This window comes from Pseudomonas sp. UFMG81, from assembly GCF_015354575.1.
In the GTDB taxonomy this organism is placed as follows: domain Bacteria; phylum Pseudomonadota; class Gammaproteobacteria; order Pseudomonadales; family Pseudomonadaceae; genus Aquipseudomonas.
The window spans coordinates 172,841-228,699 of record NZ_JACAFQ010000005.1; the positions used below are offsets into that span (position 1 = coordinate 172,841).

A 55,859-nucleotide genomic window follows, 5' to 3' on the forward strand; every position below is an offset into this window, starting at 1 on the left:
CCATGTGCCGCTGCGGCTGTTGACCACCTACGCGGGGGCCGGCAGTGAGTGGGTGGAGGAAGGGGCGATCGAGCGTGCGCGAATGCAGCCTGAGCAGCCGCCTGTGGATAAGGTGCGGCGGCTTGTGGCTGGCGAGGTGGCTGTGCTCAAAGGCGAAAAATGGCTGGGTAACGAGGGGGCGGGGCTGGTCCATCGTTCACCGCTGACTGGGCCTGGTGAGCGGCGCTTGTTGCTGAGCTTGGATTGGTTGGCCTGAATACCGGCTTCAGTGAGCTGGCGGGCGTTTGTCTCGATCCCGGAGCATGCCGGCGCCCACGCGCGGTAGACTTGAGCCACTTCAGACCAGGCACACAACCATGCTGCAGAACATTCCCACCCACGTGATCGCGGGCCCGCTGGGCGCCGGCAAGACCAGCCTGATCCGCCAGCTGTTGGCGCAACGCCCGGGCAACGAGCGTTGGGCTGTCTTGGTCAACGAGTTCGGGCAGATTGGCCTGGATGCGGCATTGCTGGCCTGCGACGACGATGGCATTGCCATTGGCGAGGTGGCGGGAGGCTGCTTGTGTTGCGTCAACGGTATGCCGTTTCAGGTCGGCCTCGGTCGATTGCTGCGTAAGGCCCGCCCGCACCGGTTGTTCATCGAACCCTCCGGGCTCGGGCATCCCCGGCAATTGTTGCAGCAGTTGGAACAGGCGCCATGGACCGGTGTGCTGGCGGTGCAGCCTATGCTCATGGTGCTGGATGCCCAGGCGCTGGCGTTGGGCCAACCGTTGCCCGAGGCGCAGCAAGCTGCCTTGATGGCGTCTGCGTTGCTGGTGCTCAACAAGTCGGCGGCTGTGGATGACACCCAGCGCCTGTTGATAACTGCCCAGCTCCCCGCCTTGCCGAGCTTCTGGACTGATCACGGCTCATTGCCGCTGGAACGGCTCCCGGGTTTTTCTACTGTTGGTGAGGCTGGGGGAGCCTTGGCGAGGTTGGCTGTGGACAATTCGGCTGCGCCGATGGCCGACCTGTGGACAGATCCAACGGTACCGATTTGTCAGGCACAGCAGGGTGAAGGCGGTTGGAGCGTCGGCTGGCGCTGGCACCCAGCGCAGCGCTTCGATGCAGTGCGGCTGCGGGACTTTTTGCAAGCCCAGCCATGGCGGCGGGCCAAGGGGGTTATCCACAGCAAGGACGGCTGGCTGTCGTTCAACGGCCTGGATGGGGAAAGTGCGACGTGGCAGCCCAGTGAATGGCGCAAGGATTCGCGGTTGGAACTGATCTTCACCACGCCACAGCCACTGGTGGCGCTGCAGCATGCACTGGCGGCGTGTCGCCTGATCGAGTGATCAGTTGCGCCAGCGGTTGTGCTCCTGGCGCCACTGCTGCATCTCGATGACGTTGTCGGTGCGCGGCGGCGTCTTGATTTCGAAGGGGTAGGGGGCCAATTCGATCTGCATGGTGTGGGCGCCGAACTGGGTGACGGTGCCGGGGTGGCGCTGCTCACCGGTGACGGTGAACTCGAAGTTGTAGATGCGTGCCAGGCGCTTGCGGCCGTTGGCATCACGCACGAAGGCGATGCGTTTGAGCGCCACGGCGTCGTCGAGCAGTTCCAGGTCGAGCTTTGTGCAATGCTGCTTGACCCGCGCCAGGGCCTTTTCGCGCAGGCCATGGTTGTGCCACAACCAGGCACCGGCGGTCGCCACCAGCATCAGCACGAAGAGGTTTTCCAGGGTCAGCATTTGCGTAAGCTCCAGACAGGTAGAGCCAGCTTAACTGCGTCTCTGGCCTGTCGTACAGATGGCATTCGGGTTCATACTGCGGGCCGCACACTTATCCACACAGTTTCGGAAGCGCCCTGCATGAAACGAACGCCGCACCTGCTCGCCATTCAGTCCCATGTGGTCTTCGGACACGCTGGCAACAGCGCTGCGGTGTTTCCCATGCAGCGGGTCGGGGTCAATGTCTGGCCGCTCAACACCGTGCAGTTCTCCAACCACACTCAGTATGGACAGTGGGCCGGGGAAGTGCTTGCCCCAGCGCAAATTCCTGCGTTGGTGGAAGGCATTTCCAACATCGGCGAACTGGGCCACTGCGATGCGGTGTTGTCGGGCTACCTGGGCAGCGCCGAGCAGGGGCGGGCAATTCTCACCGGCGTGGCGCGGATCAAGGTGGTCAACCCCAGGGCGCTGTACCTGTGTGACCCGGTCATGGGCCACGCCGAGAAAGGTTGCATCGTGCCGGCCGAGGTGAGTGAGTTCCTGCTCGAGGAGGCGGCGGCCAAGGCCGACATCGTCTGCCCCAACCAACTGGAGCTGGACAGCTTCTGCGGGCGCAGGGCGCAATCGCTGGAGGACTGCGTGGTCATGGCCCGCGGGTTGCTGGAGCGCGGGCCGCAAGTGGTGTTGGTCAAGCACCTGAACTACCCAGGGCGCGCCGACGACTCGTTCGAGATGCTGCTGGTGACCCGAGAGGGTAGCTGGCATCTGCGCCGCCCGTTGCTGGCGTTCCCGCGTCAGCCGGTGGGTGTGGGCGACCTCACGTCGGGGTTGTTCCTGGCCCGGGTGCTGCTCGGCGATAGCTGGCTACAGGCCTTCGAGTTCACCGCGGCCGCGGTGCATGAGGTGCTGCTGGAAACCCAGGCCTGCGCCAGCTACGAATTGCAGCTGGTGCGGGCCCAGGATCGTATCGCCCACCCGCGCGTGCGCTTCGAGGCGCAGCGCTTGGCCTACTAGATCGAGTCGGTCTTGAGGTCCTGATAGCGCTGTTCCAGCTCCTGGCGGATCTGGCGGCGCTGCTGGCCCTGGAGGAAGCGGCGTTTTTCTTCGCTGTTCTGCGGCTGGCGCGGTGGCACCTTCACCGGGCGGCGGTCGTCATCCACTGCGACCATGGTGAAGAAGCAGCTGTTGGAGTGACGTACGGAGCGTTCGCGGATGTTCTCGGTGACCACCTTGATGCCCACCTCCATCGAGGTATTGCCGGTGTAGTTGACCGAGGCCAGGAAGGTCACCAGCTCACCGACATGCACCGGTTCGCGGAAGATCACCTGGTCGACCGACAGGGTCACCACATAGGTGCCGGCATAGCGGCTGGCGCAGGCGTAGGCGACTTCGTCGAGGTACTTGAGCAGGGTGCCGCCATGTACGTTGCCAGAAAAGTTGGCCATGTCCGGGGTCATCAGGACGGTCATGGTCAGCTGGGCGTTTCCAGGTTCCATAGTGAGCTCACGGTGAGGTTGCGCTGAATCGGGGTGGGTATCTGCTGACACTTCTATTCCCCTCTTTGTGGTTTCCCATCCTGGTACGGGACGTCGGCTGAGGCGCCATCGTCACGCCGATCTTGCCATCGGCGGTGCCGGATCGGCCGATCTGTTTCTGCATATTGCATCGGCAAATTACGACAGGGGGCGATGTTAACCTGACAGCGCCCATGCAATGCGGGCTTTTTCACCTACCACAACAGTATGAGTCTGCTCTTTGTGTCAGCCCTTTCTGACCGAGGAGTGGTCCGCCCCGTGCCGCGAACAAGGAGTATCACGCCATGCATGCCATCAGCTTTATCCAGGATCTGGCGGTGATCATGCTGGTCGCCGGGGTGGTCACCATTGTTTTCCACCGCCTCAAGCAACCGGTGGTGCTCGGCTACATCGTCGCCGGCTTCATCATCGGCCCCCACACACCGCCGTTCGGCCTGATCCACGATGAAGACACCATCAAGACCCTCGCTGAACTGGGGGTGATCTTCCTGATGTTCTGCCTGGGGCTGGAGTTCAGCCTGCGCAAGCTGTTCAAGGTGGGGGCCACGGCGTTCATCGCGGCATTCCTGGAAATCGTGCTGATGATCTGGATCGGCTTCGAGATCGGCCGCTGGTTCGGCTGGAATACCATGGATTCGTTGTTCCTCGGGGCGATCCTGGCGATTTCCTCGACCACCATCATCGTCAAGGCGCTCAACGACCTGAAGATGAAGAACGAGCGCTTCGCTCAGCTGATCTTCGGTGTGTTGATCGTTGAAGATATCCTCGGTATCGGCATCATCGCTTTGCTGTCGGGCATCGCCGTGAGTGGTTCGGTCAGCTCCGGCGAGGTGTTCTCCACTGTCGGCAAGCTGTCGTTGTTCATGATCGTCGCGCTGGTGATCGGCATCCTGCTGGTGCCGCGGTTGCTGGCCTACGTGGCGAAGTTCGAAAGCAACGAAATGCTGCTGATCACCGTGCTGGGGCTGTGCTTCGGCTTCTGCCTGCTGGTGGTCAAGCTCGAGTACAGCATGGTGCTCGGGGCCTTCCTGATCGGCGCGATCATGGCCGAGTCGCGGCAGTTGCTGAAGATCGAGCGTTTGATCGAACCGGTTCGCGACCTGTTCAGCGCGATCTTCTTCGTCGCCATCGGTTTGATGATCGACCCGTCGATTCTGGTCGAGTACGCCTGGCCGATCGTGGTGATCACTCTCGCGGTGGTGCTGGGCAAGATGCTGTCGTGCGGTATGGGCGCGTTCATCGCCGGTAATGACGGACGTACCTCACTGCGAGTGGGCATGGGCCTTTCGCAGATCGGCGAATTCTCGTTCATCATCGCCGCGCTGGGCATGACCTTGCAGGTAACCAGCGACTTCCTTTACCCGGTGGCGGTGGCGGTATCGGCCATCACCACGCTGCTCACGCCTTATCTGATTCGCGCCGCCGACCCCTTGTCGCTGAAACTGGGCAAGGTGGTGCCGAGCCGCCTGGCGCGGGTGCTGTCGTTGTACGGCGAATGGCTGCGCAGCATCCAGCCACAGGGCGAGGGTGCCATGCTGGCGGCGATGATCCGACGCATCCTGCTGCAGGTTGGGGTCAACCTGGCGCTGGTGATCGCGATCTTCTTCAGCGGTGGCTATTTCGCCGGGCGCATTGGTACTTGGCTCAGCGAATGGGTGGGCGATGTCGGTCAGCAGAAGGCGCTGATCTGGGGCGCGGCGTTGCTGCTGTCGCTGCCGTTCCTGATTGCGGCGTACCGCAAGCTCAAGGCGCTGTCGATGCTGCTGGCGGAGATGGGCGTCAAGCCGGAGATGGCCGGGCGCCACACGCAACGGGTGCGCCGGGTGATCGCCGAAGTGATCCCGCTGCTGTCGTTGCTGGTGATCTTCCTGCTGCTCGCGGCGTTGTCGGCGAGCATCCTGCCGACCAGCGAGCTGCTGTTGATCATCGTGGTGGTGGCGGCGGGGGTGGTGGCGCTGTTGTGGCGCTGGCTCATCCGCGTGCATACGCGCATGCAGGTGGCCCTGCTGGAGACCCTGGAGAACAACCGCGACCAGGTGCATTGAGCGGCAAACGCTCTCTGCGCGCGGCTTCACCGTCGTCCGAGGGGATGGAGCGGTAGCAGTGTCGCCAGGCGCAGAAAGCCTGGCGATTCTACGGGTATTAAGTGGCCATGAGCCATCAATTTATGCGGTTATTTCTCATTCAGCTTTCCAGCCAGACATCCCGCGCCCAGTGCCAGACCGATTCCCAGCTGTCTTCGCCCACTGTTTCTTCTTCACCGTCCCATAGCACCACGGTGCCGTCTTCCTCGACGCAGTAGTAGTCGTTACCGTCTTGGCAGATCGGGATGAGGTCGCGGGGCACGCCGGCGTCCCAGGCATTGGCCGCCACTTCCGGCAAGTAGGTGTGCGATTGCGGGTCGGTGACCGTGACCGGCTCCAGCGAGCCGTACACCACGTCGCTGACGGTTAGCAGGAATTCCTTGAACACGAACGGGATGTTGATGAACAGCTCTTCCTCGATTTCAACCAGCTGATCCTCGTCCGGCAGCTCCAGCGGCACCGGTACCGGCTCGTTGGCTTCACGGAGTTGCTCGATCACTTCTTCCACGGTTCACATCCTCTGACCTTGATGACAACGCTGCGCGTTATACCCTAGTAGCCGGGTATGGCAAAAGCAAAAACCCCGGGACGGGCCCGGGGTTTTTTGTGCAGCGCGCGACGGTCAGCCGTTCTGGCGGATACCCGCGACCAGCCAAGGCTGGTTCTCGCCCTGGGCGCGAACCATGTGCCAGCTTTCGCTGAAGGCTTCGCCCTGGTCGAAGCGCGAGGTCTTCGACACGCCACGGAAGGTCAGGGTGGCGTCGGTCTGGTTGGCGCGGTCTTCGACGCCGTCCAGTTGCACATCGAGGTCATCGATGTAGGTGGACTGGAAGCCTTCACCCAGTTCGGCGCGCTCGCGCTTGAGGAACTCGAGCATTTGCGGGGTGACGAACTCGGCGATCTTGTCCATCTCGTTGGCGTCCCAGTGCTGCTGCAGCGACTGGAAGTGCGAACGGGCGGCGGCCAGGAAGCTGGCTTCGTTGAACCAGGCCGGGGCCTTGACCGTGGCAGCGGCTGCGGCTGGCGCTGCGGCACCACCGAAGATCGACGGCTGAGCGGCTTGCGGCTGGGCTTCGCGCTGGTACGGGGCGTGGCCGGCGGCGGCGTGTTGCGGCTGCTGCTGGCGACGGCGCGCGGCGATGAAGCGGAACACCAGGAAGGCGATCAGGCCCATGATCAGGAAGTCCATGATCTGCATGCCCTGGAAGCCGTCGCCCATGAACATGGAGGCCAGCAGGCCACCGGCGGCGAGGCCGGCCAGCGGGCCCAGCCAGCGCGAAGCGCCGCTGGCGGCGGCTGGCGCACGGCCTGGCGCGGTCGGGGCGGCGGCTGGAGTGGTCGGGGAGGCCTGGCGGGTCTGGTGGATAGGCGCGGCGCCCGAGCTCTTGCCACCACCGAAGCGCTTGGCGTTGGCGTCGAGGCTCAGCGTCAGGCCGACGCAGAGCGCCAGAGCGATGCTAAGAAAACGTTGCATAAGTGGGGATTCCCATTTTGTGGATTGCACGCGCGTCATGGTGCACATGAAGGCATGGATATAGCTAGCGACAAGATGTTTCGAGCTTTTGCCTGTAGGAGCGGCCTTGTGCCGCGAAAGGGCCGCATAGCGGCCCCAGGGTGGGCAATGGTGATACACCTGCAACACTGCGTCGCTGACAAAAGCGGGCCGCTGGGCAGCCCTTTCGCGGCGCAAGGCCGCTCCTACAAGGGGCGGTACAAGGCCTTCAGATCGCCTCGAGCTTCGCATACCCCAGCATCAGCCACTTGCTACCTTCGGCGAAGTTCACCTGCACCCGGGCCTGGGCGCCAGAACCTTCGAAGTTGAGGATCACCCCCTCGCCAAACACCGCGTGCTGTACGCGCTGGCCGAGGTTGAACGCGGTCTGCGGGATATTGGCATTGGCGAACAGGTTGCTGGCGGGCGCCTTGGCGCCGCCGAACGGACGACTGACGGAATTCGACAGACGCACCTCTTGAACCAGCCCAGCCGGAATCTCCCGTACGAAACGCGACACCTTGTTGTAGGTTTCGCTGCCGTACAGGCGACGGGTCTCGGCGTAGGTCATGATCAGCTGGCGCATGGCCCGGGTGATGCCCACGTAGGCCAGGCGGCGTTCCTCTTCCAGGCGGCCGGGTTCTTCCAGGCTCATCTTGTGCGGGAACAGCCCTTCCTCCATGCCCACAAGGAACACGTAGGGGAACTCCAGGCCCTTGGCACTGTGCAGGGTCATCAGCTGGATGCTGTCTTCGTGCTCGTCGGCCTGGCTGTCGCCGGCCTCCAGCGAGGCGTGGCCGAGGAACGCCGACAACGGCGACAGGTCGGCATCCTCGTCGCTGGTCTCGAAGTTGCGCGCAGCGCTGACCAGTTCCTCAAGGTTTTCTACCCGTGCCTGGCCCTTCTCACCCTTTTCTTCCTGGTGATAGATGATCAGCCCGGACTGCTCGATGACCGTCTGGGTCATCAGGTGCAGCGGCATGTCCAGCACCTTGGCGGCGAGGTTCTCGATCAGCTCGATGAACGCACCCAGGGCACTGGCGGCGCGGCCTTTCAGCGCTTTGGCGGCGAGCAGCTGGCACATCGCTTCCCACATCGACACCTGGCTGTGGCGGGCATGGTCGCGGATGGCCTCGACCGTCTTCTCACCGATACCACGCGGTGGCACGTTGATCACCCGCTCCAGCGCGGCATCGTTGCCGCGGCCTTCGAGCAGGCGCAGGTAGGCCATGGCGTTCTTGATCTCGGCGCGCTCGAAGAAGCGCTGGCCACCGTAGATGCGGTAGGGGATGCGTTCGCGCAGCAAGGCTTCTTCCAGCACCCGCGACTGGGCGTTGGAACGGTACAGGATGGCGATTTCGTTACGCGCGTTGCCCTGCTTGATCAGGCTTTCGATGGTCTCGACCACGTAGCGCGCTTCGTCGTGCTCGTTGTACGCGGCGTACAGCGTGAGCGGTTCGCCCTCGCCCATGTCGGTCCACAGCTCCTTGCCCAGGCGCCCGCTGTTGTTGGCGATCAAGGCGTTGGCGGCCTTGAGGATGCCACCGGTGGAGCGGTAGTTCTGCTCCAGGCGGATCATTTCGGCATCGGGGAAGTCGCTGGTGTACTGGTGGATGTTCTCGATCTTGGCGCCGCGCCAGCCATAGATCGACTGGTCGTCGTCGCCCACCGCCATCAGGCTGTCGCCACCGGCCCCAAGCAGGCGCAGCCAGGCGTACTGCACGGCGTTGGTGTCCTGGAACTCGTCCACCAGGATGTGCCGGAAGCGGCGTTGATAGTGTTCGAGCAGGCCGGGCTGGTCGCGCCACAGGTCGAGGGCGCGCAGCAGCAGTTCGGCGAAGTCGATGACCCCGGCGCGCTCGCAGGCCTGCTCGTAGGCGGCATAGATGTCGCGCATGGTGCTCAGGTACAGGTCGCCACCGGCCTGGATGTGCCGGGGCCGCAAGCCCTCGTCCTTCTGCCCGTTGATGAACCACTGGGCCTGGCGAGCCGGCCACTTCTGTTCGTCCAGGCCCATTTCGCGCATCACCCGCTTGATCAGGCGCTGCTGGTCGTCGCTGTCGAGGATCTGGAAGTTCTGCGCCAGCCCGGCCTCTTGCCAATGCGCGCGCAGCAGGCGGTGGGCCAGGCCGTGGAAGGTACCCACCCACATGCCGGCCGGGTTGATGCCCAGCAGTTGCTCGATACGCTGGCGCATCTCCGCCGCGGCCTTGTTGGTGAAGGTCACCGACAGGATCGAGTGGGGGGAGGCCCCTACGACCTGGATCAGCCAGGCGATACGGTGCACCAGCACGCGGGTCTTGCCCGAGCCGGCGCCGGCCAGTACCAATTGCCGCCCGACCTGGGCTGCTACAGCCTGGCGTTGAGCGTCGTTGAGGGAGTTCAGCAGGAGGGAGAGGTCGTCATTGTGCATCCGGCCATTCTAGGGCCGGGCAGGGGGCACGGGCAAACGCCAGCGGGGCAAATGCACGAAAGCGCGATCTGCCGTTCATCGGCAAGTTCCTCGGGGCTGCGTGGTTGAGCGGTCGCGCTTCGACGCGCGGGACATTTTCAAAATCATGACGTAGAGCAGTTTGGTCCCGGGCAACCCTTGTGTATTCTCCCTGCACATTTGCGGTCTGCCATAACAAGAACACAACAAGAAACCAGCCCTATGACCCAGGATTGCATGGCGATCGATGCATCGCCGCAGACGACGCGCAGCGTGCGAAGGCAATTCGCCACCCAGCTGTCGGTCGAGCGTACCCGCCTGCTGTACCAGGGCTCGCTGTTGCCCACGCTGTTCATGTTGCTGACCGGTCTGCTCTGCGCCTGGCTGTTGTGGGCGCCTGCGCGCTACCTGCTGGTCAGCGTGTGGCTGGCCTGGTTGCTGGCGCTGGTCGCCCTGCGGGTGATCCAGGTGGCGGCGTTCGAAGCGGCGCCACCGCTGCGCCAGGCGCGGCCCAACTGGCGGCGGATGTTCCTCGCCGGCTCGGCGTTAAGCGGGTTGACGCTGGCCAGCGCGGCCATCGCCCTGGTCCCTGTGGATAACTTCGTGCAGCAGGCCTGGGTGTTCGGCTTGCTGGGCGTGGCGGCGCTGTCGGCGAGCGTCGCCTATGCGGTCAGCCTGCCGGCCTTCCTCAGTTTCGCCATCCCCTGCCTGTTGCCACCGATTGCCTTCCTGTTTGCCTATGACGCCGGCCACCAGCGTGGCTGGGGCTGGCTCGGGCTGATCTTGCTGGGCGCGCTGGTGGTGGTGGCCTGGCAGGTCAATCGGCTGATCGAGCGCGGCCTGTTGCGACGCTTCCAGAACCAGGCGCTGATCGACCATTTGCAAAGTGCCCAGCGTCACGCCGAGGACCTCAACCACCAGCTCAGTGCCGAGGTTCGCCAGCGTCGCCAGGCCGAGGAGGCCCTGCGCCTGGCCCATGGCGGCCTGGAGCAGCGCGTGGCGCAGCGCAGCCATGAGCTGGACCTGGCCAACCAGGCCCTGAGCAAGAGCGAGCAACGCCTGGCGCTGGCATTGCAGGCCAGCGAGCTGGGACTGTGGGACTGGAACCTGGCGAGCGACGAGGTGCATCACACCCAATTGCATGCGCTGTTCGGCCTGGATGCCGAGCAGGTCCGCTCGGTACGCGCCGACCTCAAGCCGCGCCTGCACCCCGATGACCTGCCGCTGCTGCGGCGCACCCTGGTCGAGCACCTCAAGGGGCGCACCGAGGACTACCGGGTCGAGTATCGGGTACGCCATGCCCAGGGGCATTGGTGCTGGATCGAGGACCGCGGCCGGGCGGTCGAGCGCGATGTCGAGGGCAAGGTGGTGCGCATGCTCGGCACCCGTCGCGACATCACCGCGCAGAAGGAGCAGGAAGAGCAGCAGCGCCTGGCGGCCACGGTGTTCGAGGCGGCCAGCGAGGGTATCGCCATCCTCGATGCAGGCTACCAGTTGCTGGCGGTCAACCAGGCGTTTTGCGACGTGACCGGCTACGGCCGCGCCGAGCTGATCGCCCGCAACGTGCTGGAGCTGTCTTGCAGCCGCGATGCCCGCCGGCATAGCCAGGCCATTGGCCAGTCACTTGAACAGCAGGGGCGCTGGCAGGGCGAGCTGGTCGAGGCGCGCAAGAGCGGCGAGCTGTACCCGCAATGGCTGCAGCTCAACAGCGTGCGTGATGCACGGGGCCGGATCGCCAATGTGGTCGGTTTCTATACCGACCTGTCGGCGCGGCGCGAGTCGGAAGAGCGCCTGCGCTACCTGGCCCACTACGATGACCTCACCGGCCTGGCCAACCGCGCGCTGTTCCGCATGCGCCTGCACGAGGCGGCCCAACGCATGCGCCTGAACGGGCGCAGCCTGGCGCTGCTGCACGTCGACCTGGACCGTTTCAAGCTGCTCAACGAAAGCCTCGGCCACGAGCTGGCCGACCAGTTGCTCAAGAAAATGGCCCAGCGCATCGCCAACGCCGTGCCCGAGGCCGATACCGTAGCGCGGCTTTCCGGCGACGAGTTCACCATCCTGTTCGACGGCTACAGCAACCTCTCCAGCCTGGTGCGGGTCACCACGCGCCTGCTCGACAAGCTACGGGTCCCCCAGCGGGTGGGCGAGCATGAGCTGGTGATCAGTGCTTCGGTCGGTATCAGCCTGCTGTCGGACGCCTCCTTCGACCTCAATGCGCTGGTCAGCCAGGCCGACATGGCCAAGCAGCACGCCAAGCACCTGGGCGGCGACAACTTCCAGTTCTATACCGAAAGCCTGCGCGCCAGCACCCTGGAGCGCCTGCAACTGGAGAACCAGCTGCGCCGAGCCATCGACGAAGGCCAGTTGCTGGTCTACTACCAGCCCAAGCTGTGCCTGCGCACGGGCCAGCTGCACGCCGCCGAAGCACTGGTGCGCTGGCAGCACCCGGAGTGGGGCATGGTCCCGCCTGGGGAGTTCATCGGCCTGGCCGAAGAAACCGGGCTGATCGCGCCGATGGGCGAGTTCGTGCTGCGCCAGGCCTGCTGGCAGGCCTGCGAGTGGCTGCGCCAGGGCTTGGAAGTCAGGGTGTCGGTCAACCTGTCGGTGTACCAGCTGCGCCAGGGCAAGCTGGTCAGCCTGGTGCGCCAGGTGTTGCAGGAGTCTGGCCTGGCACCCCACCTGCTGGAGTTGGAACTGACCGAAAGCCAGTTGCTGGACAGTGTCGAGCACATCATCGCCACCTTCGAGCAACTGCATGCGCTGGGCGTGCAGCTGGCCATCGACGATTTCGGCACGGGTTATTCATCGCTGAGCTACCTCAAGCGCTTCCCGGTGGACTACGTGAAGATCGACCAGGCCTTCATCCGCGGCCTGCTGGAGGGTAACCAGGATGCCGCGATCACCCGGGCGATCATCGCCATGGCCAAGAGCCTGCAATTGAAGGTGGTGGCGGAAGGGGTGGAAACCCGCGAGCAGCTGGAGTTCCTGCGCGAACATGGCTGTGACGAGGTGCAGGGCTACTTGATCAGCCGGCCGGTGGATGCCACGGCGTTCAGGGCGTTGCTGGAGCGCTCAACCGCCGACCTGATGCGCTAGGCGTGCAGGGCTGTGGGAGCGACTGGTTTTGCATGTGCTCTGTAGGAGCGGCCTCGGCGATCGAATGTAGGGCACAAAAGTCTGGGGCTGCGATGCAGCCCTTTCGCGACACAAGGCCGCTCCTACAGACGTTTGCGCATGACAGTTGCGCCCATGTCCGTCGTGGTTACAGGTGCCAGGCCTGGCCCTGGCGCGCCAGCAGGCTGTTGGCCTGTTCGGGGCCATTGCTGCCGGCGTGATAGGGGCGCGGTGCCTGGAAGTGTGCTTCCCAGCCCTGCAGGATCGGGTCGACCCAGGCCCAGGCAGCCTCGACCTCGTCGCGGCGCATGAACAGCGTCGAGTCGCCGTCCAGTACGTCCAGCAGCAGGCGCTCGTAGGCGTCCCAGCGACGGGTCTGGGCGAAGGCCTGGGCCAGGTTGAGGTCCAGCTCCACCGGCGCCAGGCGCATGCCCTTGCCCGGGCTCTTGGTCATCATGCGCAGGCTGATGTGTTCATCCGGCTGTAGCTGGATCAGCAACTGGTTGACCTGGCCACCGCTGAACAGCTCGTGGGGCACCGGCTTGAACTGGATGACGATCTGCGACGAGCGCCGTGCCATGCGCTTGCCGGTGCGCAGGTAGAACGGCACACCGGCCCAGCGCCAGTTGTCGATGTGCGCCTGCACCGCGACGAAGGTCTCGGTGTCGCTGTCGTTGTCCACATCCTTCTCGAAGTAGTAGGCCGGCACTTCCTGGCCGCCGATCTTGCCGGCCCCGTACTGGCCACGCACGGTCTTGTCCTGCACGTCCTGGCCGGTGATGGGTTTGAGTGCGCGCAGGATCTTCACCTTCTCGTCACGCACCGCCTCGGCGTCGAATTGCGCCGGCGGCTCCATCGCCACCAGGCACAACAACTGCAGTAGGTGGTTCTGCAGCATGTCGCGGGTGGCGCCGGCGCGGTCGTAGTAGGCGCCACGATTTTCCACGCCCAGCGTTTCACAGACGCTGATCTGCACATGGTCGACCTGGCTGTTGCGCCACACCGGCTCCAGCAGGGCGTTGGCGAAGCGCAGGGCCATCAGGTTCTGCACGGTTTCCTTGCCCAGATAGTGGTCGATGCGGAACACCTGGGGTTCGTCGAACACCGCGCCGATCGCCTCGTTGATGGCGGTGGCCGACTCCAGCGAATGGCCAATGGGCTTTTCCAGCACGATGCGCGCCTCGCTGTCGGCCAGGCCGGCGATGCGCAGATGGTTGGCGATGGGCACGAACAACTGAGGCGCGGTGGCCAGGTAGTAGATGCGGGTCAGCCCGCCAGCCTCGCCCAGGTAGTGGGCCAGGCGGCCGAAGTCAGCACTCTGCGCGGCGTCCATGGGGAAGTAGTCCAGGCGCGCCGAAAAGCGCTGCCAGACCTCCTCGTCGAAGTCCTGGCGGGCGATCTGCGCCCGGCAGTGGCGTTCGGCGAGCTTGAGGTAGTCCAGGCGTGGCAGGTTGCGCCGGGCCAGGGCAATGATCCGCACGGCGTTGTGCAGGCGGGCCTCGCGATACAGGTGGTAGAGCGCCGGCAGCAGCTTGTGCAGGGCCAGGTCGCCCGTGCCGCCGAAAACCAGGATGTCGCACGGTATAGTCAAACCACCACTCTCCACGTTCGTTTAACTGGGCGGGTTGGCGAGCATGTAGTATAACTACAAGAAAGCTACATCCCGGCCAGCCGATCATAACCGAGTCCATCCCGTGAATCTGTTGCAACATATCGACCAATCGCGGCACCTGCTGCGCAAATCGGAACTGAAAGTGGCCGACCACGTGCTGCTCGATCCGGCTGCCGTCATGCACAGCTCGATGGCCGACCTGGCGCACAGCGTGGGTATCAGCGAACCGACCATCGTGCGTTTCTGCCGGGCGATCGGTTGTTCGGGCTTCCAGGACCTCAAGCTCAAGCTGGCGCAAAGCCTGGCCGCCGGCGCGAGCTTTGGCCAGTTCGCCATCCATGAAGATGACTCGGTCGCCGACTACAGCCTGAAGATCTTCGACACCACCCTGCACACCCTGATGGAAGTGCGCGAGCACCTCGACCCGCAGGCCTTGCAGCAGGCGGTGACGGCCATGGCTCAGGCCCAGCGCGTGGAGTTCTATGGCTTTGGCGCTTCCGGCGCGGTGGCGGCCGATGCCCAGCACAAGTTCTTCCGCTTGCTGCTCAGCGCCGCAGCGTATTCCGACCCGCACATGCAGGCCATGTCGGCGGTCACCCTCAAGCCAGGCGATGTAGCGGTGTGCATCTCGCAGTCCGGGCGCTCGAAGGATTTGCTGATTACCGCCAACCTGGTGCGTGAGAGCGGCGCCAACCTGATCACCCTGTGCCCCAGCCAGACACCGCTGGCCGAGCTGTCGACGGTCAACCTGGCCATCGACGTGCACGAGGACACCGAGATCTACACCCCGCTGACCTCGCGTATCGCCCACCTGGTGGTGATCGATGTGCTGGCCATGGGCGTGGCCATGGCCCGCGGGCCGAGCCTGGTCAACCACCTCAAGAGCGTGAAACGCAGTTTGCGCAGCCTGCGCTTGTCGCCCAAGTCGATCAAGGCCACCGACGACTGACCATAGGGCCTCATCGCGTACCTCTGTGGGAGCCGGCTTGCCGGCGATGAGGCCTGTGCAGGCTGGCAAAATTCACGATTCTGTCACCCATCGGCAGCTAAACGGCAAAACAAGCTCGCCACCCTGAAACTCCCCGCATCCTATCTGGGAGACAGGCAATGGCACGTGAACACGACGGTTCCTACCAACCCAACGCCAAGGCTCGCAAGCAGCAGGAAAAGGACCAGCGCCGCATGGAGTACCGGCGCGCCATCGAGAGCTACTGCGACCAGCGCGAACTGCTGCGTTCCATCGCTGACTACCCCGACCTGCAGGACATCACGGTGTGGCAGGTATCGGCGGCAGCTTCCCCGAAAAACGCTCCACAAGCCCGCTGATCTGCGCACGTTCGCTGCGGATGAACGCCTGGAACGCCAGCGCCACCGGTGATTGCCGCTTGCTCTTGGACTGCACCAGGCACCAACTGCGGTACAGCGGCAGCTCTTCCACCGGCAGCTCGTGCAGCACACCGGTGGCCAGCTCCATGTTCACCGCATGGCGGGTCAGCAGGGCGATCCCGAGCCCGGCCACCACGCATTCGCGCTGGGAATCGGTGGAGGCCACCTCCAGGGTCTGGGTGAAGTGCACGCGCTTGTCCTTGAAGAACTCCTCGCAGGCCTTGCGCGTGCCAGAACCTTGTTCACGGACCAGCAACGTATGAGGCTCCAGGTCTTGCAGGCGCAGGTTGTCCAGCTTGCACAGCGGATGGTTCGGCGGCGCCACCGCGATGATCGGGTTGTTGAGAAAGGGCAGGAACTCCAGGCCCATGTCCTGGGGCACCATCGACATCACGGTCAGGTCGTCGCGGTTGTCCGACAGCCGCCGGATCGCCTGGGCCCGGTTGACCACCGTGAGCGTCAGGTTGACCTCCGGGTGACGCTGCTTGAAGGCGGCGAACAGGTGTGGCACGAAGTACTTGGCGCTGGACTCGATCGCCAGCTTCAACTGCCCCTGCAATGAGCCCTGCATGTCCGACAGCTGCATGTCGAGGTTCTCCAGGCGCCCGAAAATGTCGCGGCTGGCCCGCTGCAGCGCTTCGGCGGCCTCGGTGAGGTAGAGCTTCTTGCCGACGTACTCGAACAATGGCTGGCCGACCAGCTCCTCGAGCTGACGGATTTGTAGACTTACGGCGGGTTGCGTCAACGCCATTTCCTCGGCCGCCCGGCTGTAGGAGCGTAAATCACACACCTCATTGAAGACCTGCAATTGACGCAATGTCATACGCATCAATGACTTACGCATTTTTCTCGACGCCCCAGACAAACCTTGTTACCGGACTATAAGCTTTTACTAATACTGGCCCTAACAAATATTGATTTTTGTTTATCAACGGTCGGCGCTAGGGTGAATGTGCGACTGGCCAGCGACGTCTGGTCACGCGCCGACCGGTACAACCGGATCGTCTGTTCCTACGGCTTTGGGAAGACTCCAGTGATAAAAAAAATCCTGATCGCCAACCGGGGTGAAATCGCAGTTCGCATCGTGCGTGCCTGCGCCGAGATGGGCATTCGCTCTGTAGCGATCTACTCCGACGCCGACCGTCACGCCTTGCACGTCAAGCGCGCCGACGAGGCCTACAGCATTGGTGCCGAACCGCTGGCCGGTTACCTGAACCCGCGCAAGCTGGTCAACCTGGCTGTGGAAACCGGCTGTGATGCCCTGCACCCGGGCTATGGTTTCCTGTCGGAGAACGCCGAACTGGCGGAGATCTGCGCCGAACGCGGGATCAAGTTCATCGGCCCGGCTGCCGACGTGATTCGCCGCATGGGCGACAAGACCGAAGCGCGGCGCACCATGATTGCCGCCGGCGTACCGGTCACGCCTGGTACCGAAGGCAACGTCGCCGACATCCACGAAGCCCTGCAGGAAGGCGACCGCATCGGCTACCCGGTGATGCTCAAGGCCACGTCCGGTGGCGGTGGGCGCGGTATCCGCCGTTGCAACAGCCGTGAGGAGCTGGAACAGAACTTCCCGCGTGTCATCTCCGAGGCCACCAAGGCCTTCGGCTCGGCGGAAGTGTTCCTGGAAAAATGCATCGTCAACCCCAAGCACATCGAGGCGCAGATCCTCGGTGACAGCTTTGGCAACGTGGTGCACCTGTTCGAGCGCGACTGCTCGATCCAGCGCCGCAACCAGAAGCTCATCGAGATCGCCCCAAGCCCGCAGCTTACCCCCGAGCAGCGCGCCTACATCGGCGACCTGGCCGTGCGCGCGGCCAAGGCGGTGGACTACGAGAACGCCGGTACCGTGGAGTTCCTGCTCGCCGATGGCGAGGTGTACTTCATGGAGATGAACACCCGGGTGCAGGTGGAACACACCATCACCGAGGAAATCACCGGCATCGACATCGTTCGCGAGCAGATCCGCATCGCCTCCGGTTTGCCGCTGTCGATCAAGCAGGAAGACATCCAGCACCGCGGCTTCGCCTTGCAGTTCCGGATCAACGCCGAAGACCCGAAGAACAACTTCCTGCCCAGCTTCGGCAAGATCACCCGCTATTACGCCCCCGGCGGCCCGGGCGTGCGCACCGACACGGCGATCTACACCGGCTACACCATTCCACCCTTCTACGACTCCATGTGCCTGAAGCTGGTGGTCTGGGCGTTGACCTGGGAAGAAGCCATGGACCGTGGCCTGCGGGCCCTGGACGACATGCGCGTGCAGGGGGTGAAGACCACCGCCGCGTATTACCAGGAAATCCTGCGCAATCCGGAATTCCGTAGCGGCCAGTTCAACACCAGCTTCGTCGAAGCCCACCCCGAACTGACCAACTACTCGATCAAGCGCAAACCCGAAGAGCTGGCCCTGGCCATCGCCGCCGCCATCGCCGCCCACGCAGGCCTGTGAGGAACCGAATAATGTCCAAGAAAATCTTTGTTACCGACACGATCCTGCGCGACGCCCACCAGTCCCTGCTGGCAACCCGCATGCGCACCGAAGACATGCTGCCGATCTGCGACAAGCTCGACAAGGTCGGCTACTGGTCGCTGGAAGTCTGGGGTGGCGCCACCTTCGACGCCTGCGTGCGCTTCCTGAAAGAAGACCCGTGGGAGCGCCTGCGCAAGCTGCGCAACGCCTTGCCCAACACCCGCCTGCAGATGCTCCTGCGCGGCCAGAACCTGCTGGGCTACCGCCACTACAGCGACGACGTGGTCAAGGCTTTCGTCGCCAAGGCAGCGGTCAACGGCATCGACGTGTTCCGCATCTTCGACGCCATGAACGATGTGCGTAACCTGCGCGTGGCCATCGAGGCGGTGAAGGCCGCCGGCAAGCACGCCCAGGGCACCATCGCCTACACCACCAGCCCCGTGCACACCGTCGACGCCTTCGTGCAGCAGGCCAAGCAGATGGAAGCCATGGGCTGCGACTCGGTGGCGATCAAGGACATGGCCGGCCTGCTGACCCCGTTCGCCACCGGCGAGCTGGTCAAGGCACTCAAGGCCGAGCAGTCGCTGCCAGTATTCATCCACTCCCACGACACCGCCGGCCTGGCCGCCATGTGCCAGCTCAAGGCCGTTGAAAACGGCGTCGACCACATCGACACCGCCATCTCCAGCTTCGCCTGGGGCACCAGCCACCCGGGCACCGAGTCGATGGTCGCCGCGCTCAAGGGCAGCGAATTCGACACCGGCCTGGACCTGGAGCTGTTGCAGGAAATCGGCCTGTACTTCTACGCCGTGCGCAAGAAGTACCACCAGTTCGAGAGCGAGTTCACCGCCGTGGATACCCGCGTGCAGGTCAACCAGGTGCCGGGCGGGATGATTTCCAACCTGGCCAACCAGCTCAAGGAGCAGGGTGCCCTCAGCCGCATGAACGAAGTGCTGGAGGAAATCCCGCGGGTGCGCGAAGACCTCGGCTTCCCGCCGCTGGTCACCCCCACCTCGCAGATCGTCGGCACCCAGGCGTTCTTCAACGTGCTGGCCGGCGAGCGCTACAAGACCATCACCAACGAAGTGAAGCTGTACCTGCAAGGCGGCTACGGCAAGGCCCCGGGCGTGGTCAACGAGCAACTGCGGCGCCAGGCCATCGGCAGCGAAGAAGTGATCGACGTGCGCCCGGCCGACCTGCTCAAGCCAGAGATGGCCAAGCTGCGCGCCGACATCGGCGCCCTGGCCCAGAGCGAAGAAGACGTGTTGACTTTCGCCATGTTCCCCGACATTGGCCGCAAGTTCCTCGAAGAGCGCGAAGCCGGCACCCTCAAGCCCGAAGCCCTGCTGCCAATTCCGGAGGCCGGCGCGGTGGGTTCGGTGGGCGGCGAAGGCGTGCCGACCGAGTTCGTCATTGACGTGCACGGCGAAACCTACCGCGTCGACATCACCGGCGTGGGCGTCAAGGCCGAGGGCAAGCGCCACTTCTACCTGTCCATCGACGGCATGCCGGAAGAAGTGGTGTTCGAGCCGCTCAACGAGTTCGTCGGCGGTGGCAGCAGCAAGCGCAAGCAGGCCAGCGCACCGGGCCACGTCAGCACCACCATGCCGGGCAACATCGTCGATGTGCTGGTCAAGGAAGGTGATGTGGTCAAGGCTGGCCAGGCGGTGCTGATCACCGAAGCCATGAAGATGGAGACTGAAGTGCAGGCGGCGATCGCCGGTAAGGTAGTCGCCATCCACGTGGCCAAGGGCGACCGGGTGAACCCGGGCGAGATCCTGATCGAGATCGAAGGCTGAGCAAAGCCTTCATCTACAAGCGGTTAACCTCTGGGGAGCGAATGCTCCCCTTTTTTTCGCCTGCCGTTCCAGCCCCGGCAGGTTGCCGAGGTTGAAACGCCGCTGAGGATCGCCATTGGTAATGATCATCTATTTTTGAACTGCACTTAAATGCAGATTTTTACTATCGCTCGGCTATTAAATGCATTTAAATGCAGATTTGAACGATGTTGCACTATTGATCTGCACTATACTGCAGAGCAAATCGGGTCGCGCTTCAAAAAAGTGCAGTAACGTGCAGGTGGCCAATGAGCAAACTCACGCTCCAGTTATATAGCGACGGCAAGTGGCATGACACCATGGCCTTGAACTTTGCTGCGCCTGAGCAAAGTTTGCTTAGCCCCTGCGAGTTCGCCTACACCTCCGATTACGTAAAGAACCATACAGACGCCTACGACAGCCTTTTCAGCCAAGCGGTAAGCGCAAGGTTACCTGTCGATTTTGGTGCTCATCGGCTGGCACACGCGCCTGCATTCCTATACGACATTGCCCCTGCGGGCGCGGCAAAGCGCTTCCTGCTCAAGCATATCGGCCGTGAGAAACCGGCAGGCATCGGCGATGACCTGTTTCTGTTGGGGCGCTGCACACCTGCGCCTATTGGCAACTTGCGTATCAAGGAGTCGACCGAGTGGTTGGACTTGGCAGACCCCATGGGCTTTACCCGGGAGGACGTTGTCACGCGGGATCAACGCTTTCTGGAGTACGCCTATGAGCAGGGTGCGGCGATCGGTGGTGCAACAGGTGCTGGCGGGGAAGCGCCCAAGTTGTTAATGACCGAGGACGCCGGTGGCCGGCTGTACCCGGACGCAGTGCTTGCTGATGAGCGTGCCCAACGGCACTGGTTCATCAAGTTCGCCAGAAATCAGGCCCTGGCCAACGACCAGGAAATCCTGCGCGCTGAGCACCTGTACTACAAAGCCTTGCAGCAGCTTGGCCTGGAAACGGTGGCCAGCTCGCATATGGCGCTGGAGGAAGGCAGCAAACCCAGCCTGTGGCTGGAGCGCTTCGACCGACAGGTAACAAGCCAAGGGGTAGAGCGGTTCGCGGTAGAGTCGATGTATGCATTGTGCGGCGTGAGCGAGGCCGGTAGCCGAATGGGGCATTTGGAAGCGATAGAGGCTTTGGCCTGGCTGTGGATAGAAGCAGGGCAGAAAGGTGAAGTGCCTGAGATGATTGCGGACTATATGCGTCGTGATCTGATCAACAAGATTCTGGGCAATGCCGACAACCATGGGCGCAACACGGCCATCATCCGCACCCGCAAGGCCGTGCGCCTGGCGCCGATCTATGACCTTGCACCGATGGTGATGGATCAGGAAGGGATAACCCGGACGACCAAATGGCCGGCGTCGATCGAACGGGCGGGCGAAATCGACTGGAGAGCGGCCTGTGACGCCTTGGCTACAGTGATGGACCCGGAGCAGGCCTTCCAGCGCTTGCGCCAGGATGCCCGCAACCTGGTGGCATTGCCGGACATTCTGTCTGACCTGGGGCTCTCTGACAGTGTGATGAACCATCCGGCCATTGCACTCGGCGCGCTGGAGCGCCGGCTGACCGCCTGGGGGCTGACATGACGGTTTCCATTGATGTGCGCGGATTATTGATCGACGCAGTGCGCGAGGGTATCGCTGACGGCAGCCTGGAGCTTGGCGCGGCAGTGCGACGGCTGCGTGTCGAGGTGGCCAAGATGCAACAGGCCCAGTTTGCGAAGATGTGCAAGATTTCGGTTCGTACGCTGATCCAGATCGAGCAGGGGGAGGGCAACCCCACGCTGAAGTCACTGAACGCAGTGTTCAAGCCGTTTGGATTGAAAATGGGTGTGGTTAGCCGTAACCGTCCGATCAGCTGACTGCATCGCGGGGCAAGTCGCAAGCGTGGGAGCGCCGATGCGCCTTGCCCCGCGACTGGTTCAGCCCAGGCGGCACGTTTCCAGCGTTCGCACCTGCCCCTCAGGCTGCTGGTTTTCCTCACTCAGCCAACGCTCGAACCCCGCCGCCACGGCCGGCCATTCGGTATCGGTAATCGAGTACCAGGCGGTATCCCGGTTGCGATCCTTGACCACCATGTGATTGCGGAACACCCCTTCGAACACAAAGCCGAAGCGCTCCGCCGCGCGCTTGGAGCGGGCGTTGGCGTTGTTGCACTTCCATTCCAGCCGGCGGTTGCCCAGCGCGAAGCCCAGCTTGCTCAACAGGTACACCGCCTCGGTGCCCTTGGGCGTGCGCTGCATGGCGGCGCCGAAGGCGATATGGCCGATCTCGAAGCGCCCCTGCTCGGGGACGATCGACATGTAGCTGAGGATGCCCTGGACCTGGCCGTTGGCGCGGTCGATGACGCTGTAGAACAGCGGGTCGCGGCTGGCGGCATTGCCTTGCAGCCAACGGTCGAAGCTGTCCCGCTCGCTGAATGGGCCATACGGCAGGTAGTCCCACAGCACCGGGTCCGAACCCGGCCCTTGCAGCACTTGCCAGAGATCGTCGCCATGGCGCGTCGGATCGAGCTTTTCCAGGCGGATGAAGCGGCCGTCGATAGGCGCGGCGTCGGGCGTGCCCGCGGGTTTCCAGTTCAATGCGTCGGTCATGGGCGGCCTACAATGCTTTGCGAAATTGGATGAAGCCCGGGCGCTCGGCAACCTGCTCGTACAGGCTGATGGCGGTGGCGTTGGTCTCGTGGGTCAGCCAGTGCACCTTGCCGCAGCCGGCGGCCTTGGCCGCGGCATAGACGTGTTCGATCAGCTGGCGGCCGATGCCCAGGCCCCGCACTTCGCTGTCCACATACAGGTCCTGCAGGTAGCAGGAGTGCTCGATGCTCCAGTTGGAGCGATGGTAGATGAAGTTGACCATCCCCACCGCCTTGCCATCGACCCAGGCCAGCGTCGAATGGGTCGGTTCGCTGGTATCGAGCAGGCGCTGCCAGGTGCTGGCGCTGACCGTTTCGGGCAGTTCTGTTTGGTAGAAGCGCAGGTAGGCCTGCCACAGCGGCAGCCAGGCGGCGTGGTCGGCGGCGCCCACCGGGCGCAGGGTAATGCTGGTCATGGGCCTTTTCCTTCAGAGGTCGCGCATGTGCGCGGCGAGTTGGTTATCCACAGGGTCCGTGCTGGCGGCCAGGCCTTCGCGTACACCGGCGATGTCTTGCATCGAGCGGTTCTGGCTGAGTTTGCGCGCGCCCTGGAGGCGGGTAATGGGCAGGCGAATGCCGACAATGGCGCGGAGCATGCCTTCGAGGTAGTCAGCGGGGGCGTCGGCCACCGTCCATGGCGCTGCGCGGCCTTGTTCATGGCGATCCGTCAGGCGGCTGACGATGTCCAGCAGCGGCGCTGGCTCATGGATCACCTCGACCACGCCCCAGGCATGCACGGCCGTGTAGTTCCAGGTGGGCACCACCTTGGGGTTGTCGGCTTTGCTCGGGTAGTACGTGGGGCTGACATAGGCGTCGGCGCCAGGGAACACCAGCAGGGCTTGCGCGCCTTGCTCCAGGTCCTGCCATTGGCGGTTGGCGCGGGCCAGGTGGGCATACACGGTGCCGAACTCGCCTTCGCCGGTCGCCACCAGCACCGGCACGTGGCTGGCCAGCAGCCCTTGCTCGCCATGGCTGACCAGCATGGCCAGGCGTGTTTCCAGCATGTGCTGGTGCAAGCGGCCGAGGTCGTGTTCCTGGTGCGGTTTGCTGTTGTACATGCCGGGGTTCCTTGTGCAGTGGCTTCATCCTAGGCAGGCTATTGGTCCTGTGTAAGAGCCATTCATGTCTGTTTTCATAGGTCCATTGCCATGAGCCAACACGCGCTGCCCTTCGACCCTGCCGGCCTTGAACTCGACCGTCGTCGCGGCCTCAGCCAGCAGCTGTACCAGGCCCTGCGCGCGCGGGTACTGGACGGGCGCCTGGGCAGTGGCACCCGGTTGCCGGCTACCCGAGACCTGGCGGCGATGCTGGGGCTGTCGCGCAACAGTGTGGTGCGCGCCTACGACCAGCTCTATGCCGAAGGCTTTATCGAAAGCCGGGTAGGCGATGGCACCTATGTCAGCCAGCTGACGAAACTATCCACACAACTGTCCACAGGGTTATCCCTGGGTTTATCAACAGAGTTATCCACATTTTGTGCCGCTGATACTGAGGATTTATCCAGTTCAGGCGCTTCCAGCGAGCCCATCGAACGTCTGAAAAAGCACCATTTACCCCCTCCCCGAAGCGGATCGCCACGGGCGTTTCGCGTGGGCGTGCCGGCGTTCGACCTGTTCCCGTTCGACGTGTGGGCCAAGCTGCACGCGGGTTTCTGGCGAAATCCCGAACCGGCATTGCTGGGCTATGGCGACCCAGCCGGTGAGATGCCGCTGCGTGAGCTGATCGCCACCTACCTGCGCCGCTCTCGGGGGCTCTCCTGCACGGCTGAACAAATTGTGATCACCAGTGGTGCGCAGGAGGCGATCAGCCTTTGTGCACAGTTGCTGTTGCGGCCGGGGCACGGTGTGGCTGTGGAAAACCCGGGGTATCGCGCCGCCGGGCATGCGTTCGCCGTCGCCGGAGCGACGCTTCGCGGTGTGCCGGTGGACGAGGAGGGCATGGACTGCGCGAGATTGGCCCAGATGCCCGACTGCCGCCTGGCCTATGTCACGCCGGCTCACCAGTACCCCACCGGCGTGACCCTGAGCCTGGCTCGGCGCCTGGCCCTGCTGGACTGGGCCGCGCGGCAGGATGGCTGGATCGTCGAGGACGACTACGACGGCGAGTACCGCTACAGCGGTGCACCGCTGGCGCCGTTGGCGGCGCTGGATCGGCAGGGCCGGGTGCTGTACGTCGGCACCTTCGGCAAGATCGCCTTCCCCGCATTGCGCCTGGGCTACCTGGTGCTGCCCAGGCGCCTGGTGCAGGCGTTCAGTCAGAGCCGGGCGCTGGCGGTGCGGCATTCGGAGGTGGGCACCCAGTGCGTGATGGCCGCGTTCATGGCCCAGGGGCATTTCCAGCGGCATATTCGCCGAATGCGCCGGGCAGCGTTGGCGCGGCGCAATGTGCTGAGGGCCGGCTGGCCGGCAGAGGTGCCGGGGTTGGGGGCGATGCCGGACGTGGCGGCGGGGCTGCATGTGAAAGTGGCTGTGGATAACTTTGCGCGGGAGCAGGAACTGGTGGCTCGGGCCGAGGCGGTGGGGGTGGAGCTCAATCCCCTGAGCGGGTATTGGCTGGAGGACAGCGAGGTGCCTGTGGATAAGCGCGCAGGGCTGGTGCTGGGGTTCGCGGCGGTGCCGGAGGCCCAGATTGCCGATGCCCTGATGCGCCTGCGCAAGGCTTGGAGGTAGGAACGACAGTCTTCTGTAGGAGCGGCCTTGCCGGGGCGCCGGACCGGTCGGAAAGGGGCGCGAAGCGGCCCCCGGATTTCGGCGTCACCGCAAATATTGCCGGGGCTGCTACGCAGCCCTTTCGCGACACAAGGCCGCTCCTACAGGAAACAGGTCGAGCGCTTCAGGTACCGGATTTGATCTTGGTCCAGGCCCGCGTCCGCGCGCGCTCGGCATCCCGCGGCAGCGGCTTTAGCGTATACAACTTGGCCATCGCCTCCGCCGTCGGGTACAGGTTGGGGTTGTTGCGGATCGCCGGGCTGACCTTGTCGGTCGCGTCCTTGTTCGGGTTGGGGTAGCCGACGAAATCGCTGATCGGCGCAATCACCTCAGGCCGCAGCAGGTAGTTGATGAAGGTGTGGGCATCTTCCGGGTTGGCCGCGTTCTTCGGGATCGCCAGCATGTCGAACCAGATCGGCGCCCCTTCCTTCGGCAGGCGCATGTCCACCACCACGCCGTTCTTGGCCTCGCGCGCCCGGTTGGCGGCCTGGGAGAAGCTGCCCGAATAGCCCACCGCCACGCAGATATCGCCATTGGCGATGTCGGCCATGTATTTGGAGGAGTGGAAGTAAGTGACGTGCGGGCGGATCTTCAGCAGCAGGTCCTGGGCTTTCTGGTAGTCGGCCGGCTTGCCGCTGTTGGGGTCCAGGCCCAGGTACGAAAGGGCCAGCGGCAGGATCTCCGACGGTGAATCGAGCAGCGCCACGCCGCACTGCTTGAGCTTGGCGATGTTCTCTTGCTTGAAGATCAGGTCCCAGCTGTCCACCGGCGCGTCGTCGCCCAGCACCGCCTTGACCTTGGCCGGGTTGAAGCCGATCAGCACGGTGCCGTACATGTAGGGCACGGCGAACTTGTTGCCGGGGTCGTTGGCCTCGATCAGCTTCATTAGCGCCGGGTCCAGGTGCTGCCAGTTGGGCAGCTTGCTGCGGTCCAGTGGCTGGAACACCCCGGCCTCGATCTGCTTGGCGAGGAACACGTTGGAAGGCACCACCACGTCGTAGCCGGAGTTGCCGGTGAGCAGCTTGGCCTCCAGCGCCTCGTTGGTGTCGAAGATGTCGTAGATCAGCTTGACCCCGCTGTCCTTCTGGAAGTCGACGAGGGTCTGCGGGGTGATGTAGTCGAACCAGTTGTACACCCGCAGGGTGCGCTGTTCGGCGTGGGCCGGCAGGGCGCCGGTGAGCAGGCCGGCGGCGATGAGCGGGGCGAGCAGACGCTTGAGTCGGACCATGTTCAGGCTCCTGGCTGGGCGCGCTGGAAGCCTTCCAGCACATTGACCGCGTTGATGCCGATTTCTTCCACAGCGTAGCCACCTTCCATCACGAACAGCGTCGGCTTGCCGAGCTGGGCGATGCGCGCGCCCATGGCCAGGTAGTCCGGGCTGTCCAGCTTGAATTGGGAGATCGGGTCATCCTTGAAGGTGTCCACGCCCAGCGAGATCACCAGCACTTCGGCGTCGTAGGCGGCGATGCGCTGGCAGGCGTCCTCCAGCGCGGCGCTCCAGGCGTTCCAGTCGCTGCCGGCGGGCAAGGGGTAGTTGATGTTGCAACCTTCACCCGCACCCTCGCCGATCTCGTCGGCATAGCCGAGGAAGAACGGGAACTCGTCCTGCGGGTCACCGTGGATCGAGGCGAAGAACACATCGTTGCGTTGGTAGAAGATGTCCTGGGTGCCGTTGCCGTGGTGGTAGTCGACGTCGAGGATCGCCACCTTGCGCCGGCCCTGGTCGAGGAACGCCTGGGCGGCGATGGCGGCGTTGTTCAGGTAGCAGTAGCCGCCCATCACTTCGGCGGCGGCGTGGTGCCCCGGTGGCCGGCACAGGGCGAAGGCCGAGTGCGCGCCTTGCTGGATCGCGGCCTGGGCGGTGAGTGCTACCTGCGCTGCGCTGTAGGCGGCCTGCCAGGTGCCGGCGGTGATCGGCGCGCCGGCATCGAAGCTGTAGTAGCCCAGCTCGCCATGCAGGCCGGTGGGTTTGACCTGGCGCAGGGTGCGCGCCGGCCAGGTGAACGGCAGCAGGTCGCCGTCGTGGCCGAGCGCGGCCCAGCGCGCCCAGGCACCCTCGAAGAAGTTCAGGTAGTCGGCGCTGTGGATGCGCTGGATCGGCGCGCGGCCGAAGTCTTGTGGGCCTTGCACGGGGCCGAGCTGCTGTTTTTTCACCCGCTCCAGCACATGGTCGGCGCGCGAAGGCATCTCGAAGCACGGCATCAGCTGGCCGTCGATCAGCTCGCAGCGGCCGTGGTGCAGGCGGTGGTCATCGGAATAGATCGTCAGCATTTGTTGTTCTCCGGGTATCACTGGCGTGGGCTCATTCTGGTGGGTGGGCCAATGAAGGGAGAATGGTGCGGATGGCCAAAAGGGGATCGATATGGCCAAGTCATCTGGCCTTGTCTGTCAGGGCCTCATCGCCGGCAAGCCGGCTCCCACAGTGGGCGCGGCATCTGTGGGAGCCGGCTTGCCGGCGATAGGGCCAGTGAGGTCAACCGCGAAAATGGCTCGGGGCCACGCCGCTCCAGCGCTGGAAGGCATGCCGGAAGCTCGCCGTCTCGCTGAACCCCAGCGTCTCGGCGATGCGGTAGATCGGCATCTGGTCCTCGGCCAGCAGCTGCTTGGCCCGTTCGAAGCGCAGTTCGTCGAGCAGCTGTTGATAACTGCTGCCCAGTGCCTGCAAGTGCCGGCGCAAGGTGCGCGACGAGCAGTTCATCTGCCGCGCCAGGCCTTCCAGCCCCGGCGCCGCATCCAGTTGCTGGAGCAGCAGCTGGCGTATCCGCCCCAGCCAGGCCTGGCGCCCGGTGAACTCCAGGTTCAGGCGCCGGCAGCGCTCGCTCATCGCCTTGTGGGTGATCGGGTCGGCCAGGGGCAGCGGCATGTCCAGCCAACGGCGCTCAAAGGCGAAGGCGTTGTCGCCGGCGTCGAAGCCCAGCGGGCATTGGAATGCACTGTCGTAGAGCGCGTGGTAACCGGGGCGCGGGTGCTCGAAGCGTGCCGCCAGCAGCGGCAGCGGTCGGCCGAGCAGGTCGTCGCAGATTACCTTCAACGACACCAGGCAGAACTCGGCATTGAACGCCGCCAGCCCCGGCGCATCGTAGTGCTCGCTGGCGCTGAACCACACACGCTGGCCGTCGTCGACCAGGCGCAACTGGAAAACTGTTCCCAGCAGTGCCGGAAATGTCAGTGCCAGGCGCAGGGCGTCACCCAAAGTGGCACTGGAGAGCAGGGCGTAACCGAGCATGCCGTAGCACGACACATGCATGCGCCGGCCCAGCTCAAGGCCAATGTCCTCGCGCCGGGCCAGGGCGTTGGCGCACACCTGCAGCTCTTGCTGGGTGGTGATGCGGGCGTCCGGGTGCTCAAGGTCTGCCAGGCCGATGCCGCTGCCGACGAGCAGTTGCTGCGTGTCTACGCCTTGCTCCTGGAACACCTGGAGGATCAGCGAAACGGCATTGAGGGTGGTGAGGTGGCTGTGCAGCATGCTCGGTGTCCCGTGGGGCTGAGGGGCATTATGGAGCAAGTTGTGTGCCGAGGAGTGCTGGCCTTTGTGGGAGCAGCTGCCTTGCGCAGCTTTTCTGTAGGAGCGGCCTTGCCGGGGCGCCGGACCGGTCGGAAAGGGCTGCGCAGCAGCCCCGGCAATTTATGTGGTAACGCTGGGGCCGCTTTGCGGCCCTTTCCGACCGGTCCGGCGCCCCGGCAAGGCCGCTCCTACAGGGGGCGTGCAAACTCATTGACTGGAAGCGCGCATAAAAAAAGGGCCCGGAGCGTGCGCTCGGGCCCTTGAAAGGTTGAGAGGTGTCTAGTCCCTCGACCTGGTGAGACTGTTTGCAGCGGCCTGGATTACGCCTTCAGCGGAACCAGACGGGGAGCGATCATGTTTTCCGGACGCAGGATGTCGTTGAGCATCGCTTCGTCCAGCAGCTGTTCTTCGCGCACCAGTTCCAGCACGCCGCGGCCGGTTTCCAGGGCGACGCGGGCGATACGGGTGGCGTTTTCGTAGCCGATGTACGGGTTCAGGGCGGTGACCAGGCCGATCGAGTGCTCGACCAGTTCACGGCAGCGCTGTTCGTTGGCGGTGATGCCGACGATGCAGTGCTCGCGCAGCATGTCCATGGCGCGTTGCAGCAGGCGGATCGAGTCGAAGATCTTGTAGGCGATCAGCGGCTCCATCACGTTCAGCTGCAGCTGGCCACCTTCGGCGGCGACGGTCAGGGCCAGGTCGTTGCCCATGATGGCGAAGGCGACTTGGTTGACGGCTTCCGGGATCACCGGGTTGACCTTGCCTGGCATGATCGAGCTGCCTGGCTGGCGCGCCGGCAGGTTGATCTCGTTGATGCCGGTGCGTGGGCCGCTGGACAGCAGGCGCAGGTCGTTGCAGATCTTCGACAGCTTGACCGCGGTGCGCTTGAGCATGCCGGAGAACAGCACGAAGGCGCCCATGTCGGAGGTGGCTTCGATCAGGTCGGCAGCCGGTACCAGCGGCTGGCCGCTGATGATCGCCAGGCGCTGAACGGCCAGCATCTGGTAGCCCGGGTCGGCGTTGATGCCGGTGCCGATGGCGGTGCCGCCCAGGTTGATTTCGGTCAGCAGTTCCGGGGCCAGCGAGCGCAGGCGCTGCAGGTCTTCGGTCATGGTGGTGGCGAAGGCGCGGAATTCCTGGCCCAGGGTCATCGGCACGGCGTCCTGCAGCTGGGTACGGCCCATCTTCAGTACGTGGTCGAACTCTTTACCTTTGGCGGCGAAGGCCTGGATCAGGCTGTCGAGGCTGGCCAGCAGGGCGTCGTGGCCCAGCAGCAGGCCCAGGCGGATGGCGGTCGGGTAGGCGTCGTTGGTCGACTGCGCCATGTTCACATCGTTGTTCGGGTGCAGGTACTGGTACTCACCCTTCTGGTGGCCCATGGCCTCCAGCGCGATGTTGGCGATGACTTCGTTGGCGTTCATGTTGGTGGAAGTACCAGCACCGCCTTGAATCATGTCCACCACGAACTGCTCGTGGTAGTCGCCCTTGATCAGGCGTGCGCAGGCTGCGCTGATCGCGGCGTGCTTGGCATCGCTCAGGTGCCCCAGTTCACGGTTGGCGTCAGCAGCGGCCTGCTTGACCATCGCCAGGCCCACTACCAGTTTCGGGTAGTGCGACAGCGGAACACCGGAAAGGTGGAAGTTGTTGGCAGCGCGCAGGGTCTGGATGCCGTAGTAGGCATCGGCAGGGACTTCCAGAGTGCCAAGCAGATCTTTTTCGACGCGGAACGATGCAGCGGAGGACATGATGGATATCATCTCGATTTTGACCCGGCACCTGCCGGAATGGCGCCAATGCTAGGGCTGGGCAGATTTGGCGGCCAATGCTGTTGCACGCTAACCTATGCACAAACGGCATACGGTTTGATGTGACGCCGATTGACAATCGAGCGTGTTCCATTTTGGTGCACGCGTTGCGGAGTAGTCGATGAACCTCGAAAGCAAATGGCTGGAGGACTTCAGTGCCCTAGCCTCCACCCGCAGTTTCTCGCAGGCGGCCGAGCGCCGTTTCGTCACCCAGCCGGCGTTCAGCCGCCGCATCCGCAGCCTGGAAGCGGCCTTGGGGCTGACCCTGGTGAACCGTTCCCGCACGCCCATCGAGCTGACCGAGGCGGGGCAGCTGTTTCTGGTCACCGCGCGTACCGTTGTCGACCAGTTGAGCGAAGTTCTCCGCCATTTGCATCACCTCGAAGGCGGGCAGGGTGAAGTGATCCAGGTGTCGGCCGCACACTCGCTGGCCTCGGGGTTCTTCCCCCGTTGGGTGGCCCAGTTGCGCAACGATGGGCTGAACATCGCCACGCGCCTGGTGGCCACCAACGTGGGCGATGCGGTGCACGCACTGCGCGAAGGCGGCTGCGACCTGATGCTGGCGTTCTACGACCCTGACGCGGCGTTGCAGATGGATGCGGAGATCTTCCCGTCGCTGCACATGGGCAACACCGAAATGCTCCCGGTGTGCGCGGTGGGCGCCGATGGCAAGCCGTTGTTCGACCTGGAGGGCGAGGCCAGCGTGCCGCTGCTGGCCTACAGCGCCGGTGCCTTCCTCGGCCGTTCGGTCAATCTGCTGCTGCGCCAGCGCAACCTGCGCTATACCACTGTCTATGAAACGGCCATGGCCGACAGCCTCAAGAGCATGGCGCTGGAGGGCATGGGCATCGCCTGGGTGCCGCGGCTGTCGATGCGTGGCGAGCTTGAGCGCGGCGAGCTGGCGATCTGCGGCGGCAGCCAATGGCATGTGCCGCTGGAAATCCGCCTTTACCGTTGCGCCCTGGTGCGCAAGGCCAACGTGCGCTTGCTGTGGCGCAAGCTGGAGGGCGGCGCGGTTGACTCGAAAGTCAGCCAAACCCCCGAAAAATAAGGCCGACAGTTGGTCGCCGGGGGTGCCGTGATGACGCATCGTTACGCTATACTGCGCGGCCCCTCGACCGGATAGATCCGGTCATGATCAGCAAACAAGCCACGCCGGTCGTCCCGCGTGGCTTGTTGTTTTTTGACGCGCCTGCGGGCGCACAAGCGAAGAGGCTCGACGATGAGTGCACTGGTTGGCGTGATCATGGGCTCCAAGTCCGATTGGTCCACCCTTAGCCACACCGCCGATATGCTGGAAAAACTCGGCATTCCCTACGAAGTGAAGGTGGTTTCCGCCCACCGCACCCCGGACCTGCTGTTCCAGTACGCCGAGGAGGCCGAAGGCCGCGGCATCGAGGTGATCATCGCCGGTGCCGGTGGCGCCGCCCACCTGCCGGGCATGTGCGCCGCCAAGACCCACCTGCCGGTGCTGGGCGTGCCGGTGCAGTCGTCGATGCTGTCGGGCGTCGATTCGCTGCTGTCGATCGTGCAGATGCCGGCCGGCGTGCCGGTTGCCACCCTGGCCATCGGCAAGGCTGGCGCGATCAATGCCGCGCTGTTGTCGGCGAGCATCCTCGGTGCCAAGTACCCGCAGTTCCACGCGGCGCTCAAGCAGTTCCGCACCGAGCAGACCGACACCGTGCTGGACAATCCAGACCCGCGCCAGGCTTGAGGCTGAAGATATGAAGATCGGTGTAATCGGTGGTGGCCAGCTGGGCCGCATGCTGGCCCTGGCGGGCACCCCGCTGGGCATGAACTTCGCTTTCCTCGACCCGGCCCCGGACGCCTGCGCCGCCCCCCTGGGCGAGCACCTGCGCGCCGACTACGGTGACCAGGACCACCTGCGCCAGCTGGCCGACGAAGTCGACCTGGTGACCTTCGAATTCGAGAGCGTGCCGGCTGAAACCGTCGCCTTCCTCTCGCAGTTCGTGCCGGTGTATCCAAGCGCCGAAGCCCTGCGCATCGCCCGCGACCGCCTGTTCGAGAAGAGCATGTTCCGCGACCTGGGCATCCCCACCCCAGCCTTCGCCGACATCCTCTCGCAAGCCGACCTCGATGCCGCCGTGGCCAGCATCGGCCTGCCGGCCGTGCTCAAGACCCGCACACTGGGTTATGACGGCAAGGGCCAGAAGGTCCTGCGCAAGCCTGAAGACGTGGTCGACACCTTCGCCGAACTGGGCAGCGTGCCGTGCCTGCTGGAAGGCTTCGTGCCGTTCACCGGCGAAGTGTCGCTGGTGGCCGTGCGCGCCCGCGATGGCGAAACCCGCTTCTACCCGCTGGTGCACAATACCCACGACAGCGGCATCCTGCGCCTGTCGGTGGCAAGCGTTGCGCACCCGTTGCAGGCGTTGGCTGAAGACTACGTAGGCCGCGTGCTGCAGAAGCTGGACTACGTCGGCGTGATGGCCTTCGAGTTCTTCGAGGTCGACGGTGGCCTGAAGGCCAACGAGATCGCCCCGCGTGTGCACAACTCCGGGCACTGGACCATCGAAGGCGCCGAGTGCAGCCAGTTCGAGAACCACCTGCGTGCCGTCGCCGGCCTGCCGCTGGGTTCGACCGCCAAGGTCGGCGAGAGCGCCATGCTCAACTTCATCGGTGAAGTGCCGGCGGTGGACAAGGTCGTGGCCATCGACGATTGCCACCTGCACCACTACGGCAAGGCGTTCAAGGTCGGGCGCAAGGTTGGCCACGCCACCCTGCGTTGCGCCGACATGGCCACGCTCCAGGCCAAGATCGCTGAAGTAGAGGCGTTGATCGCCGGCTAAGCGAACTTCTTGAGGCAACTGCCCCTCTGAAATGGCAACAAGCCAAAGCGCTGTCTAGGCTTTGGCTTGTTCCATTTTCACCACAGAGGGATTGCCATGGGCATCATTGGAACCATCTTCATCGGCCTGATCGTCGGCCTGCTGGCGCGCTTCCTGAAACCTGGGGACGACAGCATGGGCTGGATCATGACCATCCTCCTCGGCATCGCCGGCTCCCTGGCCGCCACCTATGGCGGGCAAGCCCTGGGCATCTACCAGGCCGGGCAGGCCGCGGGCTTCTTCGGGGCCCTGGTGGGCGCGGTCATCCTTCTGGTGATCTACGGCTTCATCAAGAAGAACTGAACACAGGCTAGAATGCTCGGCAATTCAAACCTGAGTTGCCGAGCATTGTCATGCGTGCGTTTTTCCTCATTCCCCTGCTGCTGGCCAGTACCCTGGCCCATGCCGAATTGCCCGAAACCGACTGGTTGGAGCTGATGCCCAAGTCGGACCAGAAGGCCCTCGAGCAAATGCCCGAGATCGACCACGACTCCCCCGAAGCCCAGGGCACCTTCACCGCCAAGGGTGGCCTGAAGCAGAGCAAGGGCCTGCCGGCGGTGATGTACTCGACCAAGACCGTGGCCGCGATGAACGGCAAACAGATCCGCCTGGGCGGGTACCCGGTGCCGCTGGAGAGCGATGCCAAGGGCAACAGCACGTTGTTCTTCCTGGTGCCGTACCCGGGGGCGTGCATCCACGTGCCGCCGCCGCCGCCCAATCAGCTGGTGCTGGTGCGGTATCCGAAAGGGTTGAAGATCGACGATATCTACACGCCGTTGTGGGTGACCGGCGCGCTGAAGGTGGAGACGGTCAGCAATGACCTGGCGGATGCGGCGTATGCGCTGGATGCGGGGAAGGTGAGGGTGGTGGAAGACGCCGACCTTTGATCGCCTGCACCGGCCCCTTCGCGGGCAAGCCCGCTCCCACAGGACCTGCATAGCCCCTGAAAGCTGTTGAGTACTTGTGGGAGCGGGCTTGCCCGCGAAGAGGCCGGTGCAGGTAACGCAAGTTTCAGATTTTTTCACAGCCGATGGTGAGCACCAGCGAATGACTCGCCCCAGGCTTGAGCTCCACCACGTCATCCCACACATTCGCCGTCTCGATGCACAGCATGCGCTGCCAGCCGTCATCGGCCATGTCCGGCAAGTCGCGGGCGCGGTCGGTCCAGGGGTTCCAGATCACCGCCGTGCGCGAACCGCCGGCCTTCAAGGTAATGCGCCGCTCCCAGTGCGGGTCGACGATGCTCAACTGCTCGGGCGCATCCAGGTAGATGCGGTCGGTTTCGCCGGCAAAGCCCAGCGCGCCTTGCTGGCTACGCTGCTCCCAGTTGGCCAGGGTTTCGATGTAGCCCAGGCCCTCGACACCCTCCACCCGCACCTGGCGCACATCGCTCACCGCGAAGTAACTGTGCAGGGCCTGGCTAAGGGTGACAGCGGTATTGCCGAGGTTGTAGCTGCTCAGAGTCAGCTTCAGCTGGTCGCCCAACTCAACCACCAACTTGAGCTCCACGTCGTGGGGCCAGCCAGGCAGGTCGCCGCGGGCTTCGGGCAGGGTGAATTCGATCACCAGCGTGTCACTGGCTTCCTCCACGCTCAGCAGCTGCCAGTCGCGCCCTCGCACCAGCCCGTGGGCGGGCGCTTGTTCGCCCGTGTACATGGCTTTGACGGCGTCGGGGTTGCGCTCGAAGTTGCCGAACCAGGGCCAGCACACCGGTACCCCGGCACGCACCGACTTGCCCTGGCGGAAGATGGCCTGGTCGCTCAGCCACAGCAGCGGCGGTTCGCCGATGCGCTGGTAGCTCAAGACCTGCGCGCCCTGCTGGGCGATCAAAAGATCAGCGTGGTCGCTGGTGATGCGCCAGCAGTTGAGTTCGCCGTGTAGCTCGGTGTCGACCTGGTAGTTAGCCATTGCACTCGTCTCATTGGTTGCCTGTCGGGCCGTTTGACCCGGGGACGTGCAATGAGTTTATCGCTCGCGCCGCTCAGCGACGAGGAACGGAGCGTGTGCGGCCACTGCCGTCGATGGCGACGAACACGAACACGGCCTCGGTGACCTTGCGCCATTCGCTGGACAGCGGGTCGTCACTCCACACCTCGACCATCATCTGGATCGAGCTGCGGCCGATTTCCAGGGTCTGGGTATAGAACGACAGCTGTGCACCCACGGCCACCGGCACCAGGAAGGCCATGCGGTCGATGGCGACGGTGGCAACCCGGCCGCCGGCGACGCGGCTGGCCATGGCGGTGCCGGCCAGGTCCATCTGGGCGACCAGCCAGCCGCCGAAGATATCGCCGAAGCCGTTGGTTTCGCGCGGCAGCGCGGTGATCTGCAAGGCCAGGTCGCCCTGCGGGATGGGATCTTCTTGTTCGAGCTCAATCATGCCGTGGGGCCTCTGACCCGTGACGCTTCGTTGATGGCGCGGTGACGGACGCCGTAAAAACGATTCAGCCGCACGCATACTACGCTGATTTCGCTTCAGGGGCGGCCACAGGAAAACTCTGCGAAACAGTCTGACAACATTGTCCGACGTTTTTGCACAGCATCCTGCATTAAAAGCGACCTTTTCCTACGAGCGGGCAGTATATAGACCATCACAGCCAGCGACGACCGCGCATTCATGAATATCTGTATGGATTTTGTACCCTATGAGCGCGGCTCGGCAATTTGTTATCTTCGCTGCCTACCCAATCCAGAAGCCGCATGCCAAGCGGCCTGCAGACCTACAAGAGAAACCGCAGCGATGACCTCCGTGCAGAGCAGTATCGAGCAGCCGTCCCGGCCGCTGTCCCGCAGTGACTACAAGACCCTCTCGCTGTCGGCCCTGGGTGGTGCCCTGGAGTTCTACGACTTCATCATCTTCGTGTTCTTCGCCACGGTGGTGGGCAAGCTGTTCTTCCCCGCCGACATGCCCGAATGGCTGCGCCTGATGCAGACCTTCGGCATCTTCGCCGCCGGCTACCTGGCGCGCCCGCTCGGCGGCATCATCATGGCCCACTTCGGTGACCTGCTCGGGCGCAAGAAGATGTTCACCCTGAGCATCTTCATGATGGCGGTGCCCACCCTGATCATGGGCCTGTTGCCGACCTATGCGCAGATCGGCCTGTGGGCGCCGATCCTGCTGCTGTTGATGCGCGTCATCCAAGGGGCGGCCATCGGCGGCGAGGTGCCGGGGGCCTGGGTGTTCGTCTCCGAGCACGTGCCGGCGCGCAATACCGGCTACGCCTGCGGCACCCTGACGGCTGGCTTGACCTCGGGCATCCTGCTTGGCTCGCTGGTGGCGACGCTGATCAATACGATCTACAGCCCGGAAGAAGTGGCGGACTACGCCTGGCGCATCCCGTTCCTGCTGGGGGGTGTGTTCGGCTTCTTCGCGGTCTACCTGCGTCGCTGGCTGCATGAAACCCCGGTGTTCGCCGAGATGCAGGCGCGCAAGGCCCTGGCCGAGGAGCTGCCGCTGCGCGCGGTGCTGCGCGACCACCGTGGCGCGATCATCCTGTCGATGCTGCTGACCTGGCTGCTGTCGGCCGGCATCGTGGTGATCATCCTGATGACCCCGGCCTTGTTGCAGAGCCTTTACCACGTCAGCCCCACCGATTCGCTCAAGGCCAACAGCCTGGCCATCGTGCTGCTCAGCCTGGGCTGCATCGGCGCAGGCCGCCTGGCCGACCGCTTCGGTGCCGGGCGGGTGTTCATTGTCGGTAGCCTGGCGCTGCTGGCCTCGTCCTGGGCCTTCTACCACAGCCTGCCGACCCGGCCGGACCTGCTGTTCCCGTTGTATGCGCTGACCGGGCTGTGCGTGGGTATCGTCGGTGCGGTGCCCTACGTGATGGTCAAGGCGTTCCCGCCGGTGGTGCGCTTCAGTGGGCTGTCGTTCTCCTACAACCTGGCCTACGCGATCTTCGGCGGGCTGACACCGATGGTGGTGACCGCGCTGCTGAAATTCAGCCCCATGGCGCCGGCCTACTATGTGGCGTGCTTGTGTGCAGTTGGATTGCTGGTGGGGTTGTATCTACTGGCGAAGAAGCGCTGACTCAATGGGTTGAAGAGGTCCTGTCTACAGCAGGGCCTCCTTGAACGCTATTTGCGCTCAACAAGCAGATAGATCGTCCATAGGGTTATGACGGGGGTTGCGAATAAAAAGGTAGAGGGGACTGGATTTTGAGCGAACATTCCTAGCGCCCCAAAGAAAGCGAGCAGGTCGAGAGGGCAATTCGAAATGAGCAGGACGCCCAGTCTGAGGGCTCCGCTTTTACGTTTGGCGAGTACCCATGTCGTAATGTTTCCCCCCAGACAGACCGCCAGCGGTATGAAAAACACTGTTACAACCAGGCCATAAGCAGCTGCCCCCGTTGGATCATAGTTGGTACCGATAAATAGAATCAGGCCAAGCGTCGTCATCAATGGTGCAGCGAGGGTACGTACCAGAACCCGCATCCAGGTTACTTTCAGCCTTTCGACCGATCGCGGCGGTGTTTTCGGTTCTCTGGTCATTGAATCCATAGTCATGTGGGGCGGATCTTGAGGAAAGGGAAGAAATCATAGGCTTGATTGATCTAGGAAATTCCTGGTAGAGCCGTAGGGCATTTCCTGCGTGCCTATAGGATTTCGGCATGAATTGGCTTTTCAGGTTCGCTATGCCCGCAAGCCCAGCGGTGCTGTGATCCGCTCTCTCGAAACATCTTGAAAAGGCCATCCCGGGATACCGGTGATGGCCTTTCATCCAATTGTCATATTCGAGTCATAGAGTGTTCATACGGCCTGCGGATACTTGGGCCCGTTCCATCACAACCCCTACGATATTCCTGCTAGGAGCAAGGCATGAAACTGAAGCGTTTGATGGCGGCCCTGACCTTTGCCGCCGCTGGCGTTGCAACCGCCAATGCGGTCGCCGCTGTCGATCCTGCAATCCCGACCTACACCAAGACCACCGGTGTATCGGGCAACCTCTCCAGCGTTGGTTCCGACACCCTCGCGAACCTGATGACCCTGTGGGCCGAGGCCTACAAGAAGGAATATCCGAACGTAAACATCCAGATCCAGGCCGCCGGCTCCTCCACCGCGCCGCCCGCCCTGACCGAAGGCACCGCCAACCTGGGCCCGATGAGCCGCAAGATGAAGGACGTCGAGCTGCAGGCCTTCGAGCAGAAGTACGGCTACAAGCCAACCGCCATCCCGGTGGCCGTCGACGCCCTGGCCGTGTTCGTGCACAAGGACAACCCGATCAAGGGCCTGACCATGGCGCAAGTCGACGCCATCTTCTCCTCCACCCGCCTGTGCGGTGGCAAGGCTGACGTCAAGACCTGGGGTGACCTCGGTGTGACCGGCGACCTGGCCAACAAGCCAATCCAGCTGTTCGGCCGTAACTCGGTATCGGGCACCTACGGCTACTTCAAGGAAGAAGCCCTGTGCAAAGGCGACTTCAAGCCTAACGTCAACGAACAGCCTGGCTCGGCTTCGGTCGTGCAGTCGATCAGCTCCTCGCTGAACGGCATCGGCTACTCGGGCATCGGCTACAAGACCGCCAGCGTCAAGACCGTGGCCCTGGCCAAGAAAGAAGGCGGTGCTTTCGTCGAAGATAACGAAGCCAACGCCCTGAACGGCACCTACCCGCTGTCGCGCTTCCTCTACGTCTACGTCAACAAGGCGCCGAACAAGCCTCTGGCCCCGCTGGAAGCCGAGTTCGTCAAGCTGGTGCTGTCGCAGGCTGGCCAGCAGGTCGTGGTGAAGGATGGCTACATCCCACTGCCGGCCAAAGTGGTCGACAAGACCCTGGCTGACCTGGGCCTGTCCCACGCCGGTAACGTTGCAAAGAAGTAAGTAATTGAGGATGAGGCCGGTGCTGATGCCCGGCCTTGTCCGCGAATTCCTCAGTCCGAAGCCAGGGTTCCTGCGCGGCGGGCTTTCTTGCGTCACTGCATTGTCATGTTTTTGTCATACGGGACCGCTAGGGTGTGCGCATGAATGATCTGGCCAACTCCACCATGACCCAAAATTCCCCGCCGGTGCGCATTGATTTCAATACGCCCGAGCTGCAACGCAAGCGCCGCATGCGCGCCCTCAAGGACCGCCTGACCCGCTGGTACGTCCTGGTGGGCGGGCTGGCCGTGCTCGCTGCCATTACGCTGATCTTCTTCTACCTGGCCTACGTGGTGCTGCCGCTGTTCCAGGGCGCCGAACTGACCAGCAAGAAGGCGCTGGAGCCGACCTGGCTGCAGCAGGACGCCGGCAAACCGCTGATGATCGCCCTCGAGGAGCAGAACCTCGTGGGCATGCGCGTGTCCGACAAGGGCCAGGCGCTGTTCTTCGACACCAAGACCGGTAATGAACTCAAGCGCGTCGACCTGCCGCTGCCTGCGGGCACCCAGGTCAGCTCGATCAGCACCGACCAGCCGGGCAGCCCGCTGGTGGTGGTAGGCCTGTCCAACGGCCAGGCGCTGGTGTTCCACCACACCTACAAGATCACCTACCCGGACAACAAGAAGACCATCGAGGCGGGCATCGACTACCCCTATGGTCAGGACCTGTTCACCCTGGACGACCAGGGCCGTGCGCTGGAGCACGTGAGCGTCAACGTCAATGGCGACACCCTGCTGCTGGCCGGCTCCACCGGCGCGCACCTGCAAGTGATCGAGCTGTCGCGCACCGAGAACATGATGACCGACGAGGTCACCGTCGAGCAGAACCGCATCGAGCTGCCGCAGATGACCGAGACGGTGAAGAACATCTTCATCGACCCGCGCCAGCAGTGGCTGTACGTGGTCAACGGCCGCGCCACCGCCGACGTGTTCAGCCTGCGCGACAAGAGCCTCAACGGCCGCTACAAGCTGCTCGAGGACGGTAACGCCGAAATCACCGCCAGCGGCCAGCTGGTCGGTGGTATCTCGCTGATCTTCGGCGACTCCAAGGGTGGCCTGAGCCAGTGGTTCATGGCCCGCGACCCGGATGGCGAGTCGCGCTTCAAGCTGATCCGCAGCTTCCAGCTGGGCAACGCGCCGGTCGTGCAGATCGACGCCGAAGAGCGCCGCAAGGGCTTCATCGCCCTGGACAGCGCCGGCAAGCTGGGTGTGTTCCACAGCACTGCACACCGCACCCTGCTGGTCGAGCCGGTCGCCGACGGCGCTGGCGTGCTGGCCCTGTCGCCGCGCGCCAACCGCATCATCATCGAGGAAGGCGGCAAGCTGCTGCCGCTGAGCCTGCGCAACCCGCACCCGGAGGTTTCCTTCAGCGCGCTGTGGGGCAAGGTCTGGTACGAGAACTACGACGAGCCTAAATACGTCTGGCAATCGACCGCCTCGAACACCGACTTCGAGCCCAAGCTGAGCCTGTCGCCGCTGACCTTCGGTACGCTCAAGGCCGCGTTCTACGCGATGATCCTGGCTGCTCCGCTGGCCATTGCCGCCGCGATCTACACCGCCTACTTCATGGCCCCGGGCATGCGCCGCAAGGTCAAGCCGGTGATCGAGCTGATGGAAGCGATGCCGACGGTGATCCTCGGCTTCTTCGCCGGCCTGTTCCTCGCGCCGTATCTCGAAGGCCACCTGCCGGGTGTGTTCAGCCTGCTGCTGATCCTGCCGGTGGGCATCCTGGTCGCCGGTTTCGCCTGGAGCCGCCTGCCAGAGTCGATCCGCCTGCGCATCCCGGACGGTTGGGAAGCGGCGATCCTGATCCCGATCATCCTCGCCATCGGCTGGTTCGCGCTGTACATGAGCCCGTTCATGGAGAGCTGGTTCTTCGGCGGCGACATGCGCCTGTGGATCACCAACGACCTGGGGATCACCTACGACCAGCGCAACGCCCTGGTAGTCGGTATCGCCATGGGCTTCGCGGTCATCCCGAACATCTACTCCATCGCCGAAGACGCCGTGTTCAGCGTGCCGCGCAGCCTCACCCTGGGCTCGCTGGCCCTGGGTGCCACGCCCTGGCAGACCCTGACCCGCGTGGTCATCCTCACCGCCAGCCCGGGTATCTTCTCGGCGCTGATGATCGGCATGGGCCGTGCGGTGGGCGAGACCATGATCGTGCTCATGGCCACCGGCAACACCCCGGTGATGGAGCTGAACCTGTTCGAGGGCATGCGCACCCTGGCCGCCAACGTGGCCGTGGAAATGCCTGAATCGGAAGTCGGAGGCAGCCACTACCGTGTGCTGTTCCTCGCCGCCCTCGTGCTGCTGATGTTCACCTTCGTGATGAACACCCTGGCCGAGCTGATTCGCCAGCGCCTGCGCAAGAAATACTCGTCGCTTTGATAGAAAGGTAGAGATCCGTGAAAAAGGATTCCCTCAAAGGCTGGTTCAAGAGCGGCGCCCCTGGCGTCTGGATCAGCGGTGGCGCGGTGGCCATGGCGGTCATCATGACCGTCGGCCTGCTGGCCGTGATCGCCGTGCGCGGCCTGGGCCACTTCTGGCCCGCCGACCTGGTGCAGGCCACCTACAAGGTGCCCGGCCAGGCTGATCACATCGTCATCGGTGAAGTGGTACAGAAGGAAGAAGTGCCCCGCGAACGCCTCAAGGGTGCCGGCCTGCCGGTACCCGACCAGGGTCCGGAGTTCATGACCCGCGAGCTGATCAAGGTGGGTAACCGCGACCTCAACGGCAGCGACTTCACCTGGGTGGTCGGCGAGTGGCTGGTCGACCAGCAGAAACCCGCCGACCTGATCGCCCTGGAACGCCGCGAGTGGGGCAACTTCTACGGCTACCTGGTCAGCGTCAAGGAAGAAGGCCGCGTGGTTGCCCAAGGCCCGGAAGCCTGGAACGAGCTGCAGGCCCGCCTCAAGCGCGCCAGCGCGCTCAACGACCAGCTGGTCAAGCTCGAGAAGAAGGACATCGGTGCCATCAACCATGGCCTGGAGCGCCTGCGCCTGCACAGCCGCAAGCTGGAACTGGACGGCAAGCTCGACGCCGCCGCCCAGGCCGACATGGACGCCGAGCGCGCCGAGCTGAACAACCGCTACAAGGCCATCGAAGAGCGCCTGAACGGCCTGCACCAGGAGTTCGCCCGCGACAGCCTGGTGGCCCGCGACGGCAACGGCCGCGAAGTGGAGATCAACCTGAGCAAGGTGGTCCACGCGATCCAGCCGAACGCCATGTCCGGCATGACCAAGATGGGCGCGTACTTCGCCAAGGTGTGGGAGTTCCTCAGCGACGACCCGCGTGAAGCCAACACCGAGGGCGGTATCTTCCCGGCGATCTTCGGCACCGTGATGATGACCCTGATCATGGCGGTGATCGTCACCCCGTTCGGCGTGCTGGCGGCTGTATACCTGCGCGAATACGCAAAGCAAGGCCCGGTGACCCGCCTGATCCGTATCGCGGTGAACAACCTGGCCGGTGTCCCGGCGATCGTCTACGGCGTGTTCGGCCTGGGCTTCTTCGTCTACGTGCTGGGTGGTTCGATCGACCGGCTGTTCTTCCCCGAGTCGCTGCCGGCACCCACGCTGGGGACCCCCGGCCTGCTGTGGGCCTCGCTGACCCTGGCGCTGCTGGCGGTGCCGGTGGTGATCGTGGCCACCGAGGAAGGCCTGGCGCGTATCCCGCGCACCGTGCGTGAGGGCTCGCTGGCCCTGGGTGCGACCAAGGCCGAGACCCTGTGGAAGATCGTCCTGCCGATGGCCAGCCCGGCCATGATGACCGGCATGATCCTCGCCGTGGCCCGCGCCGCCGGCGAAGTGGCCCCGCTGATGCTGGTGGGTGTGGTGAAGCTGGCGCCGTCGCTGCCGGTGGACGGCAATTACCCGTACCTGCACCTGGACCAGAAGATCATGCACCTGGGCTTCCACATCTACGACGTCGGCTTCCAGAGCCCCAACGTCGAGGCCGCGCGGCCGCTGGTGTACGCCACCGCGCTGCTGCTGGTACTGGTGATCGCCACCCTCAACCTCTCGGCGGTGTGGATCCGTAACCACCTGCGCGAGAAGTACAAGGCCCTCGACCACTGATCCTGATTGCAAGCGTGCCGCCCGAACGCCGGGCGGCCCTTTGAAACGAATTGATAGCGTATGGAGTTGACCATGCAGCATGAATCCCACGCCCACGGCATCGACATGTCGGCCCTGGGCCGCGACAAGCAGAGCCTGCGCCTGGCCGAAGAGACCGTGGCCATCGAAGTACCCGGTCTGTCCCTGTACTACGGCGACAAGCAGGCGCTGTTCGACGTCAGCATGAATATCCCCAAGCAGCGCGTGACCGCCTTCATCGGCCCGTCCGGTTGCGGCAAGTCCACGCTGCTGCGCACTTTCAACCGCATGAACGACCTGGTGGACGGCTGCCGCGTCGAGGGTGCCATCAACCTCTACGGCAACGACATCTACCGCAAGGGCGAGGACGTGGCCGAGCTGCGCCGCCGCGTGGGCATGGTGTTCCAGAAGCCCAACCCGTTCCCCAAGACCATCTACGAGAACGTGGTCTACGGCCTGCGCATCCAGGGCATCAACAAGAAGCGCACCCTCGATGAAGCCGTCGAGTGGGCACTCAAGGGCGCGGCCCTGTGGGACGAGGTCAAGGACCGCCTGCACGAGTCGGCGCTGGGCCTGTCCGGTGGTCAGCAGCAGCGTCTGGTGATCGCCCGCACCATCGCCGTGGAGCCAGAAGTGCTGCTGCTCGACGAACCGTGCTCGGCACTGGACCCGATCTCGACGCTGAAGGTCGAAGAGCTGATCTACGAACTGAAATCCAAGTACACCATCGTCATCGTTACCCACAACATGCAGCAGGCGGCCCGTGTTTCGGACTACACCGCGTTCATGTACATGGGCAAACTGGTCGAATTCGGTGATACCGATACCCTGTTCACCAACCCGGCGAAGAAGCAGACCGAAGACTACATCACCGGTCGCTACGGCTAGTTGCTGACTGGGTTCAGGCGTCTCTGTGGGAGCGGGCTTGCCCGCGAAGCAGGCGCCGCGGTGGCTGGCACCGGCTGCGCCGGTGTTCGCGGGCAAGCCCGCTCCCACAGGACCAGACAACGCCAGTAAGCCAGGGAACGACACGAACGACTTGAAGCTTGCAGCTTCTTCGCGGAGCGAAACGATGATCAACAAAGAAAGCCTTACCCACCACATCTCCCAGCAGTTCAACGCCGAGCTCGAAGAGGTGCGCAGCCACCTCCTGGCCATGGGCGGGCTGGTCGAGAAGCAGGTCAACGACGCGGTCACCGCGCTGATCGAGGCCGATTCGGGCCTGGCCCAGCAAGTGCGTGAAGTGGACGAACAGATCAACCAGATGGAGCGCAACATCGACGAGGAGTGCGTGCGCATCCTCGCCCGTCGCCAGCCGGCGGCCTCCGACCTGCGCCTGATCATCAGCATCTCCAAGTCGGTGATCGACCTGGAGCGCATCGGCGACGAGTCCACCAAGATCGCCCGTCGCGCCATCCAGCTGTGCGAGGAAGGCGAGTCGCCGCGTGGCTACGTCGAGGTGCGCCACATCGGCGACCAGGTGCGCAACATGGTCCGCGACGCGCTGGACGCCTTCGCCCGCTTCGACGCCGACCTGGCGCTGTCGGTGGCCCAGTACGACAAGACCATCGACCGCGAATACAAGACCGCGCTGCGCGAGCTGGTCACCTACATGATGGAAGACCCGCGCTCGATCTCCCGCGTATTGAGCGTGATCTGGGCCCTGCGTTCGCTGGAGCGCATCGGCGATCACGCACGCAACATCTCCGAGCTGGTGATCTACCTGGTGCGCGGGACCGACGTGCGCCACATGGGCCTCAAGCGCATGAAAGCCGAAGTACAGGGCGAAGCGTTCGAAGAGGGCGAAATCGCTAATGTTCCGGCTGAACCGGACGATAAATAAGATTGCTCCCGAGCATGAACGCCCGGCATTCGCCGGGCGTTTTCGTTTGCGCACGAGCACCAGCAGGCACCCGCGATCGATCCGAGCAGTCCCGGCGTGACCCGTGGTTTGGCAAATGGCCATCAGTCGGCGGTATGCTAGTCGGGATTCAAGAGGAGTATCGATGAGTAAAGTGAATGTGCTGGTCGTGGACGATGCCCCGTTCATCCGCGACCTGGTGAGAAAGTGCCTGCGCAATGCCTTCCCGGGCATGGTGATCGAGGACGCGGTCAACGGCCGCAAGGCCATGGCCATGCTGGCCAAGGAGCGTTTCGACCTGGTCCTGTGCGATTGGGAGATGCCGGAGATGTCCGGCCTCGAACTGCTGACCTGGTGCCGCCAGCAGGAAGAGATGAAAACCATGCAGTTCATCATGGTGACCAGCCGTGGTGACAAGGAGAACGTGATCCAGGCCATCCAGGCCGGCGTCTCCGACTTCGTCGGCAAGCCGTTCACCAACGAGCAGCTGCTGACCAAGGTGAAGAAGTCCCTGACCAAGATCGGCAAGCTCGACAGCCTGATGTCCAGCGCGCCGGCCCGGGTCAACTCGGCGTTCGCCAACGATTCGCTCAGCGCGCTCACCGGCGGGCGTCCGGAGGCTGCCAAGGTCGCCGCACCTGCTGCGGCCGCACCCACCGCTGCCAAGCCATTGATCAATGCGCCCAAGCCGCAGAGTGCCGTGGCTTCCGCCCAGGCCGGTCGTGGCCAGGGCCAGTTGCGCCTGTCCAGTGGCACGCAGCCCTGCGTGATCAAGGCCCTGAGCCTGAAAGAGGCGCTGCTGGTGGTGCGCCGCAGCGCCAACCTGCCGCAGGTGCTCGAAGGTGCGGTGCTGGACCTGGAGCAGGGCGAGAACGCCGAGGTGGCCCGCCTGAACGGCTACCTGCACGCCATCGCCGCGCTGGAGCCCAAACCCGAAAGCGACTGGCTGCAGTTGACCTTCAAGTTCGTCGACCAGGATGCGCAGAAGCTCGACTACCTGTCGCGACTGATCGCCCGTGGCACCACGCAGAAGCACTTCACGCCGGGCGCCTGAATTCTGGTGTCCTGTAGGAGCGCCCCGGCAGGGCCGCTCCTACAAATCTTCCGACCAGCTGTAACAACTTGTCTGCAGTTGGGCTGCTAGGCTTCGACAGATCACAACTGTCAAAAAGCCACCATCATGCCAGCCTTCCGCCTGCTGCTGTCCTGTGCCTTGCTCGCGGCCTCGGCGATGAGCCAAGGCATGACCCTCTACAAGACCACCGACGATTATGGCGTGGTGTCCTACTCCGACCGTCCTACGCCGGGCTCGACCCCCTGGATCGTCCGCGAACCCATGGTCGAGCGGCTCGACGGCCAGGTGCGCTTGCAGACCGAACCCTTCCCCGGTGGCGTACGTTTCATCGCCCGCAATGAGCTGCACGTACCGATGGAGGTCGAGCTGCGCCTCAATGGCCTGGCCAACGCCTTCGGCGGCAATGCCCCGCGCATCGTGCGGCGGGTGGTGGCAGCGCGTTCGACCCAGGTGCTCAGCGTGGTCCTGGCCGCGCCGGGTGGGCCGCTGAAGTACGCCAGCAAGTTCCAGTACGCCATGGGCGACCCGGTGCGGCGCACCCAGGGCTACCGCTACCCATTCCCCTGGAAGGGCGGACCGTTCCGCATCAGCCAGGGCCCCAACGGGCGTTTCAGCCACTTCGGCCCCAAGGGGCGCTACGCCATCGACATTGCCATGCCCGAGGGCACGCCGATCATCGCGGCCAGGGGCGGGGTGGTGGTGAAGGTGGAGAACAACCAGAGTGGCCGCGGCACCAACCCGGCGGGCAATTTCGTGCGCATCCTGCACCCGGACGGCACCATGGGTGTGTACCTGCACCTGATGCGCGGCTCGGTGGTGGTGGGCGAGGGGCAGCAGGTGGTGCTGGGGCAGGCACTGGCCAAGTCGGGTAATACCGGCAACAGCAGCGGGCCGCATTTGCATTTCGTGGTGCAGCGCAACGTGGGGCTGGCGCTGGAGTCGATCCCGTATCAGTTCGACCGGCCGATTGGCGGGATGCCGGATTTCACGGCGGGGAACCCCTGACATTGTTGGGGCCGCTTTGCGGCCCTTTCGCGGCACAAGGCCGCTCCTACAGTGGATTGCATATTCCTGTAGGAGCGGCCTTGTGCCGCGAAAGGGCTGCGCAGCAGCCCCAAAGGTTCAATCCAGCTTGAGCACCTTGGCCAGCACGATCTTCGGCCCTTTCATCTTCTTGACGATGATGCGCAGGCCTTCGACCTCCAGCACTTCCTCTTCTTCAGGCACGCGCTTGAGGGTTTCGTAGATCAGCCCGGCAAGCGTCTCCGCCTCGATGTGGTCGAGGTCGATCCCCAGCAGGCGCTCGACCTTGAACAGCGGCGTGTCGCCGCGCACCAGCAACTTGCCCGGCTGGTAGGCGAGGATGCCGCGCTCGGTCTTGCGGTGTTCGTCCTGGATATCGCCCACCAGCACTTCCAGCACGTCTTCCATGGTCAGGTAGCCGATCACCTTGCCATCGGCCTCTTCGACCAGCACGAAGTGTGCGCCACCCTTGCGGAACTGCTCCAGCAGCTGTGACAGCGGCATGTGCCGCGACACCCGCTCCAGCGGGCGGGCCAGGTCTTCGAGGTCGATGGTCTCGGGCAGGTGGTCCAGCTCGGCCAGCTCCAGCAGCAAATCCTTGATGTGCAGCAGGCCGGTGAACTCTTCGCGCTCGGCGTCGTACACCGGGTAGCGGCTGAACTTGTGCCGGCGCAGCAGGGCGAGGATTTCCTTGAGCGGGGCATGGGCATCGATGCTGACCATGTCCTCGCGCGAGTTGGCCCAGTCGACTACTTCCAGTTCGCCCATTTCCACCGCCGAGGCCAGCACGCGCATGCCTTGGTCGCTCGGGTCCTGGCCGCGGCTGGAGTGCAGGATCAGCTTGAGCTCTTCACGGCTGTAGTGATGCTCGTGGTGCGGGCCGGGCTCGCCCTGCCCGGCGATGCGCAGGATAGTATTGGCGCTGGCGTTGAGCAGGTAGATCGCCGGGTACATCGCCCAGTAGAACAGGTACAGCGGCACGGCGGTCCACAGCGACAGCAGCTCGGGCTTGCGGATCGCCCAGGATTTGGGGGCCAGCTCGCCGACCACGATGTGCAGGTAGGAGATGACGAAGAAGGCAACGAAGAACGAGATCGCCTTGATCAGCTCGGGGGAGTCGACGCCGAAGTAGGCCAGCAACGGTTCGAGCAGGTGGGCGAACGCCGGCTCACCGACCCAGCCCAGGCCCAGCGAGGCCAGGGTGATACCCAGCTGGCAGGCCGAGAGATAGGCGTCGAGCTGGTTGTGTACCTTGCGCAGGATGCTGCCGCGCCAGCCGTGCAATTCGGCGATGGACTCGACGCGGGTGGAGCGCAGCTTGACCATGGCGAACTCCGCGGCCACGAAGAAGCCATTGAGCAGCACCAGGAACAAGGCGAAAAGAATCATGCCGAAGTCGGCGAACAACGAGGTGAGGCTGATACCAGGGGAAGGGTCCATGATGGGGTTTTACGGGGTCCGTCTTTGAAATAGGAAGAAAAAAAGTGCCAGCGTTTGCTGGCACGGGGGATCCAATGTAGCGGCTGAGGCGGCAAAAGCAAAGGGGCGGGGGCAAGCCCACTCCCACGTCACCCGTGGCAGCGGGCTTGCCCCGCGATGCTTTCACACCTTGCTCATGACCAATTGTGCCGGCGCGAAGTGACAGGTGAAGGTACTGCCGTGACCCGGCACGCTGCTGATCTCCAGCTTGCCGCGATGGCGCATCAGCACATGCTTGACGATCGCCAGGCCCAGCCCGGTGCCGCCGGTATTCGACGCACGGCTGGAATCGACGCGGTAGAAACGCTCGGTCAGGCGCGGCAGGTGCTTGGCCTCGATGCCGACCCCCGAGTCCTGCACGCTCAAGTGCGCGCCCTGCTCGTCGGCCCACCAGCGAATGCGAATATTACCTTCGTCCTGGGTGTACTTGACCGCGTTGAACACCAGGTTGGAGAACGCGCTGCGCAGCTCCGATTCGCTGCCTTTCAAGCGTATGCCGGGCGCGGCCTCCAGGGTGATGCGCTGGTTGCGCGGGCCGGACAGGGCCTGGGCGTCGTTCTTGATCGTGCCGAGCAGGGCATCGACCAGCACCGGCTGGTTGTCCGAGGGGTAGTCGGTGGCTTCGAGCTTGGCCAGCAGCAGCAGGTCGTTGAGCAAGGTCTGCATGCGCGAGCCCTGGGCGCTCATCTGTTGCAGGGCGCGGCCCCAGCGTGGGTTCACGTCCTCGACGTTGTCCAGCAGCGTCTCCAGGTAGCCGGTGATCACCGTCAGCGGCGTGCGCAACTCGTGGCTGACGTTGGCGACGAAGTCCTTGCGCATCTGTTCGAGCTGATGGATGCGGGTGACGTCGCGCACCAGCATCAGGTGCTCGTTGTTGCCATAGCGGGTGAGGTGCAGTTGCACCCGCAGGCGGTCATTGATCGGTGACGGGATTTCCAGCGGCTCGGTGTAGTTCTGCGACTCGAAATATTCCTTGAAGCGCGGGTGGCGCACCAGGTTGGTCACCGGCTGGCCACCGTCCTGCGGGGTCTTGAAGCCCAGCAGGGTCTCGGCGGCGCGGTTCCACCACTCCAGGTTGCCTTCGCTGTCGAGCATGATCACTGCGTCACGCAGCGCGGCTGTGGACTCCTGGACCCGGTCGATCACCGCTTGCAGGCGCCCGCGCACGCGCTGGTCGCGGCGTTGCAGGTGGTAGATGCTGTCGAACACCTCGCCCCACAGGCCATAACCGTCGGGCGGTGCTTCATCGGGTTGGTGGTTGCGCAGCCAGTCGTGCAGGCGCAGCAGCTGCTTGAGGGTCCAGCCCAGGTAGAGTGCCAGGCCGATGGCCAGGCACCAGCCGTAGTAGCCGGTGACCAACCCGCCGATCAGGCAGGCGGTGATCAGCAGGAGCATGTGGCGAATCAGGGTTGCGTGCCAGTTCTGGTTCAATTGACAGTCCTTGTACAGCGGGCGCCTGGGCTTCGATCAGCTTTTGGTCGAGAAGCGATAACCCGTGCCGCGGACGGTTTGTACCAGATTTTCGTAGGCTTCACCCAGCGCCTTGCGCAGGCGGCGGATGTGCACGTCGACGGTACGCTCTTCGACGTAGACGTTGCCGCCCCACACCTGGTCGAGCAGCTGGCCACGGGTGTAGGCGCGTTCCTGGTGGGTCATGAAGAACTGCAGCAGGCGGTATTCGGTGGGGCCCATCTCGGCGGGCTTGCCGTCGATGGTCACGCGGTGGCTGATCGGGTCGAGCAGCAGGCCGCCGACTTCGATCGGCGCTTCGCTGTCGCTCGGGCCGGTGCGGCGCAGCACGGCCTTCAGGCGCGCCACCAGCTCGCGGGGCGAGAACGGCTTGGTGATGTAGTCGTCGGCGCCCACTTCAAGACCCTGGATCTTGTTGTCCTCTTCGCCCTTGGCGGTGAGCATGATGATCGGGATATCGCCGGTCAGCTCGTCACGCTTCAGGCGGCGGGCCAGTTCGATGCCCGAGGTGCCTGGCAGCATCCAGTCGAGCAGGATCAGGTCCGGCTTGCGGTCGACGATGATGGCGTGGGCCTGTTGCGAATTCTCGGCCTCGAGGCAGTCATAGCCAGCCATTTCCAATGCAACGGCGATCATCTCGCGGATAGGCGCTTCGTCGTCGACGATCAGAATGTTTCTGCCAACCATGCTCAATTACCTCTCCCGGGAACGATGTCTTGGCCCGCATTAGATAACGGAATTATTGCAGCTGTGTGACAGGGCATGGGCAGTTCTGGCGACATTGCATGACTGGGCTAGGCTTCAGGGGGCCGCTGCGGCGGTGCCCAGAACCCATACAACCCCCGAAACGACGGTGATTCCAATGACACGACATACGCTGAGCTGGATGGCCCTTTGCGCTGCGCTGGCAGTGCCGGGGGTGGCGTCGGCTCATCACGCCATGGAGAAGAACGGCATGTGGGTCGATCACGACGGCATGACCTTGTACACCTTCGACAAGGACAGCGGCGGCAAGTCCATGTGCAACGGCGACTGCGCCAAGAACTGGCCGCCGCTGATGGTCAAGAAGGACGACGAGGCGCCGAAGGACAAATGGACCCATGTCACCCGTGATGATGGTTCGATGCAGTGGGCCTACGATGGCAAGCCGCTGTACACCTTCGTCAAGGACAAGAAGGCCGGGGACATGACCGGCGATGGTGTGAAGGACGTCTGGCACGTGGCCAAGCCTTGACGCATTGTGGGAGCGGGCTTGCCCCGCGATTGCGATGGTATGGCTAGCGCCGCAATCGCGGGGCAAGCCCGCTCCCACGGGTTCGATGTGATCAACGCAGCGCGTAGTCCAGCACCACCCCGATAAACATCAACATCCCCGCCCAGTGGTTGTGCAGGAACGCCTTGAAGCACGACTCGCGGTCCAGCCCGCGCGTCGACCAGAACTCCCAGGCGAAGCACACCGCCGCTGCCAGCAGCCCCAGGTGGAACCAGCCCCCCAGATCGAAGCGATTGCCTGCCAGCAACAGGCAGCCCAGCGACAGCAGCTGCAAGGTCAGGATGATCACCCGGTCGGCCTCGCCGAACAGGATGGCGGTGGACTTCACCCCGATCTTCAGGTCGTCGTCACGGTCGACCATTGCGTAGTAGGTGTCATAACCCACCGTCCACAGCACGTTGGCGATGTACAGCAGCCAGGCGGCGGCCGGCAGCTCGCCACCGGCGGCGGTGAAGGCCATGGGGATGCCCCAGGAATACGCCGCGCCCAGCACCACTTGCGGGTAGTAGGTGTAGCGCTTCATGAACGGGTAGCAGAAGGCCAGGGCCACGGCGCCAAATGACAACCACACCGTCTTGGCGTTGGTGCACAGCACCAGCAGGAAACTCACGCCCACCAGCACCGCGAACAGCATCAATGCTTCGCGCGGCTTGACCCGGCCACTGGCCAGCGGCCGGTCGGCAGTGCGTTTTACATGGCCGTCGACCTTGCGGTCGGCGAAGTCGTTGATGCAGCAGCCGGCGGCACGCATCAGCACCACGCCCAGCCCAAAGATCAGCACGTTGGCCACGCTGGGCGAGCCATTGCCGGCGATCCACACCGCCATCAGCGTCGGCCACAGCAACAGGTAGATGCCGATCGGGCGGTCCATGCGGCTCAGCTGGACGAAGTCCCAGGCCCGTGGGTGCAAGCGGTTGAGCGACTTGAGCAGGTGCAGGTACATCAGCGGGTTTCCTCCTTGGCCGCTTGCCACAACGCTGGCAGGAAGATCTCCGCCACCAGCAGGTCGAGCCCGGCACGCTCGAAGCGTGAACGGCGGCCCCAGAGCCCGGCATGAGCGGCCTCGGCGGGCAACCAGGCCTGTGGATAACTGCACACTTCGATGGGGTGGCGAACAAAGGCCTGGTCGCAGAACAGCAGTTCGCCGAGCGAGCGGCTGCCCAGGGTTTCCAGGTCGAGGCCGCCGCGCTCCAGCACGCTGCGCCCGGCCACGCTGCGGGCGAACACCCAGGGTTGGCCATGGCCGCGCAGGTACACCTCGCGCACCCAGCCTTCTTCGCCAGGCGGCAGGCCTAGGGCGGCGCATTCGTCATCGCGCAGGGGTTGCCAGCCTTCGAACAGGGGGGTGACGCTGAAATGGTCGTTGCTGAGGCGGGTCAGGCGGCGGGTCAGGGAGCCTTCGTCGAACAGCCAGTCGAGGGTCGGCTGGGCGAGCGTGGCCGCCAGCTGTGGATACGCCAGCCACGCGACAGCGGCTGCTTGCGGGGTTTCGTACGACACGTCGGTATGCTTGTGACAGCCAGAGAGGCGGCGAGCTTAGCATGATTGCCCGGACTGCTTGCATACTGCCGGCAGGGCCAGTACAAAGCCCCCAAGAATTGCGCGCTGGCCCCTTCGCGGGCAAGCCCGCTCCCACAAGTCCTGTGCTGCACCTGTGGGAGCGGGCTTGCCCGCGAAGAGGCCATCAGTTGCAACACAACACTTGAGCCTGTGCGAGGAAGAACGACCCATGAAGAAGTGGCAATGCATTGTCTGTGGCCTGATCTACGACGAAGCCGAAGGCTGGCCGGATGACGGCATCGCCCCAGGCACCCGCTGGGAAGACGTGCCGGAAGACTGGCTGTGCCCCGACTGTGGCGTGGGCAAGAGCGACTTTGAAATGATCGCCATCGGCTGATCGCAAACCTGTTTTCGCAAAGAGGAAGCACCTGCATGTCGTCCCCCGTGGTGATCATCGGCACCGGCCTGGCCGGCTACAACCTGGCCCGTGAGTTTCGCAAGCTCGACGGTGAAACGCCGTTGCTGCTGATTACCGCCGACGATGGTCGCTCGTATTCCAAGCCCATGCTCTCCACGGGGTTCGCCAAGGGCAAGGACGCCGACGGCCTGTGCATGGCCGAGCCGGGCGCCATGGCCGAGCAACTCAAGGCCGAGGTGCGCACCCACACCCATATCAGCGGCATCGACCCTGGCCACAAGCGCCTGTGGATCGGTGAAGAGGCGGTCGAGTACCGCGACCTGGTCCTGGCCTGGGGTGCGCAGACCGTGCAGGTGCCGGTGCAAGGCGATGCCTGTGATCGGGTATTCCCGATCAACGACCTCGAGGACTACGCGCGTTTTCGTGCTGCAGCTGCCGGCAAGCAGCGGGTGCTGATCCTCGGTGCCGGCCTGATCGGCTGCGAGTTCGCCAACGACATGACCTTGGGCGGTTACCAATGCGACGTGGTCGCCCCCTGCGAGCAGGTGATGCCGACCTTGCTGCACCCAGCGGCTGCGGCCGCCGTCCAGGCTGGCCTGGAGGGCCTGGGCGTGCGCTTTCACCTGGGGCCGGTGCTGAACCGGCTGCAGCAGGTCGCCGAGGGGCTGGAAGCGCACCTGTCCGACGGCAGCGTGATTGCCTGCGACCTGGTGGTCTCGGCCATCGGTCTGCGCCCGCGCACCGACCTGGCGGCCGCCGCTGGTTTGCTGGTAAACCGGGGTGTGGTGGTCGATCGCCAGCTGCGCACCTCCCACGCCAATATCTTCGCCCTGGGCGATTGCGCCGAGGTCGATGGCATCAACCTTCTGTACGTGATGCCGCTGATGGCCTGTGCCCGCGCGCTGGCCCAGACCCTGGCCGGCAACCCGACCGCTGTCAGCTATGGGCCGATGCCGGTCACCGTGAAGACCCCGGCCTGCCCACTGGTGGTGTCGCCGCCACCCGCCGGCCAAGAAGGTGTGTGGCAGGTGGAGGGCAGCGGCACCGACCTGAAGGTGCTGTGCTACGGGGCCGACGGCCAGCTGTTGGGCTATGCGCTGACCGGTGCCGCGGTCCTCGACAAACTGGCGCTCAACCGCCAGTTGCCAGCATTGATGGCGTAAATAGCGGGCGTTCTGTCGGATTTCTCCTGTTCTTGCCGCGACAATGGCCGCCCAGGTACTGGCGCGGCCCCTGGCGGCGTGCCATTCTCACTGGCGTCTGCCGCAGCCTAGAGCCTGCGGTGCCTTGAACGCTGCTTCGTTCGGCAGCACGGCATAACAACAAGAAATTCCGTCAAAGAGGCTTCACTATGCGTAAACCAGAACTCGCCGCCGTCATCGCCGAAAAGGCCGATCTGACCAAGGAAAAGGCCAACCAGGTTCTCAACGCCATTCTCGATAGCATCACCGGTGCGCTCGACAAGGACACCGTCACCCTGGTCGGTTTCGGCACCTTCGAAAAACGCCACCGCGGCGCCCGCACCGGCAAGAACCCGCAAACCGGCGAGCCGGTGAAAATCAAGGCCAGCAACACCGTTGCCTTCAAGCCGGGCAAGAACCTGCGCGACAGCGTCAACGTACCGGCCAAGCCTGCCAAGAAAAAGTGATCGCTACCGCACAGCGGTCATTGGAACGGGCGCCTCAGGGCGCCCGTTGTGTTTCTGGGCGCTAAATGCAGCGAACTTGCGTAAACAGATCAAGAAACGGATAGACTGCGCCCCTTAGTCACTTTTCATTCGAGGCGCGTTGATGAAGTTTCGCTTTCTTCTCTGGGCCATGGGGCTGCTGATGGCCAAGGCCAGCCGCAACAACCCGGCGTTCCAGCAGCAGTTGCAGGACAAGGACCTGGTGTTCCAGATGCAGACGCTGGACGGCAAGGTCGCCCGGCACTTCGTGGTCAAGGATCAGCGCATCAGCAGCAAGGGCGGCCTGCACCCACAGCCGGCCTTCGCCATCGCCTTCAAGGATGCCGGCTACGGCTTCGCCACCCTGCAGGCGGGCAACAAGCAACTGGCGTTCATGCAGGGGATTCAGGACAAGAGCATCCAGATCAAGGGCAACCCGGCGCTGGTGATCTGGTTCCAGGGCTTGATGAAGTATCTGAAGCCCAAGAAGAAGGGCTGAACTTCAACGGCCTGTTGTGCACGCGATCCCTGTAGGAGCGACCCCAAGTTTTCAAAGGGTACATAAATTGCTGGGGCCGCTCCGCGGCCCTTTCCGGCCGGTCCGGCGCCCCGGCAAGGCCGCTCCTACACAACAGCGCAATGCCTTAGTGCGGTGCGTGGAACTGCGAAGCCAGCTCACGCAGCAGCGCCTCCGCCTCCAGCACCTTGTTCACCACTTCCTCGGCCTTGTCCCGGGTCAGCCCCAGGCGCTCGAGCAGCGCATCCGGGATCTCGTCCTGCGGCCCCGAGCCGATCCCGCGCGCGCGCAGCAGGCGTACCGCCAGGCAGACCAGGTTGGGGAAGGCGGAGTACTCGCCATCGTATGAGGGGTCGTGCTGGAAGCGCAGGGCGGTGCACAGCTCGTCCGGCATGTCCCACAGCTTCATCAGCCAGGCACCGATCTGTTCGCGGCTGATGCCCAGCAGGTGCTGTTCCACATAGCTGTGGCAGA

The 55,859-nt window shown here is 64.0% G+C and carries 53 protein-coding genes (2 of these 53 running past the window's edge); 30 read left to right on the forward strand and 23 right to left on the reverse strand.

What is annotated here, in order from left to right:
* Nucleotides 1–256: the end of a DUF1826 domain-containing protein gene (locus IX761_RS05850; protein WP_194788675.1), read on the forward strand. The gene continues 377 nt to the left of window position 1, outside the view; only the last 256 of its 633 coding nucleotides appear in the window; its start codon lies off the left edge, out of view; the stop codon is at nt 254–256.
* A gap of 100 nt (nt 257–356) precedes the next feature.
* Nucleotides 357–1,331: a CobW family GTP-binding protein gene (locus IX761_RS05855; protein ID WP_194788676.1), complete on the forward strand. Its 975-nt coding sequence runs from the start codon at nt 357–359 to the stop codon at nt 1,329–1,331.
* Here IX761_RS05855 and IX761_RS05860 read toward each other — a convergent pair whose 3' ends face one another.
* Nucleotides 1,332–1,724: a DUF3301 domain-containing protein gene (locus IX761_RS05860; protein WP_194788677.1), complete on the reverse strand. Its 393-nt coding sequence runs from the start codon at nt 1,722–1,724 to the stop codon at nt 1,332–1,334.
* 120 nt (nt 1,725–1,844) lie between these two features.
* Between IX761_RS05860 and pdxY the strand changes: the two genes are divergently transcribed.
* Nucleotides 1,845–2,717 carry a pyridoxal kinase PdxY gene (pdxY, locus tag IX761_RS05865; RefSeq protein WP_194788678.1) on the forward strand — a complete coding sequence of 291 codons (873 nt, stop codon included), beginning with the start codon at nt 1,845–1,847 and terminating at the stop codon, nt 2,715–2,717.
* Here pdxY and IX761_RS05870 read toward each other — a convergent pair.
* Nucleotides 2,714–3,199 (reverse strand): acyl-CoA thioesterase, encoded by a 486-nt coding sequence (locus IX761_RS05870; RefSeq protein WP_194788679.1) that lies wholly within the window; start codon nt 3,197–3,199, stop codon nt 2,714–2,716. The genes pdxY and IX761_RS05870 overlap by 4 nt on opposite strands.
* Nucleotides 3,200–3,522: 323 nt before the next feature.
* Here IX761_RS05870 and IX761_RS05875 point away from each other — a divergent pair, with 323 nt between their 5' ends.
* Nucleotides 3,523–5,283 carry a cation:proton antiporter gene (locus IX761_RS05875; RefSeq protein ID WP_194788680.1) on the forward strand — a complete coding sequence of 587 codons (1,761 nt, stop codon included), beginning with the start codon at nt 3,523–3,525 and terminating at the stop codon, nt 5,281–5,283.
* Nucleotides 5,284–5,422: 139 nt separating this feature from the next.
* Here IX761_RS05875 and IX761_RS05880 read toward each other — a convergent pair whose 3' ends face one another.
* The 3 genes from IX761_RS05880 to uvrD all read right to left on the reverse strand — a co-directional run bounded on the left by IX761_RS05880 (nt 5,423) and on the right by uvrD (nt 9,227).
* Entirely contained in the window at nt 5,423–5,830 is a 408-nt protein-coding gene (locus IX761_RS05880; protein WP_194788681.1) for an SMI1/KNR4 family protein, read from the reverse strand.
* A 114-nt stretch (nt 5,831–5,944) separates the two neighbouring features.
* Entirely contained in the window at nt 5,945–6,796 is an 852-nt protein-coding gene (locus tag IX761_RS05885; protein WP_194788682.1) for a Tim44 domain-containing protein, read from the reverse strand.
* A 247-nt stretch (nt 6,797–7,043) separates the two neighbouring features.
* Nucleotides 7,044–9,227 (reverse strand): DNA helicase II, encoded by a 2,184-nt coding sequence (gene uvrD / locus IX761_RS05890; protein ID WP_194788683.1) that lies wholly within the window; start codon nt 9,225–9,227, stop codon nt 7,044–7,046.
* Between the two features lie 240 nt (nt 9,228–9,467).
* On the opposite strand from uvrD, the gene IX761_RS05895 reads away from it, so the two are divergent.
* A complete protein-coding gene (locus tag IX761_RS05895; protein ID WP_194788684.1) occupies nt 9,468–12,344 on the forward strand; it encodes a putative bifunctional diguanylate cyclase/phosphodiesterase in 2,877 nt (958 codons plus the stop codon).
* Nucleotides 12,345–12,510: 166 nt separating this feature from the next.
* Here the strand turns inward: IX761_RS05895 and zwf are convergent, their stop codons facing one another.
* Nucleotides 12,511–13,953, reverse strand: coding sequence for a glucose-6-phosphate dehydrogenase (zwf, locus tag IX761_RS05900; protein ID WP_194788685.1), 1,443 nt, complete (start codon nt 13,951–13,953; stop codon nt 12,511–12,513).
* Between the two features lie 103 nt (nt 13,954–14,056).
* Here zwf and hexR point away from each other — a divergent pair, with 103 nt between their 5' ends.
* Entirely contained in the window at nt 14,057–14,923 is an 867-nt protein-coding gene (hexR, locus tag IX761_RS05905) for a transcriptional regulator HexR (protein ID WP_023630201.1), read from the forward strand.
* Between the two features lie 158 nt (nt 14,924–15,081).
* Nucleotides 15,082–15,300, forward strand: coding sequence for a PA3496 family putative envelope integrity protein (locus IX761_RS05910; protein ID WP_194788686.1), 219 nt, complete (start codon nt 15,082–15,084; stop codon nt 15,298–15,300).
* Here IX761_RS05910 and IX761_RS05915 read toward each other — a convergent pair.
* A complete protein-coding gene (locus IX761_RS05915; RefSeq protein WP_194788687.1) occupies nt 15,242–16,189 on the reverse strand; it encodes a LysR family transcriptional regulator in 948 nt (315 codons plus the stop codon). The genes IX761_RS05910 and IX761_RS05915 overlap by 59 nt on opposite strands.
* A 204-nt stretch (nt 16,190–16,393) precedes the next feature.
* Here IX761_RS05915 and IX761_RS05920 point away from each other — a divergent pair, with 204 nt between their 5' ends.
* From IX761_RS05920 to IX761_RS05935, 4 genes are all read left to right on the forward strand, one after another.
* Entirely contained in the window at nt 16,394–17,809 is a 1,416-nt protein-coding gene (locus IX761_RS05920) for an acetyl-CoA carboxylase biotin carboxylase subunit (RefSeq protein WP_194788688.1), read from the forward strand.
* Between the two features lie 11 nt (nt 17,810–17,820).
* Entirely contained in the window at nt 17,821–19,629 is a 1,809-nt protein-coding gene (gene oadA / locus IX761_RS05925) for a sodium-extruding oxaloacetate decarboxylase subunit alpha (RefSeq protein ID WP_194788689.1), read from the forward strand.
* Nucleotides 19,630–19,916: 287 nt separating this feature from the next.
* On the forward strand, nt 19,917–21,242 hold the full coding sequence (locus IX761_RS05930; RefSeq protein ID WP_194788690.1) for a type II toxin-antitoxin system HipA family toxin: 1,326 nt from the start codon (nt 19,917–19,919) through the stop codon (nt 21,240–21,242).
* Nucleotides 21,239–21,517, forward strand: a complete 279-nt coding sequence (locus IX761_RS05935; RefSeq protein WP_194788691.1) for a helix-turn-helix transcriptional regulator — start codon at nt 21,239–21,241, stop codon at nt 21,515–21,517. The genes IX761_RS05930 and IX761_RS05935 overlap by 4 nt, the downstream gene beginning before the upstream one ends.
* A gap of 60 nt (nt 21,518–21,577) precedes the next feature.
* Here the strand turns inward: IX761_RS05935 and IX761_RS05940 are convergent, their stop codons facing one another.
* The 3 genes from IX761_RS05940 to IX761_RS05950 are packed head-to-tail and all read right to left on the reverse strand — an operon-like array spanning nt 21,578 to nt 23,345.
* The gene (locus tag IX761_RS05940) at nt 21,578–22,249 is read right to left on the reverse strand and encodes a GNAT family N-acetyltransferase (RefSeq protein ID WP_194788692.1); all 672 of its coding nucleotides are present in this window, start codon (nt 22,247–22,249) and stop codon (nt 21,578–21,580) included.
* A 7-nt stretch (nt 22,250–22,256) separates the two neighbouring features.
* Entirely contained in the window at nt 22,257–22,703 is a 447-nt protein-coding gene (locus IX761_RS05945) for a GNAT family N-acetyltransferase (protein ID WP_194788693.1), read from the reverse strand.
* A gap of 12 nt (nt 22,704–22,715) precedes the next feature.
* Nucleotides 22,716–23,345, reverse strand: a complete 630-nt coding sequence (locus tag IX761_RS05950) for an FMN-binding negative transcriptional regulator (RefSeq protein ID WP_194788694.1) — start codon at nt 23,343–23,345, stop codon at nt 22,716–22,718.
* 90 nt (nt 23,346–23,435) lie between these two features.
* On the opposite strand from IX761_RS05950, the gene IX761_RS05955 reads away from it, so the two are divergent.
* Nucleotides 23,436–24,956 carry a PLP-dependent aminotransferase family protein gene (locus tag IX761_RS05955; protein WP_194788695.1) on the forward strand — a complete coding sequence of 507 codons (1,521 nt, stop codon included), beginning with the start codon at nt 23,436–23,438 and terminating at the stop codon, nt 24,954–24,956.
* 163 nt (nt 24,957–25,119) lie between these two features.
* Here the strand turns inward: IX761_RS05955 and IX761_RS05960 are convergent, their stop codons facing one another.
* From IX761_RS05960 to aspA, 4 genes are all read right to left on the reverse strand, one after another.
* Nucleotides 25,120–26,223 (reverse strand): extracellular solute-binding protein, encoded by a 1,104-nt coding sequence (locus tag IX761_RS05960; RefSeq protein WP_194788696.1) that lies wholly within the window; start codon nt 26,221–26,223, stop codon nt 25,120–25,122.
* A 2-nt stretch (nt 26,224–26,225) separates the two neighbouring features.
* On the reverse strand, nt 26,226–27,266 hold the full coding sequence (locus tag IX761_RS05965; RefSeq protein WP_194788697.1) for a histone deacetylase family protein: 1,041 nt from the start codon (nt 27,264–27,266) through the stop codon (nt 26,226–26,228).
* 202 nt (nt 27,267–27,468) lie between these two features.
* Nucleotides 27,469–28,461 carry an AraC family transcriptional regulator gene (locus IX761_RS05970; protein ID WP_194788698.1) on the reverse strand — a complete coding sequence of 331 codons (993 nt, stop codon included), beginning with the start codon at nt 28,459–28,461 and terminating at the stop codon, nt 27,469–27,471.
* Between the two features lie 359 nt (nt 28,462–28,820).
* Nucleotides 28,821–30,245, reverse strand: coding sequence for an aspartate ammonia-lyase (gene aspA / locus IX761_RS05975; protein WP_194788699.1), 1,425 nt, complete (start codon nt 30,243–30,245; stop codon nt 28,821–28,823).
* 181 nt (nt 30,246–30,426) lie between these two features.
* Between aspA and IX761_RS05980 the strand changes: the two genes are divergently transcribed.
* The 5 genes from IX761_RS05980 to IX761_RS06000 all read left to right on the forward strand — a co-directional run bounded on the left by IX761_RS05980 (nt 30,427) and on the right by IX761_RS06000 (nt 34,038).
* Nucleotides 30,427–31,356, forward strand: a complete 930-nt coding sequence (locus tag IX761_RS05980) for a LysR substrate-binding domain-containing protein (protein ID WP_194788700.1) — start codon at nt 30,427–30,429, stop codon at nt 31,354–31,356.
* A gap of 171 nt (nt 31,357–31,527) precedes the next feature.
* Nucleotides 31,528–32,019, forward strand: coding sequence for a 5-(carboxyamino)imidazole ribonucleotide mutase (purE, locus tag IX761_RS05985; RefSeq protein WP_050707559.1), 492 nt, complete (start codon nt 31,528–31,530; stop codon nt 32,017–32,019).
* A 10-nt stretch (nt 32,020–32,029) separates the two neighbouring features.
* Nucleotides 32,030–33,112 (forward strand): 5-(carboxyamino)imidazole ribonucleotide synthase, encoded by a 1,083-nt coding sequence (locus IX761_RS05990; RefSeq protein WP_194788701.1) that lies wholly within the window; start codon nt 32,030–32,032, stop codon nt 33,110–33,112.
* 96 nt (nt 33,113–33,208) lie between these two features.
* Nucleotides 33,209–33,454 carry a GlsB/YeaQ/YmgE family stress response membrane protein gene (locus tag IX761_RS05995; protein WP_194788702.1) on the forward strand — a complete coding sequence of 82 codons (246 nt, stop codon included), beginning with the start codon at nt 33,209–33,211 and terminating at the stop codon, nt 33,452–33,454.
* A gap of 50 nt (nt 33,455–33,504) precedes the next feature.
* Complete coding sequence (locus tag IX761_RS06000; protein ID WP_194788703.1) at nt 33,505–34,038, forward strand: DUF3299 domain-containing protein; 534 nt, start codon at nt 33,505–33,507, stop codon at nt 34,036–34,038.
* Nucleotides 34,039–34,162: 124 nt separating this feature from the next.
* On the opposite strand, the gene IX761_RS06005 is transcribed toward IX761_RS06000, so the two are convergent.
* The gene (locus IX761_RS06005) at nt 34,163–35,059 is read right to left on the reverse strand and encodes a D-hexose-6-phosphate mutarotase (RefSeq protein ID WP_194788704.1); all 897 of its coding nucleotides are present in this window, start codon (nt 35,057–35,059) and stop codon (nt 34,163–34,165) included.
* A gap of 73 nt (nt 35,060–35,132) precedes the next feature.
* Nucleotides 35,133–35,531, reverse strand: coding sequence for an acyl-CoA thioesterase (locus tag IX761_RS06010; RefSeq protein ID WP_003253317.1), 399 nt, complete (start codon nt 35,529–35,531; stop codon nt 35,133–35,135).
* 360 nt (nt 35,532–35,891) lie between these two features.
* Between IX761_RS06010 and IX761_RS06015 the strand changes: the two genes are divergently transcribed.
* Nucleotides 35,892–37,181: an MFS transporter gene (locus IX761_RS06015; protein WP_194788705.1), complete on the forward strand. Its 1,290-nt coding sequence runs from the start codon at nt 35,892–35,894 to the stop codon at nt 37,179–37,181.
* Between the two features lie 47 nt (nt 37,182–37,228).
* On the opposite strand, the gene IX761_RS06020 is transcribed toward IX761_RS06015, so the two are convergent.
* Entirely contained in the window at nt 37,229–37,642 is a 414-nt protein-coding gene (locus IX761_RS06020) for a hypothetical protein (RefSeq protein ID WP_194788706.1), read from the reverse strand.
* Between the two features lie 327 nt (nt 37,643–37,969).
* Between IX761_RS06020 and IX761_RS06025 the strand changes: the two genes are divergently transcribed.
* The 7 genes from IX761_RS06025 to IX761_RS06055 all read left to right on the forward strand — a co-directional run bounded on the left by IX761_RS06025 (nt 37,970) and on the right by IX761_RS06055 (nt 47,044).
* Nucleotides 37,970–38,968: a phosphate ABC transporter substrate-binding protein PstS gene (locus tag IX761_RS06025; protein ID WP_194788707.1), complete on the forward strand. Its 999-nt coding sequence runs from the start codon at nt 37,970–37,972 to the stop codon at nt 38,966–38,968.
* Between the two features lie 140 nt (nt 38,969–39,108).
* Nucleotides 39,109–41,397 carry an ABC transporter permease subunit gene (locus IX761_RS06030; RefSeq protein ID WP_194788708.1) on the forward strand — a complete coding sequence of 763 codons (2,289 nt, stop codon included), beginning with the start codon at nt 39,109–39,111 and terminating at the stop codon, nt 41,395–41,397.
* A 17-nt stretch (nt 41,398–41,414) separates the two neighbouring features.
* On the forward strand, nt 41,415–43,085 hold the full coding sequence (gene pstA, locus IX761_RS06035; RefSeq protein WP_194788709.1) for a phosphate ABC transporter permease PstA: 1,671 nt from the start codon (nt 41,415–41,417) through the stop codon (nt 43,083–43,085).
* Between the two features lie 72 nt (nt 43,086–43,157).
* Nucleotides 43,158–43,991: a phosphate ABC transporter ATP-binding protein PstB gene (pstB, locus tag IX761_RS06040; protein ID WP_194788710.1), complete on the forward strand. Its 834-nt coding sequence runs from the start codon at nt 43,158–43,160 to the stop codon at nt 43,989–43,991.
* Nucleotides 43,992–44,175: 184 nt separating this feature from the next.
* Entirely contained in the window at nt 44,176–44,946 is a 771-nt protein-coding gene (gene phoU / locus IX761_RS06045) for a phosphate signaling complex protein PhoU (RefSeq protein ID WP_194788711.1), read from the forward strand.
* A gap of 163 nt (nt 44,947–45,109) precedes the next feature.
* On the forward strand, nt 45,110–46,018 hold the full coding sequence (locus IX761_RS06050) for a response regulator (RefSeq protein WP_194788712.1): 909 nt from the start codon (nt 45,110–45,112) through the stop codon (nt 46,016–46,018).
* A 126-nt stretch (nt 46,019–46,144) separates the two neighbouring features.
* The gene (locus tag IX761_RS06055; RefSeq protein ID WP_194788713.1) at nt 46,145–47,044 is read left to right on the forward strand and encodes a M23 family metallopeptidase; all 900 of its coding nucleotides are present in this window, start codon (nt 46,145–46,147) and stop codon (nt 47,042–47,044) included.
* Between the two features lie 117 nt (nt 47,045–47,161).
* Here IX761_RS06055 and IX761_RS06060 read toward each other — a convergent pair whose 3' ends face one another.
* From IX761_RS06060 to phoB, 3 genes are all read right to left on the reverse strand, one after another.
* Nucleotides 47,162–48,502 carry a hemolysin family protein gene (locus tag IX761_RS06060; RefSeq protein ID WP_194788714.1) on the reverse strand — a complete coding sequence of 447 codons (1,341 nt, stop codon included), beginning with the start codon at nt 48,500–48,502 and terminating at the stop codon, nt 47,162–47,164.
* 162 nt (nt 48,503–48,664) lie between these two features.
* A complete protein-coding gene (gene phoR, locus IX761_RS06065; RefSeq protein WP_267241112.1) occupies nt 48,665–49,936 on the reverse strand; it encodes a phosphate regulon sensor histidine kinase PhoR in 1,272 nt (423 codons plus the stop codon).
* Nucleotides 49,937–50,008: 72 nt separating this feature from the next.
* Nucleotides 50,009–50,698, reverse strand: coding sequence for a phosphate regulon transcriptional regulator PhoB (gene phoB, locus IX761_RS06070; protein ID WP_003253341.1), 690 nt, complete (start codon nt 50,696–50,698; stop codon nt 50,009–50,011).
* 175 nt (nt 50,699–50,873) lie between these two features.
* On the opposite strand from phoB, the gene IX761_RS06075 reads away from it, so the two are divergent.
* The gene (locus tag IX761_RS06075) at nt 50,874–51,245 is read left to right on the forward strand and encodes a hypothetical protein (RefSeq protein WP_194788716.1); all 372 of its coding nucleotides are present in this window, start codon (nt 50,874–50,876) and stop codon (nt 51,243–51,245) included.
* Between the two features lie 91 nt (nt 51,246–51,336).
* Here IX761_RS06075 and ubiA read toward each other — a convergent pair whose 3' ends face one another.
* Entirely contained in the window at nt 51,337–52,227 is an 891-nt protein-coding gene (ubiA, locus tag IX761_RS06080; protein ID WP_194788717.1) for a 4-hydroxybenzoate octaprenyltransferase, read from the reverse strand.
* Nucleotides 52,227–52,784, reverse strand: coding sequence for a chorismate--pyruvate lyase family protein (locus IX761_RS06085; RefSeq protein WP_194788718.1), 558 nt, complete (start codon nt 52,782–52,784; stop codon nt 52,227–52,229). The genes ubiA and IX761_RS06085 overlap by 1 nt, the downstream gene beginning before the upstream one ends.
* A gap of 229 nt (nt 52,785–53,013) precedes the next feature.
* Here IX761_RS06085 and IX761_RS06090 point away from each other — a divergent pair, with 229 nt between their 5' ends.
* From IX761_RS06090 to IX761_RS06105, 4 genes are all read left to right on the forward strand, one after another.
* Nucleotides 53,014–53,181: a rubredoxin gene (locus tag IX761_RS06090; protein WP_011536423.1), complete on the forward strand. Its 168-nt coding sequence runs from the start codon at nt 53,014–53,016 to the stop codon at nt 53,179–53,181.
* 35 nt (nt 53,182–53,216) lie between these two features.
* Complete coding sequence (locus IX761_RS06095; RefSeq protein WP_194788719.1) at nt 53,217–54,365, forward strand: NAD(P)/FAD-dependent oxidoreductase; 1,149 nt, start codon at nt 53,217–53,219, stop codon at nt 54,363–54,365.
* A 188-nt stretch (nt 54,366–54,553) separates the two neighbouring features.
* Nucleotides 54,554–54,850, forward strand: a complete 297-nt coding sequence (locus tag IX761_RS06100; protein WP_060507706.1) for an HU family DNA-binding protein — start codon at nt 54,554–54,556, stop codon at nt 54,848–54,850.
* A 142-nt stretch (nt 54,851–54,992) separates the two neighbouring features.
* Nucleotides 54,993–55,367, forward strand: a complete 375-nt coding sequence (locus IX761_RS06105) for a helicase (protein WP_125466073.1) — start codon at nt 54,993–54,995, stop codon at nt 55,365–55,367.
* Between the two features lie 145 nt (nt 55,368–55,512).
* Here IX761_RS06105 and IX761_RS06110 read toward each other — a convergent pair whose 3' ends face one another.
* Nucleotides 55,513–55,859, reverse strand: the end of a protein-coding gene (locus IX761_RS06110; protein ID WP_194788720.1) for an HDOD domain-containing protein. The gene runs 1,057 nt beyond the window's last position; only the last 347 of its 1,404 coding nucleotides appear in the window; its start codon lies off the right edge, out of view; it ends in the stop codon at nt 55,513–55,515.

Bases quoted from the DNA above. Each gene is read 5' to 3' on its own strand.
- IX761_RS06095 (WP_194788719.1), top strand. From the start codon at position 53,217: ATGTCGTCCCCCGTGGTGATCATCGGCACCGGCCTGGCCGGCTACAAC.
- IX761_RS05950 (WP_194788694.1), bottom strand. From the start codon at position 23,345: ATGTACAACAGCAAACCGCACCAGGAACACGACCTCGGCCGCTTGCAC.
- ubiA (WP_194788717.1), bottom strand. From the start codon at position 52,227: ATGTACCTGCACCTGCTCAAGTCGCTCAACCGCTTGCACCCACGGGCC.
- IX761_RS06055 (WP_194788713.1), top strand. From the start codon at position 46,145: ATGCCAGCCTTCCGCCTGCTGCTGTCCTGTGCCTTGCTCGCGGCCTCG.
- IX761_RS06050 (WP_194788712.1), top strand. From the start codon at position 45,110: ATGAGTAAAGTGAATGTGCTGGTCGTGGACGATGCCCCGTTCATCCGC.
- IX761_RS05855 (WP_194788676.1), top strand. From the start codon at position 357: ATGCTGCAGAACATTCCCACCCACGTGATCGCGGGCCCGCTGGGCGCC.
- IX761_RS06060 (WP_194788714.1), bottom strand. From the start codon at position 48,502: ATGGACCCTTCCCCTGGTATCAGCCTCACCTCGTTGTTCGCCGACTTC.
- IX761_RS05915 (WP_194788687.1), bottom strand. From the start codon at position 16,189: ATGCGTATGACATTGCGTCAATTGCAGGTCTTCAATGAGGTGTGTGAT.
- IX761_RS05870 (WP_194788679.1), bottom strand. From the start codon at position 3,199: ATGGAACCTGGAAACGCCCAGCTGACCATGACCGTCCTGATGACCCCG.
- IX761_RS05990 (WP_194788701.1), top strand. From the start codon at position 32,030: ATGAAGATCGGTGTAATCGGTGGTGGCCAGCTGGGCCGCATGCTGGCC.
- pstB (WP_194788710.1), top strand. From the start codon at position 43,158: ATGCAGCATGAATCCCACGCCCACGGCATCGACATGTCGGCCCTGGGC.
- aspA (WP_194788699.1), bottom strand. From the start codon at position 30,245: ATGTCCTCCGCTGCATCGTTCCGCGTCGAAAAAGATCTGCTTGGCACT.
- IX761_RS05895 (WP_194788684.1), top strand. From the start codon at position 9,468: ATGACCCAGGATTGCATGGCGATCGATGCATCGCCGCAGACGACGCGC.
- IX761_RS05885 (WP_194788682.1), bottom strand. From the start codon at position 6,796: ATGCAACGTTTTCTTAGCATCGCTCTGGCGCTCTGCGTCGGCCTGACG.
- IX761_RS05945 (WP_194788693.1), bottom strand. From the start codon at position 22,703: ATGACCAGCATTACCCTGCGCCCGGTGGGCGCCGCCGACCACGCCGCC.
- IX761_RS06090 (WP_011536423.1), top strand. From the start codon at position 53,014: ATGAAGAAGTGGCAATGCATTGTCTGTGGCCTGATCTACGACGAAGCC.
- IX761_RS05935 (WP_194788691.1), top strand. From the start codon at position 21,239: ATGACGGTTTCCATTGATGTGCGCGGATTATTGATCGACGCAGTGCGC.
- pdxY (WP_194788678.1), top strand. From the start codon at position 1,845: ATGAAACGAACGCCGCACCTGCTCGCCATTCAGTCCCATGTGGTCTTC.
- IX761_RS06030 (WP_194788708.1), top strand. From the start codon at position 39,109: ATGAATGATCTGGCCAACTCCACCATGACCCAAAATTCCCCGCCGGTG.
- IX761_RS06000 (WP_194788703.1), top strand. From the start codon at position 33,505: ATGCGTGCGTTTTTCCTCATTCCCCTGCTGCTGGCCAGTACCCTGGCC.
- IX761_RS05970 (WP_194788698.1), bottom strand. From the start codon at position 28,461: ATGCTGCACAGCCACCTCACCACCCTCAATGCCGTTTCGCTGATCCTC.
- IX761_RS06015 (WP_194788705.1), top strand. From the start codon at position 35,892: ATGACCTCCGTGCAGAGCAGTATCGAGCAGCCGTCCCGGCCGCTGTCC.
- IX761_RS05955 (WP_194788695.1), top strand. From the start codon at position 23,436: ATGAGCCAACACGCGCTGCCCTTCGACCCTGCCGGCCTTGAACTCGAC.
- IX761_RS05960 (WP_194788696.1), bottom strand. From the start codon at position 26,223: ATGGTCCGACTCAAGCGTCTGCTCGCCCCGCTCATCGCCGCCGGCCTG.
- phoR (WP_267241112.1), bottom strand. From the start codon at position 49,936: ATGCTCCTGCTGATCACCGCCTGCCTGATCGGCGGGTTGGTCACCGGC.
- phoB (WP_003253341.1), bottom strand. From the start codon at position 50,698: ATGGTTGGCAGAAACATTCTGATCGTCGACGACGAAGCGCCTATCCGC.
- IX761_RS06005 (WP_194788704.1), bottom strand. From the start codon at position 35,059: ATGGCTAACTACCAGGTCGACACCGAGCTACACGGCGAACTCAACTGC.
- uvrD (WP_194788683.1), bottom strand. From the start codon at position 9,227: ATGCACAATGACGACCTCTCCCTCCTGCTGAACTCCCTCAACGACGCT.
- IX761_RS05875 (WP_194788680.1), top strand. From the start codon at position 3,523: ATGCATGCCATCAGCTTTATCCAGGATCTGGCGGTGATCATGCTGGTC.
- IX761_RS05965 (WP_194788697.1), bottom strand. From the start codon at position 27,266: ATGCTGACGATCTATTCCGATGACCACCGCCTGCACCACGGCCGCTGC.
- purE (WP_050707559.1), top strand. From the start codon at position 31,528: ATGAGTGCACTGGTTGGCGTGATCATGGGCTCCAAGTCCGATTGGTCC.
- IX761_RS06105 (WP_125466073.1), top strand. From the start codon at position 54,993: ATGAAGTTTCGCTTTCTTCTCTGGGCCATGGGGCTGCTGATGGCCAAG.
- IX761_RS05980 (WP_194788700.1), top strand. From the start codon at position 30,427: ATGAACCTCGAAAGCAAATGGCTGGAGGACTTCAGTGCCCTAGCCTCC.
- phoU (WP_194788711.1), top strand. From the start codon at position 44,176: ATGATCAACAAAGAAAGCCTTACCCACCACATCTCCCAGCAGTTCAAC.
- IX761_RS05930 (WP_194788690.1), top strand. From the start codon at position 19,917: ATGAGCAAACTCACGCTCCAGTTATATAGCGACGGCAAGTGGCATGAC.
- oadA (WP_194788689.1), top strand. From the start codon at position 17,821: ATGTCCAAGAAAATCTTTGTTACCGACACGATCCTGCGCGACGCCCAC.
- IX761_RS06100 (WP_060507706.1), top strand. From the start codon at position 54,554: ATGCGTAAACCAGAACTCGCCGCCGTCATCGCCGAAAAGGCCGATCTG.
- IX761_RS06025 (WP_194788707.1), top strand. From the start codon at position 37,970: ATGAAACTGAAGCGTTTGATGGCGGCCCTGACCTTTGCCGCCGCTGGC.
- IX761_RS05995 (WP_194788702.1), top strand. From the start codon at position 33,209: ATGGGCATCATTGGAACCATCTTCATCGGCCTGATCGTCGGCCTGCTG.
- IX761_RS05940 (WP_194788692.1), bottom strand. From the start codon at position 22,249: ATGACCGACGCATTGAACTGGAAACCCGCGGGCACGCCCGACGCCGCG.
- IX761_RS05910 (WP_194788686.1), top strand. From the start codon at position 15,082: ATGGCACGTGAACACGACGGTTCCTACCAACCCAACGCCAAGGCTCGC.
- IX761_RS06010 (WP_003253317.1), bottom strand. From the start codon at position 35,531: ATGATTGAGCTCGAACAAGAAGATCCCATCCCGCAGGGCGACCTGGCC.
- IX761_RS06075 (WP_194788716.1), top strand. From the start codon at position 50,874: ATGACACGACATACGCTGAGCTGGATGGCCCTTTGCGCTGCGCTGGCA.
- IX761_RS05860 (WP_194788677.1), bottom strand. From the start codon at position 1,724: ATGCTGACCCTGGAAAACCTCTTCGTGCTGATGCTGGTGGCGACCGCC.
- IX761_RS06020 (WP_194788706.1), bottom strand. From the start codon at position 37,642: ATGACCAGAGAACCGAAAACACCGCCGCGATCGGTCGAAAGGCTGAAA.